Genomic DNA, 57,671 nt, shown 5'->3' with positions numbered 1-57,671 from the left:
TTATTTGTCGCCATACTAGAGCAAGTTTTAAGTGCACCACCTATTAAATAAAGTGTTTGTGCAGAAGGGGTTAAGCTGAAAAAAAGCGTGCACACCGTGATAACTGAGCGGGTAAAAAACGCAACATTCATGATAAATTCCAAACAATTTTGTTAAAAACGACTTGTCAGCACAAAAACGCTTGTGCTATAAATTTTAATGAACATTGCAAAGAGCAAGCTAGCACAAGCCAGTTTGCATTGTCAAAAAACACGAGATGAAACTATGTTGAAGAAAGCGTTCAAATTTGTTTGCTACTTCTACTCACCTCACTACCTTTCAGAGTGGTTCGACGAGTAGACACACGGTGTAATACCGTGGTGTTGTCTATTGAATGCAACCCCACCTATTAATTTCTTATAAAAATTAAACGGCTGTGTATAGGCGCTTTATCGCGATTTTTCGCAGTGGCGTGATCCTTATTCGTGCAGCTGGTGCTGTAGGCGCTTTGCTATCACTTTAGCAAACATCCAAGTACCAGTGAGTCGATTAATCATCACAAAAAATAATACCAAATGTATTAAGTAAATAATCAAATTGATTAAAGAGTTAATTCAATTGGTATAAATACAGAAATAACGCCACTTGCCTTTACTAAGCCCCTCATCAACAGAAAGTAGGTGAAGTAATGTACAACAGACTATTCATAGCAATTTCTGCAGCCTTGGCTGCTTCTAGTTTAACAACTCAGGCAGAAGAACAAGATAATCAAAACACAACCTCGGTTGAGCGGATTGAAGTTACGGGCTCGCGGATCAAAGGAGTTGATCTTGAAGGGACACAGCCTATCACCATTCTGAGCGCAGAAGATATTGACCGCACTGGCGCATCGTCCATTTACGAACTGCTGCAAGATATTCCGCAATTAAAAGGAGGTTCAGGCACCTTCTCTACCAGCGAAAGCGGCAGCACATCGACCTCAACTCCGGCAGGTCAAGCCGCTGCAAGCCTAAGAGGGATGGGCCCTTCAGCCACACTAACCTTAATCAACGGTCGCCGTGTCGCCCCTAGTTCTTTTGCAGCTGGCACTCAGAACTTTGTTGATGTAAACGCCATTCCACTTGCTGCAATTGAACGTGTTGAGATTTTAGCCACTGGTGCCTCTGCAATTTACGGCGCCGATGCTGTGGCAGGCGTGATTAACTACATTCTCAAAGACAATTACGATGGTGCTGAGCTAGAAGTTAGCTATGGAAATAGCCTCGAAAGCTCCGATGAAGGGAAAATACAAGTTAACCTCATTTGGGGAACTGAGATTGGCGATGGTAACCTGATGCTATTTGCTGACTTTTATGACCGCAACCAATTCGACGCAACAGACAGGGATTATCTTGCAACACCAAGCCTCATAAATGGTTACTCTTACCTGCCCAAACTCGAGAATACACCAAATCTTTATTATTACAGCAGTCGTGATGGCAACGAGCTCCCAGCTCCCGGTTGTATGAGTGAGCTGGTAACCACTGAGTATGGTGAACAGATCTGCGCTTATTATGGTAATCAAGACGATGTGTTAAGAACACCATTTGAAAGCATGTCGGGTGGTGCAATGTTTAATCAACAGATTGGTGATTTAACATGGAAAACCGAGTTCTTCATCAGTAAAACCAAGTCCACCGCATACTCAACACCTGCCGCAATCAATCAGCTAGATGATGGCGAAGGCCCTTGGGTGAAAGAGGATGCCCTATTCATTTTTGACGACCAAAATGGTAATAACCCATTGCTAGAGTCACTCTATATCGACCCATTCGATACCTTACTTGGACAAGAGCAATGGGGTTTTCAGTTTGATGCCCGCTTTAATACGCCACGTACCATTGAGGTCGAAAGCCAGAATATGCGCTTGGTCTCAAGTTTAGAGGGCCAATTAGGCCAGTGGGATTGGATATCGGGGCTCATGTTTTCTGAGTCAACATCTGATCAGCTAGCCACCGAAGGCGTTTACAATCGCTATAAATTCCACGCGGCTTTGGCCGGCGAACTCTGTAACGATGGTAATATTGCAGATATCAGCAATGGCCAGTTAAGCTGTGGAAATGCTAGCCTACTGGACTTTTATAACCCATTTCTAGTAGGTAATAGTGCTAACGATGCTACCTTAGCCCTGACTCAAGCACGTCCAACAAGGGAAGGAAGCAGTCAGATTTATAGCTGGGACTTTACTATCTCAGGTGAATTATTTACTTGGCAAGATATCTCGGTACAGTCCTCCTTTGGTGTTGAGGCACGAAATGAAGAGCTCTCAGATACGCCGTCTCGCGATGCCGTTGCGGATGCCACCAATGATTACCTAGTCGATGTATTTGGTTATGGCTCAAGCATTGCAAATGCGCAGCGAACACAACTAGGTGCATTTGCCGAACTATATATTCCCCTTACCGACACCGTAGAGATGCAACTGGCAGGCCGTTATGACCACTTTGATGACTTTGGCTCAACTTTTAATCCCAAAATTGGTATTAGTTATCGTCCAAACGATGCATTAATGCTCCGTGCCGGCTGGTCAACTTCATTCAGGGCCCCATCTTTAACGCAAGCGGGAGTAAAACTAAGAACTACCACCTCGACTTTTGATTGTGGCGCTAATCAAGCCGTTGCCAATCTCTACTGTGAAGGTGATGGTACACAAGTCACCGTAAATTCTCTGGAGCTAGGTAATAGCCAGCTTAATGCCGAAGAGTCCGAGTCACTATCTTTGGGGGTTGCTTGGAGTCCAACTCGTGATACCACAGTTACCATCGACTATTGGCAGTTTGAATACACTGATGTCATCGATACTAACATGACTGCTGTACTCAACCGAGCTATCAGCAATGCTTCTTTACGCCACTGTGGACTTGTTCCTGAAGGCCAAATGGGAGTTTCATACGATGAGGATGTGTGTAGCGTTACCGACACCCAAGGTTTAAGCATCACGCAAAGTGGCGCAAATTTAGATGAAATTTTAACTGCTTATATCAATGAATTTGATCCACGCTCACAAAGCTTGCAACTGTATCGAGACCACGTTATTCAGCTAGAGAACACAGGAAGCCAAGACATTGCGGGTCTAGACATTAAATTTGACCATAGATTTAGACTCGAAAACGCAGATTTAATAGTCAAACTAGATGCCACTCATTACCTTGAATATGAGCGCAATAAACCCGGCTCAGATGAAGCTGAAGAACTCGTAGGCACATTCAGATATCCTGAAAATATTGGCAGAGTTTCATTAACTTATAACGCCGATGATTTTTATATCTCGCTAGGAGCAAACTATACTGACAGCTACGCTGATGATATTGAAGGGCTACGAGGAAGAGAAATCGAAGAACTTGCTGAGCTTGGCAAACTGGATAGTGAATCACAACGAGACGTTGACAGCTGGACAGTGGTAGATGTCAGCGCTGGTTATCAATTATCTGGCGGTCTAAGGGTGAGACTCAGCATTGATAACCTTTTCGATAAGAAACCACCTACAGTATATGGCTCTTCTCGAGGCTTCGATTCAATTAATCACAATGCGCTAGGGACTAACTATACGCTTGGATTAACTTACCAGTTCTAATGGAGAAATGGGGGCAACCCCATTTTCGTTATATTTATGCGAAAAACGATAAAAATGCCCGACGCATTTGTTATTTTGCTGGTGATTGCAGGACTCTGTTATGGGGTGTCCCACTTCATTTTGCCTGGCGCTTTTGAGCTTAAAGGCACACAAGAAGCGGTTGCGCTCTCGCAGTTTTTTCAAGCGCAAGCGCCCGCTCCTATACCTTTGTTTGCCACCCAAGGCGAAGCAGGTTTATTTAATGTGCTTTTTGAAGGGCTAGTGAGTGGTGATAGAAATGGCGCAGCGATTGGTGTGATTGCGTTCATCTTAATCACTGGCGGTGCGTTTGGTGTACTGATGCAAACTAAAGCCATCGACAATGGCATCATGGCATTGATCAACTCTACTCAACGTATAGATTGGTTATTTATCCCCTGCCTATTTATCACTTTTGCCTTGGGAGGAGCCATTTTTGGTATGGGGGAAGAGGCCATCGCGTTTTGTATTGTGCTCTATCCTATCATGCAACGCCTTGGTTATAACGCTCAGGTCACAGTTCTGGTCACTTATGTCGCAACACAAATTGGCTTTGCCACCTCCGCAATGAACCCATTTAGCATTGCCATCGCGCAAAGTATTGCACAATTACCGGTATTCTCTGGCGCCGAATTTAGGGTAGCACTTACAGCCTTATTTACGCTGGTTGGGTTGGTTTTTACCGTGCGCTACGCCGCAAAAATCAGAACAAACCATGATGCCGTTGCCGTAAGTACCGCTCCAGATAAATTAGCGCTGGTAGATAAAGCCTTATTACTAGCATTCTTACTGGTGATTGTTTGGGTGATCTATGGCGTCACGGCAAAAGGCTATTATATTCCTGAGCTAGCGACACAGTTTTTTATCCTCGGACTGGTTATTGCCGCCATCGCCAAACTTGGAGGGCGTCAATCCATCGGCCAATCCGTAGACGCATTTAAAACTGGAAGCGCAGAGCTGTTACCTGCAGCGCTGTTGGTGGGATTGGCAAAAGGGCTGGTATTATTGTTAGGTGGTACCGATCTACAAACTCCATCCACTTTAAATACCTTACTCTATTACGCTGCAACCCTAATAACCCAAGTACCCGATGCACTTGCCGCTTGGCTTATGTACGTATTTCAATCCTTATTTAACTTCTTTGTGTCATCAGGTTCCGGACAAGCTGCAATCACAATGCCCATCATGGCACCGCTTTCAGATTTAATTGGCGTGTCGCGACAAACCGCGGTACTGGCTTTTCAACTGGGAGACGGACTCACTAATATTATTATTCCCACATCAGCAAGTTTGATCGGCTGCTTAGGCGTGGTCAAGCTTTCTTGGAATGATTGGGTACAGTTTATCTGGCGCTTTATGTTACTTCTTTTCACCTTAGCAAGTGTGGTTACCCTATTTGCTCAGCTAACAAATTATCAATAAATTTATGCTAACACTTATTAAAAATGTTGAGCTTTTTACTCCAAAAAAGCTTGGAAAACGCGATGTGCTTTTTGCTGGAGGAAAAATTCTAGCAATCGAAGAAAAGATTGAATTAAACAGCAGTATAGAATTCTCTTTGATTGATGGCTCGTCATTTCTTTTAACTCCAGGGTTTGTTGATGCCTTAGTGCATTTTAGTGGCGGCGGCGGCGAGGCAGGTTTTGCAAGCCGTACTCCGCAAATGAACCTTACTGATGCCACCAAACACGGGATCACCACAGTAATAGGCGCACTTGGCACCGACGATGTAAGCAGAACCCATACTGACTTAGTTGCAAAAGCCAAAGGGCTTAAACAAGAAGGATTAAACGCATTTTGTCATACAGGCTCTTATCACTTACCTATCAAGACCTTGGGCCATAGTATTCGTCACGATATTATGTATATCGACGAAATAATCGGTGTCGGCGAAGTGGCTATTGCCGACCACCGTGGCACGCAGCCGTCAGCCAAGGCGCTAGCAAGCGTTGCCGCAGAAGCGAGAACTGCGGGGCTACTGAGTGGGAAGCGAGGCACAGTTTCCATTCACGTGGGTACGGGTGTTGAGCATTTACAGCTACTGCACGAGGTGGCTCAGTCGACCGAAATACCACTCAATCAATTTTACCCCACGCATATGAACCGCAATGCTGAGCTGCTAACTGCAGGCATCGCATTTTGCAAAGCCGGTGGAACGATTGACTTTACTACAAGCACGACTGAGTATGATCTTGCTAATGGCGAGCTTGCCGCCGCTGAGGCACTAGCATACTGTTTAGACAAAGGCGTTAATCCGCAACAACTCACTATGAGCTCAGACGGACATGCCAGTCTACCTATATATAATGTGCAAAATGAGTTAGTTGGGTTTGAAGTCGGCTCGGAGTCGTCACTGCTTAGTTCATTTCAACAAGCGGTGCAACAGTTTGGTGTACCTATTGAGCTCGCGTTGCAATCCATCACTGCCAATCCTGCGCACATCTTGGGTTTGGACAAAGGTAAGCTTTGCGTCGGAGGCGATGCCGACCTTGTACTACTTGATGCCGCAACACTCACGCCACATAGCGTCTGGTGTAACGGTAAAAAGATGATAGAAGCGCATCAGCCACTGGTAACTGGTTTCTTCTCATAAAGTATAAGGCGGCTTGCTGCCGCCTTATACTTGGTTTATCACCTTGCCTGCAAAAAGTAATCTGAGATCGGAACAGCAACTTGTACTGGCATTAATTACATTCAATAACATGAATATATTTTCAGTTTGTTGATTTAACACAATGAAGCTGAAGTCGGTGTTACGAAATTATAGAGTCGTGATCTTGGTCATTAAATGCGGTGTTAATATCCCGATTTTGTAAAAAATGCTTCTGAGTATAAAGTCTTAGATTTATATTTCTCCAGTCGTCAGCTACCGAGATAAATAACAATGCCAAACACAACAGGTAGGGAAATAAAGTTAAAAAAGCACAGTGTGCTGCTTTCAACCACGGATCTGGACAGTCGTATCACCTATGCTAATGAATCATTTTGCGACATTGCAGGATATAGTATGGATGAAATGTTGGGACAACCTCATAACTTGGTACGTAATCCAGATATGCCAAAGGCAGCATTCAAAAATATGTGGTCAACCATTCAACGTGGTCAGTCTTGGATGGGGCCAGTAAAAAATTCAGCTAAGAATGGCGATTACTACTGGGTTAATGCATTTGTGACACCCATCAAAGATCCTCAAGGTAAAGTCTCGGAATATCAGTCCGTTAGAACTTGCCCCTCTGCCGAGATAATCAAACGTGCAGAGAAAACCTATGCGACGCTTGACTCAGAAGCACCTATCCGTCGCTATAATAGTCATTCGCTCGCACTTGCTTTAATGTTATTGGCGACTGTATCTGTTGCAATTTTGCCTCTGTTTGATAGTTTTTGGATAATCCTCATCCCTCTAGCTTTGCTGCTTAGCGCCACAGGGCTAATGCTGCAATTTAACAAAAAATATACGCATTTATTAAACCAAGCAAAAACCATTTTTGATAACGATATCATGTCGATAATTTACGGTGGATCTCGCGATAGAATTACCGATATCAGCTTGGCATTTGAAATGCAAAAAGCCAAAATTGCGGCCGTTATTGGGCGAGTGAATGACGTTTCCTTACAAGTCAGCGAAAATGCAAAAATCACCACCCAAAGCGGTCGATCTGTCTCTGAATTACTTAAACAGCAAACCAGCGAAGCAAAAGAAATGGTTGTATACATGGAAGAGTTTTCACAAACCATTGATGAGCTGTCAGAAAATGTCAATCATGCCGCAGATACTGCCAATCACTCAGAGCAACAAACAGGGCTGGGGAAATCAGCAGTTAAAGATGTAATCGACTCTATTCATTATCTTGACGAGCACCTGATGGAGGTCAACAATGCCGTTAATCGCCTAGTCTCTGGCAATGACAAAATTCAAAATATGCTGAGTGTAATTAACTCCATTGCCGATCAAACCAACTTACTGGCACTGAACGCAGCGATTGAAGCAGCTCGTGCGGGCGATCATGGCCGCGGTTTCTCTGTGGTCGCAGATGAAGTCCGTACTTTAGCGCAACGAACGCAATCTTCAACAGAGGAAATCACCACGCTATTAAAAGAGCTCAACGACATATCTAGCTCAGCGGTCGAATCCGTCCAAAAGAGTAATAACCTGTCCAATCAGAGTGTTGACCTTGCAAAGAATAACGGTACTAGCTTAGATACCATTCAAAGCCATGTTATGCATTTGGCCGATCTAAACCGCAGCGTTGCCGCAGCGATTGAACAACAAAGCGGTGTGGTAAAGCAGATAAGCCTCAATGTGGAGAGCGTAACAAAGCTGGCAGAAAAAGGTACTGAACACGGCGAGCAATCGTTTGCTCTAAGTCAAGAGTTGCTTCATCAGATAGAGCAACAAACGCGTCTAATTCAGCAGTTTACTCATGCATAAACGAGATGATCACGCTAAGGCTAGAGCCGCAAAGCAAGCTGACGTAAATCAGAATTAAGCGCATTGTGGTGCTTATTTAGCATAAACCCACAATGCCTTAGTTGGTGATACGCATTACAGCTCAGCCTCTAATATAGCCAAAGCTTCCTTCTCGGCTTGCTTTACGTTGCCATCAGCTTCAATAACACGTACCGCTAGATCTTTCGCAAGTTTACGCATAGGCTCATCAACAATGTTATTCATACGGTGCTGCACATAAGCTTCAATATCATTATTTTTTATCGCAACAACCGACTTAGACAGGCTATCTTCGATATAATCGTCTAATGCAATTGCAGAGTTCCACTGTAAGCTCTTTGCCCACTTTCTAACCACATGTTTTTCACTTTCACTGATAACGCCATCAACACCAATGAACAATAACGCGACATCTATTAAGGCCTCTTTTTGCATCTGATCAACACAAATGCCCGTGTCAAAGTGGTTTAGTAGCTGCTCAAATTTCATAATTCTTCCTTAACCCTTTCCTGCAAATTAAGATTACAATATTTCAAGACGAAACATAAAACGCTAATATTTAAACATATGCTAACTTTTTCCGTTTGTCATATTAAAAAAGTGCAAGTTCAGTTACGCAACGGCTAGCAGACTGTATAAGACTGAAAATAAGCAAGCTTCACTTTCCACAATTAAAAAGTTTCCTTACATTTTCAAAGTTACTTTCGATATCGCCAAAGTAGATTATATCCAAAGGCCACCGGCTCTAATAAGTACGACTAAAGAAGCACCTTTAAAACAAAATATCAGTTATAAAGTTTGATTTGATAAGAAAAGATCATGACCTCCACAATTGATTCATTTTGTTGAAATAATTTGCACACTCTCAAAATCAATCGAAGAAAAATAGGAACAACAATGAAAGAGTTAAAACTAGGAATGAACTTATCATTTTTCATTTCCCTTTCTATTATTGCGCTGAGCTTGCTTATCCTAGATACCTTAATAGTGTCTGAAAAAATTAGCCTGATTTCTTTTGCCCAATTAACGCTTTCAGCTGCAATCATGTTTTACATTATTATGGGGGTATGGGCTATATTCAGTGGTCAAAGTCGAGTAATCATTTGCAATCAAGGCGTGGTTTATCACAGCCTGTTAGGTCAAAAGCACTATATTCCATCAGAAGAAGTGGAAAAGATCTCTGTGGAACGACTACTTTGGTTTAGTTATACAAAACTTTATTTGGCAACCGGAGTACTTAGGATTTGGTCTTTCAAGCCCAATCTTGCGCAGCAGCAGAGCCTTAAACTTTTAGGATATGTTTAATTCTATACATATCCGTGTGCAGTAGGTCTCATAAAGTTGCTTTTAAAAAGGGGCGTTGAGTAAGATAACCTAAATTTATAAAGAGGTTATTATGCAAAGACAATATGCAATAGGTACGCCGGGCGTACCTTGGACTTCCCAAGAAAAGACATTGTGGTTAGAAAATCAAACAATCAAACGCTCATACTCTGAAGAAGTCGTAACTCAAATAAAAGCGCTTAAGCAAGGCTTTGACGTAACCGAGTATGGTCAGCTTGACTACCCCAACCAAACTTATTCTTTATACGCACTAACGACAAAAAACTGGCAACAAAACAAACCAATCATATTAGTTACCGGAGGCGTGCATGGCTATGAAACAAGCGGTGTGCATGGTGCTCTTGCTTTTGCAAAATCAGAAGCACAACAATATGAACGGGCTTATAACTTCATTATCTTGCCTTGCTTGAGCCCTTGGGGTTATGAAACGATAAACCGCTGGAATCCAGAAGCAGTAGACCCTAACCGCTCTTTTTACGCAGATAGTCCTGCACCAGAATCTCGATTGGCAATGAACTTTGTCGACAAAAAAGCTGCGAAAACGCTATGCCATATTGATTTACACGAAACCACTGACTCTGACAATTCTGAATTCCGTCCAGCATTGGCAGCCAGAGATGGTAAAGAAAATCACAATTGGAATATACCTGATGGTTTCTATCTAGTAGGGCATACGCAGAAACCTGAAGCTGAATTTCAAAAACGTATTATCGAAGAAGTGGCTGAGGTAACCCAAATTGCAGATGCTGATGAAAATGGGCAATTAATCGGTGTTGATATAGAGCAGCACGGTGTAATTAATTACGATGGCACTGCGCTAGGTTTATGTATGGGTATGACCAATGCCGCTTTTGTAACAACAACAGAAGTTTACCCTGATGGTCAAAATGCAACTCCAGAAAACTGTATTGCGGGACAAGTAGCAGCTATTAGAGGAGCACTTAAGTACCTGCAAAAAGAAGGTCTTTGATGCTTGAGTAGATATGGTTTCGTAAACCATATCTACTGCAATAAATTACAAAACAGGTTTACGTTCTCTGACTGTTTATCAAACTTAGGCTGACGCTGAACGCCCTCTCAAATACTACTATGAGTAACATAGCTGGTCATCATAACACCTAATTCGCTAAATCTTCCTTGCCACTGACGACCCCAAAAATTTCTTTAAATGAAGTTGGCTTTTGCAAGATACTAACTGGAATATGCAATGCTCTTGCGATGTCACTCGCTGAGATCATCCCTCTCAATCCTTCAGAGTCAACCAATAAAACGTGCTGCAACCCTAAAGCCCGTAATGTTTCTAGCACATCTCCTATCGTACTTTTAGCAACTATTTCATATGGAACGGCATAAAGCTCCTCTTTACTCACCATTACATCTTCAACACATACATCCTCTCTCGACACCTGCTTCCGTTGTGCAACACTTAACGCTTTTCTACCGGTAAGATCGCGGCAGCTAACTACACCTAAAAAATTATCATCTTCGTCAACAACGAGTTTTGAGCGCACATGGCCATTTTTCATCATATATAAAGCATGATCAATATCGACATCCTTTGCTATCACCTGAGGCTGTCTGCGGGTAAAATCAGTTACCACCTTAATCGCACTGCTATCCATATTTAAAGGCTCAGAGTCGAAGTGATCACAGAGCTGAAATTTCCCTTCCAACTGAACGGTTTTTAATGCTCGATACTTGCCCATTGTGCACTCCTGCTTCTAAAGCCCTTAAACAGTATGGTTTTCATGTTGTTATAATCAATTCATAACAAAAGATAAGAAGAGCAACCAGTGTAAAGGCTGTAAACGTTTCATTAAGCTAACTGGAAAAGTAAGAGAGATTGCTAAAACGCAAAAATATGAGTTCTAGTTTCTTTTCTCTCTGATTAAAATATGGTTTACCCCGCGAATATATTCAAGTCTCACTCCCCAAAACTCCTGTAACCTCAGTGTAATGCCGTGTAATAGCTAAATTTATATAAACAACTTAGACTAAACATGTTTGCTAGGATTTATCACCCTAATATCAAACAATTGGTTTTAGCTTTGGGATTCTGCGTCAAACTAAAAAAACTGTAATTCCAAATTAAACCAAACCAGTGCCTTGGTACTGGTGAATTCTTCCCTCAACGAGACCCACATCGTGGGTCTTTATCGTTGAGCCGAAGGAAATAAAATTGTATGCTTCACCGCACTTATACATTGATATAGATGAAATTTACGCCTTGCTGAGTTGTGATATCTATTTTGTATAAGCATGTAATTTTCATCAAAGTTATACGGAACTAACTATGGCTTATTTAATCGACGAACAGAAACTCGAACGAGTTTATCTTAAAAGCTATCATACGGTAGGTCGCTACAAATATAGCGTAGACACCTTGATAGACAAGCCAGGAGTTTCAAGACATCACGCCATTATCGAACTCAATGAAAACAAATGGTTTATCCGAGATGTGAGCACAAATGGCATCTGGATAAACGACAAAAAGCTCGATAAGAATTTGCCTTATCAGCTATTCGAAAACGATAAGATTGATTTTGCAGCACCCGGGCAAAACTCGTTTGTGGCGGCGAATTTACAAACCGAGTGTCAATATTTAGTTTCTCAGTCAAACAGGCAAAAAGTAATTGAAGTAACCAACCAATTGCTTTTACCTAATGAAGACGATCCTAAACACATCATTTACTACGATAAGTTACTTAACTATTGGTTTTTAGAAGATCTTAATACGTCAGATCGTCAAGCCTTAATTGACGGTAGTATTATATCTTTGATGAATGACCAATGGATGTTTTTTTCTGCCACAACCATTGCTGTAACTAAGCACCTTGAATGCCAAAAAGCTGCCAAGCCAATAGCACTAGAGTTCAACGTAAGCCAAGACGAAGAAGATACTCAACTAACGTTAAGCGTGGACGATAAACACCTAGATTTAGGCGTCAGAAGTCATCACTACTTACTGTTACTGCTTGCAAGAACTCGGATCCAAGATAAAGATGCAGGCCTTGAATCGGATGTTCAAGGTTGGGTTTATCGCGATGACTTAGCAAAAGCACTCGGCGTACAAACAAACCATATGAATATTATGGTTCACCGCGCACGCAAGCAATTTGTTGATTCCGGTGGCGAAGATTACCCAGAAGCAACCTTTTTATTAGAAACTCGCTGTGGCCGAGTAAGATTAAACTGCCAAGATATCACCATAATAAAAGGCTCTAAATTAGAAACTCGCATGACAACTTAGACAGTCTTCATAGTTGGGCAGAAATAGCATTTCAGCCCAACTATTTGCCTATGCTTTATACTCTCCAGCATTATTCACTATTTTGTTTTCGAGCTCTTTGAATAGCCCAAATACAAATAAAAGCTCTACAAGCACAAACAATGGTCCAATTGCTAAACCAATCAAATCATCGACGAACGCAGGTTTTTTCCCCTCGAAATAATGCCCTATAAACTGTAACACCCAGCCCACAAAGAAAACACCAGCCCAAAACAGTACGGTCATTATCCCAGCATTAGCGATAAGTGGATTTAACGTTTGAACAAGGAAATAAAAAGCCAGTATGACTGCGCTCATCATGAGTCCGAAAGTGGGGGATAACATCAGGTAGTAGCAACATAAAACTGACCCTATCAGCGCGGCAAGCGTGATGGTAGCTCCTGACACATCGAATAGTGGGATAAAAGTCATGCCGACAACAGCAATCACAATTAACGGGATCCCAAAAAAGTGAGTCAGAATGTTCTTTTTGCTGCGATGATACATGGCATACTGACTTAATAGCGTCTCTAGTTTGTTCATTATTGTTCTCTCACTGATACCAATTATCCTATTGATAATTAGTCAACAAAGAAAATTTATCAATAAAAAATTCTATTAGGGCCTATATAAATAACCAAATAAACAGCATGCCGAACACGATGCTCTGCATCATGAGCACCATCAAAAGCTTAAAATTAAAGCTAGGCTTGATGGTTTTATGCCTGAGTGTATACATCGCCACTGGTGTGATAATATTGAGCCCGAGTAACCCAAAAAGTAGCAAATTACGCTCAGGAATGCGCGATTGAGCAAGTGTTGAAGCTCGCTTATCCCACCAAAAAAGTGCAAATATAAATAAGTTGATAACCAACAACACCACTGCAGAAATAAACGCTTGCCAAGGTAGCTTAGATACACAAAGTGCCCCTAGCCACACGCCAGTCCCCCAAAATAGGCCCATCTGCTGATGCATTAAACGAACGGCTGACATGCTAATTTTCCTGTCTTATTTTATTTATTTGAATGAAAATTTCAGCGGTAGCATAAGCATCATCCATCGCTCGGTGATGATTAACCAAAGGTACATTCATCGCTTGGCAAAATGCTCCGAGCGCATAGGAGCGCAGACCTGGTACAAACTTTCGGCCTAACTGCACAGTACATAACTTTGCACGAGTAAACTCTTGATCAACACGAGCAAACTCCTGCCGAATAAAGCCATAATCAAAATTCACATTATGCGCGACAAAAATAGCACCTTGGCTAAATTGCTCAACTTGCTCTACGATTTCGCAAAACCTCGGAGCATCACTCACCATTGCCTGAGTGATCCCTGTCAACTCAGTGATTTTTTGTGGGATACGGCGCATCGGATTAATAAGCGATTGCCATTTAGCAACGACCTCACCGTTGACGACTTTTACCATGGCGATCTCGGTAATGCGATCAAACTCCTTACTTCCCCCAGTGGTTTCAATATCGACAACGACATAGGGTTGCTCTTTGGAAATGTGCCATTCAACGGTTTGCAGTCGCGCGGGAATATTGCATTGCAAGAGTTTAGAAATGTTAACCAGCTGACTTCTGCTAAGACTATCGCCAGGCGCCTTGATTTCTTCAAACCTTAAGCCCGCTTTTTCATCGACTATCATCAGATCGGGAAAACCGGATTTCATCAGATGAAAGTCACTACACATTAGCCTTAAAACAGATTTAACATCCTCAATAGACACGTTAGACAACAATATTTTTATTGCGTCGAGCATCCTATCGTGCCAAATAAACAACCGATTGGGTTCTCCGTAATGTTCGCTCATCTGGCGTAGAAGCCAGTTCATCCAAGCAGAAGTATCTGTAAAACTCGCTAAGCGGCACTCAATCTCTTTCTCAAACTCGCTGTAAAAGCGATTTTCTTTTAACGCCAGCGGAGTTTTAGAAAACCCATTCGCAACGATACTTCTCGGGTGATAAAACAGTTCCTGCCAAAAGGTCAATCCAAATAAGGCCAGCCAAATTTTATTTTCAACATGGTAAGCTTTGATACCATGACGTTTGTAATAAGCAATAACACCGGCTTCGGTTTGCCCTTTAAAGGCCTCATCAATTTGGATTGCAGGTTGACTTTTTCTCAGCATATCCGTAAGTACAGAGGTACGTTTTTGGTTAAATTTACGCTGGTAAAAGTCTTCCGCGAAGATCATCAGTGTTTCATCGTTTTCGCCCTGTAATATGCGCTCTAATTGCTCACGCACCAACTCAACTTCACCTTGTTTATAATGATGTCGTATCAACATCTCACGGGCTTGTGGATGTTCACTCATACGCAATAAGGCACTATAGTGGTTTGAGTCAGGCCCCAACTTTCTGGCAAGCGTTAACAGGTACTTTGCATTCGCAGTCACTGAATATTGCCCATCGACTTTAGGCAATTGTTGCGCTATGGCTTCGCTAGCACGCTGTACTAACTCATCTTCATGGGTGTTTTTGAGCGCACTGAGTGCATTTGCATAATAAAATGCGCTCACTGCTTCTGATCTTTGTTCAAAATGTGCATGATACGCGGCGTTAGCGCTCCGGGTTTCCATTACACCAAGATCCCGCATCGAAAATTGCGCCAAGCTAAGGCCTACCTTACCGAAGTACAAAAATAGAAAGTAGTCAATATCAGCTTGAAATGAGAGCGTGAGATACTTGGATAGATATTCTTGTACATTCACATGTTCAACACAGATAGAATGATGCAAATGCTCTACCCAGAGCAATTTTTTTGCCGATTTACTTGGCGTCTTAGTTACGTTTTCTCGCTCAGCGAGTTCAATTAAACATGGTTTAGTTAAGCAATGTAGTAATATTTGAAAGTCGTCTTGTTGTACTTGGCGAAGGAACCCTTTTGCTTTTAGTGAAAGCGCGACTTCACAAATATTATTGATCTCTTCGTAGCGCAGTGAATTGATATCCAGAAAAGGAGTTTTGCGGGAAATAAACCGCACTAACAAACACAATTCATCTTCAGGCAAGCGGTGTAGCTCAGCCAGCAGCTCACGCTGAGCACGACTTAATAGCGGTTGACATACTTTAAGTAAATAATCGCTAAGCTCACTAAAGTGGCTTAAGTAATATTTGGCGGGTAACTCTTTTCTCAACACAAACCAAGACAACTGTTTTTATATACAGTAAAGACTACCATAGATAGAAAGTATTGCCAATTTGCTTCAGTTACCCATTAAGTCGTTTTTTCTGTACCGTCTGTAGATGCATATTCGCTTTTGTATAGCCAGTATTGTAGTTTCTCACTTAATGCCGCTTCCGAAATAGGTTTTGCAAGATAATCGTTCATACCTACATTTAAGCATCTTTCCCTATCACCAGACATTGCGTTGGCAGTCATGGCCAAGATTTTTACTTCTTGATAGGTCTCCCCAATAGATCCATCTCGAATTATCTCTGTTGCTCGATAACCATCCATTTCCGGCATCTGACAATCCATTAAGATCAGTTCAAAACGGCACTCATCTTGATGAGATTTGAGCAGCTCGATAGCAACAAGTCCATTCTCAGCAACTTCAACGTCTGTGATCCCCAATTTTTTGAGCATACTTAATGCAACTATTTGGTTTACCTCATTATCTTCAACTAATAGAATGCGACAAGGCTTTGGCCAAGCACATTCGGTTTCATTCGCCTTTCTTACCAGCTTCAAATAGTGACTTGTAACCAATGGCTTCGCATTAGCCAACGCTCTGCCATCTTCAGCCAAAATGGTTAATGCATCAAAGAGGTCTTTGGTTGTCACGGGCTTTGGAAAATAACCCGAATAGCCACGTTCTGCGTAAAACTGGCCATCTCCCTTAGTCCCCATTTGCGTCATCATGATAAGCTTAATCGCTTTGAATCGTTTATCGTTTTTAAGCGCAGCACCAAGCTGCTCTCCCGACATACCTCTAAGAGTCATATCCAATAGGGCTATATCAAATACATTTTTGTCACGCTGGTATTCAGCTTCACACATTGATAATGCTTGTATGCCTGAGCTGGCTTTACGCACCTCCGCTCCCCAGTGCTTCAATTGAGATTCTAAGCTCGTCAAGGTCGCGAGATTATCGTCAACTAAGAGTATTTTGCTCCCTTTCAGATCAACTTTTGTCGCTTCGAATTGAGTATTGTCACCGTGAACTAAGGTAACAAAGAATTCAAATTGGCTACCGTGACCAAACCGACTACTCACGGTGATATCGCCGTCCATTAACTCACAGAGTTGCCTGACAATGGCAAGCCCCAAACCAGTACCACCATATTTCCTTGTGGTAGAAGCATCTACTTGAGAAAACTTAGCAAAAAGTCCATCCGCTTTGCTCTCAGGTATACCTATCCCAGTGTCTTCAACTGAGCAGTGAAACCTCAGCTTATCGTCTACCTCACTAAACCAAGCTCGAATGATAATTTCCCCTTGCTCGGTAAACTTGATTGCATTACTAATTAAGTTGGTAATGATTTGTCGAATGCGGCTCGGGTCCCCCTGCACCAATGGCTTTTCAAGTTGGGTAACATCAAGAATAAGTTCAAGTCCCTTCTTCTGCGCCTGCAAAGCAACGGATTCAATCAACTCGCCAAGCAAAGCCCTAACATCGAAATCTAATGACTCAAGCTCAAGTTTGCCTGCTTCAATTTTAGAAAAGTCTAATATATCGTTGATAAGATTTAACAACGACTTGGCACTTCCCATTGCTAGACTCACTTTATGTAATTGAGTTTGAGTCAAGTGTTCATCTTCAAGCAGACTTAACATGCCTATTACACCATTCATTGGCGTGCGGATCTCATGACTCATTGACGCTAAAAACTCACTTTTAGCTTGCGCCCCCAGCTCGGCTGCTTGCTTTGCTTGCTCTAACTCTTTTTTCGCCTCGACGGCAGCGGTAATATCCTGTTGGATGCCAACAAATGCTTTTATTTGGTTTTGTTCATTAAACACAGGGGAGATCTGTAAACTATTCCAAAATGCCTTCCCAGATTTGGTGTAGTTTATCAATTCGACTTTGACGAATGTTTGGGCTTTTATTGCAGCTCTGATTTTGTCTATAGCTTGCTGTTGGCTTTGCTCTCCTTGCAAAAAGCGGCAGTTCTTACCAAGTATTTCATCTCCATATTCGGTGATCTGTTTAAAAGCTTTATTGGCAAATACGATCGGTAATTCTGGGTTTGTTGCATCAACAATTGTAATGCCAACATTTGCACATTCTATTGCTTGAGCAAGTAGGTCATTTTGCTCCTTTGCCTTTTTCAGCGCTTCTTGATGAAGCTTTTGATCGGTTATATCTGAAAGCGATCCAACTATTCGCTTCGCTTTTCCATCTTTAAGTGCTGCCGCGCCTTTGAGCCAAAAGTAGCGATAGCTGTTTTGCCTCGTTTTTATTCGGCACTCGACACCAAAAGGCTCTTCTTCCGTCATATGGAATTTTATAGAGTTTTCTAAATTGGTGAGATCTGCTGGATGAACACGATCAAATAAACTAGAAATATGTGCAGAGAATAAGGCTTGTGTCTCTTGAGAAAAGCCGAGCAAAGATTTAAATCTATCTGAATAAAACACCGTATTCCGTTCAAGATCCCAATCCCAAAGGCCATCGTCACTGCCAAATATTGCGAGTTTAAATCGCTCTTCACTTCGCGTAAGTATTGCTCTGGACTCTTCTAGTTTCTTGAACGGGTTTAACAATAGTTGTTTACCAAACAGGTAAAGCAAGCCAAAGGACAGGAGCAACCCAAAGGTTATCGCGCCTATAAGGTCCAAGACAAATATTTGCACTTCGTCAGTAACCAAGCTTTTTCGTAAACGATAGTCTAATTGAAGCCCCGTTGTTCCAATAGCTAATGACTTGATACTAAAATAATCCTCAACACGTTCAACATCGGAAAATTCAAGCCATTGCCCTTTTAACGAGATGCTATGAAGTTGAGAATCTAAAGAAGTCGCCAGTAGGGTTTCAAGGCTGGTCGAAAACTCACCAACAAGCGCTCCTTCAGCAAAGCCGTTATAGTAAATAGGTACCGCTACCGTAAAAAAATGCTGGTTGGCAACTTTAGTTAAATCTATCGCATTACTAATTTCAGCATTAATCACCTTATCCAACCAAATAGGCTGTTGCCTTAATATTTCGTTAGAGTCAAAGTTTGCATACACGACTTCACCGAGAACGTTAATTACCATCAGTTTCTCTGCTTTGCCTATAATTTGAAAACTGCGCAGAAAATCTCGTAATTGTGTTGCAGAAAAGCCTGTTCCCATTGCACCATTTACAACAATAGGGTGCGAAGATAGATCAAATAGTATTTGTTTTCGGCTCTCCAAGTACTGTGTCAAATTGTTTACCGAGAGTTGAGCTTGGGTCTCATTCGTTTCTCTTACCAAATCTTCAACTATGACATTTGCTCTTAGTCCAACGAAGAGCGCACTGAGCAGAAGTGAAATGATAGCCGTTAATCCTAAAAAGGCGTAAAAGGCACGATTACTCGTCAAGGTGAGTTTATTTTTCAATTTGACCCCGAGTAACTATAAACCAGTTTAATACTGCCATTGGATTGATATTGTCCCATACACAGATCTTGCACTGTCAGTGCTTCATGAGCGGAATCATTTTCTTCACTCCACTCCCGAAATGGTCGTTGATAGGTTTTTATGAGGCCGCTGACCGGCGACTGCAAATCCTCCAATGCACTTTTAAACAAGGCTCTATTAGTAGCAACCGAATCTGTCAGCTTTATTTGCTTTGCCGCCGCAATAAGAAGCTTGGCAATATCATACCCATGGATAAATCCAGGTGCAGCTTGAACGAACCCATGCGTTGCAAACTGAGTTGGAAAAAGCCGTCTTGCCCTATTAAATACTCGTGCTGAAAACTCACCTAACGGTTTATTCTCGAAAGAAAAGCAGCTTTGTAGTACCGCCAATGAGACATCTGCAGATAGCTTATCCCCAATAACACCAAAAAAGTTACCCGCTGTCACTCCCCAATGACTTATAATCGGCAGGCGCTCCGCCTCATCAATACTCGCCATGGCTCTTACAAACTCAACTCCTTCAATCGCATTGCCAACAAAAATGATGCATTGTGGTTCACTTTCAATAATATTATGGATAATCATCCGCGCCTCATTTTTCTTAGTGGCCCAGTTAAACCAGGATACGGGTAAAGCATTGTTGGGCTTGGCTTTTTTATATTCTCCTAACAATGTGTCGTAATTAGAGCGTCCCCATGCAGTATCCTCAAGGAGTAAATGAGGCGCAACACAACCTTGTTGATTTGCATAATTGATGAGTACTTTACCCGCTTTGGTGTCATCTACCGAAAGCCTAAACACCCAATTGTCCTTACTCGGGTATCTTGTAATAGGTCCACCAGCGGCCCAAGGAACCAACAACAACGCTTTATTCTCGTTGATAAACTGACGAAATTTAATATAGGGGGGAGAATGCACGCCTCCAAGTACTAACAAAGCATTGGGATCTTTTAAAAATTGCTTAAAATGGAGCAAACTACGATTACTATTACCGCGATGATCTTTGCTCACTAATTCAATCTTAAAACCCTGTATTTGATTATCAACTTCATCGAATGCGGTCAAAAATCCCATTTTTATCGCTTCGGCTGACTCATTTAAATTAGAATAATCAGCGTCATGATAAATACGAAACACTTGCTTGGAGTTTGCTGCGAGACAAACCGAGCTAAACAGGTAGAAAAACAGTAATAATATTTTCATTGTATTACTAATCACTCAACACATAACTAAACTTTAGCTCAAATCATTGTGATTGCTTAATTTTATAGCGAATACCTTGCACGTTATAGCTCAACAGAACATCGCATGGCGCATAAAGAAACCGCACCTTCAGGCAGGTGCGGTGGTTGGGTCATTCTGGACTACTTGCAAGTTGGCTCTGAATGTAATTTGGTAGACCTATTAATTTGATCAAGTTAATGTGTTGCTCAAGCCAATAAATATGATCCATTTCAGTATCATCTAACAGAGTTTCAAGCATTTCTCGCGTGACATAATCTTGCGCTTGCTCGCACGCTGCTATCACCTTTTTCAAATGATCTTTTACCAAAACTTCAGCTGCCAAGTCATTTTCTAGCATTTCTTTCACGTCAGCACCGACGTGAATTGGCGCACGAGAAGCGGTATCCGGTGTGCCTTCCAAAAACAAAATACGCTCGGTGATCCGTTTTGCATGGTCAAGCTCTTCTTCGTATTCGTGAGATAACTTGTGATGTAGCTTCTCAAGCCCCCAATCTTCATACATTTTGGCATGAGCCAAATATTGATCCATAGAAGAAAGCTCGAGAGTAAGTTGCTTGTTGAGTAAGTCGATGATGGTAGAATTGCCTTGCATAACTTACCCCTCAATCTGCGATTGCAGATAGTTTTCAATGCCAGTATTTTTGATTAAGAAGTGTTGTGTTTCGAGCCAATCCACATAGCCCTCTTCATATTCAAGAATATCTTCAAGTAGCTCTCGACTAACATAATCCTGTTCATGTTCACACAGCGCAATCGCATCGCGTAGTGTCGGTAACTGATCGAGTTCAAACGCTAAATCGCACGCCATCATCTCTTCGGTATGCTCACCTATTCGCAGCTTTTCTAAATGCTGGAGATTTGGTAACCCTTCAAGAAATAATATACGCTCGATAAGGTCATCCGCTTGCTTCATATCCTTGATAGATTTTTTATACGCTTTCTCGTTTAGCTCTTCAAGCCCCCAATTTTTGTACATTCTTGCATGTAAAAAAAACTGGTTTATCGATGTTAACTCTAACGTAAGCACTTGATTTAGCGCTGTTATAACTTGCTTATTACCCTGCATAGGGCCCCCTAATAATGTCGAGTGACGCCCTATAACCCTAGTTCAATATTTATTCTTCGCAAGATTAAATAAAAATAACAGTTTTCTTAATATACCCTTTTAAAATAAACAACTTATAAGAGTATTAATAACAATTTTCATTACATTTCGGGTTTCATTTTTTGAATAGCTTGTATTCAATCTGAACTCAGAATAAGAAACAGGCTAAGTTATTGAAACTCACAAAAGCAGCTCAGGTTACTCAGCTCATCTGCTTTTTAACATCTAGCCCTAAACGCTTAGCTAGTCGAACTAAATTTGCTCTATCCATTTCCAACTCTCTCGCAGCTGCCGACCAATTTAACCCATTACGTTCCATCGCGTTAACGATCATGTCTTTTTGTAGTAGTTCTACGGCGAGTTTCATGGTAACAGGATCTGCTTTCTCTTCCTTAATAAGGCGATCAGCTTGCCGTTTTTGTTGATTGTGTTTTGGCTCAATATCTATGTCATTGATCTCGATGATATTAGCCTGCCACTGTTGGTGCTTAGCTTTTAACGCTGCACGACTGACACAATGCTCAAGCTCTCTGACATTACCCGGCCAATCGTAATGCATTAACCGGCTGAGTGCTTGCCTATCCATCACCACTTGTTTTGCATTGAGTGTGCCTCTAAGCTGCTCTAAAAAGAACCCAACCAGCAACGGTATATCATCCAGTCTTTCGGTCAGTGGAGGAACAAATAAAGGGTACACACTCAAGCGATGATAAAGATCCGCCCTAAATTTTCCGCGTTTCACCTCTTCTTTTAGGTCGCGATTAGTGGCAGCAACTACTCTAACATCGACAATATGAATACGGTCAGCACCTACCGCTTGCACCTCGCCGCTTTGCAGCACACGTAAGAGTTTACTCTGTAAAGTCAGGCTCAGTTCGCCAACTTCATCCAAAAACAGTGTGCCTCCATCTGCGGCTGCAAACTTGCCTAATCGGTCTTTATCGGCACCAGTAAACGCCCCTTTTTTGTGACCAAAGAGTTCACTTTCTGCTATCGAGTCAGGAAGCGCCGCACAGTTAATTTGTACAAACGGTTTGTCATTTCGCTGGGAATTAAAGTGTACATGTTTTGCTACCAACTCTTTACCCGTTCCCGTATCACCTTGAATAAGGACATTAAACTCAGAGCCAGCTACCAGTTCAATTTCTGATTTAAGCGAGTGCATCACCGCACTCTCTCCTACCAAGATTTGCTTTTTAACGGACTTTTGGGATTGGGTATGTGTAAATGAACGTGCTTGCTCATAGAGACGCTCAGCCTCAAACATACGTAATGCACTACTTGAGACGATTGTTTGTAGGGTTTTCATATAAACGTCAGACAAGTGCTCAAAGCTATCAGGTTTAAGGCAGTCGAACGTTACCAATAAGACACTACTTTGCAGTGCGATCTTGAATCCCATGCAGGCATGCACTGGCAAGCGACTTTCTTCAGCTAGTAGCAGTCCATCGTAGGGGTCCGGTAAGTTGCTATTGGCAGGAAAACTAACTAGCTCGTCAGACTCGAAAATAGACATCAATCTAGGTTGTTCTGAGAGCAAAAACTGCCGCCCAACAGCGTCCGCACTCAACCCATTGCAAGCTAGAATCGTTAATGCATGCTGATCGCCATAGAGAATGGCGATGGCATCAGCGGTAACAGATTGACTCAATGCTGATAGCAAGGACTTAGCGTATTGCTTAACCTCGCGCCCCTCTTGTGCTAACGAAAGTCGTGACAACGACATACTAAGCTCAAGTAACTTGGAGAGTTCTAACGAATTCATGTCAAAAAGACTCAACTCATTCAAATAAACACTACTTAAGGTAGGTCAATTTGACTCAAATATCAACAAGATAAATCTAATACATTGATTTACATGAAATTTTAAAGTTGGCGTAACACCTGCAATAGATAGTCTATATATCAACATTCGCAGAGTTAACGATGAGCCGCGCATACCAGCTTTTAAGATTTAGCAACATCGCCATTTTCACATCTCTCGCAGCGTTTATGCTGTCAATGCAAGTGAGTTTTTTTAGCGTTGAAAGCTTCAGCCTTTTCTCACAAATTGCAGCGCATATTAGTACTATCGTATTGGCCGCCTTGATTAAGCTTGCCTACGTCATCCGCCTTGTTTGTCTATACCACCTAGGTTTGGAGGTTAAATAAATGAGTTTAATCCAATTAGAAGAGCCCAGCCCAAAAGCAGTGTGTTGGTATACACCATCTACTTGGCCCGTGTTGATGCTCGGCTTTAGAGCACTATTTTTACTCGCGGGCCTATTCGCTGTCGTGAGTATTTCTGTGTGGGCTTTATTGCTCAATGGCAATGTTGTTTGGCGTAATGATTACCCAGCGACCTATTGGCACGCCCACGAGATGCTATTTGGCTTTGGCGGTGCTGTCGTCGCCGGTTTTTTGCTAACCGCGGCAAAAAATTGGACGCAAAGACAGACATTACATGGTGGCGCACTGCTGTCACTCTGTATTATCTGGTGTGCTGCTAGGCTGAGCTTTTTTGTGGCAAATTCATCAATCATCATCACCTTGCTACTACAACTGGGTTTTTGGCTCATTGTTCTAATCAATTTAACGACCGTAATTGTTGATGCAAAATCCAAAAACAATCGTGTTTTTATTTTTGCTGTAAGTATGTTGTGTGGCTGCAACATCATATTTTTGATTTTACTTCACAACCAGCACTTCTTATTGCTGAGCGCTATAAGCCAAGCAACGCTAGTTGCTTACATGCTGTTGATTGGTGTAGTGGGTGGCCGCGTTATTCCATTTTTTATTGCCCGAGGATTACAGCAAGCACAAAAACCACATACTCCAAGGTTAGACAGGACGATTTTCTACCTCGCCATCATCTGCGTTTTCACCTATATCCTGCAGTTTGCGATACCAAATACTCACTATTTAAGTGTTGCACTCCTGCTCCTTGGGCTACTGCACTCGATAAGAGCAACCTATTGGTTTAACTGTAAATTATTTAACGTACCACTGCTTTGGTCATTATATCTTTCATACTGTGCAATCGCAGTGGGTTTAATACTTAGCGCATACAACAACACCTTTGCACCAGAGCATTTGCGCAGCCATCTTCACTTAGTGGCAATTAATGGCATGGGATTAATGATCTTAGCCATGATGACTCGCGTTACCTTGGGCCACACTGGTCGACTATTACAGGTAGGCACGACAACTATACTGGCGTTTATCTGTATCGCGGCATCAGGTCTTATCCGCGCATTCCTTATTCACTTTATAAACCCGCACAATGCATGGCTGTTAAGTGCCGTGGCTTGGGTTTTTGGTTTTATGCTTTTTTTCATTACCTTCGCGCCCATGCTGGTACAAAAACGCGTCGATGGGCGAATGGGTTAACTCTACTCTCAAATTGGAGATATTAATGCTTACAAACAACACGATTGAGTTGGTAAAACAAAGTGCACCGTTATTGGCTCAGGTCGGTCCCGAGATCACCGCCAAGTTTTATCATAATATGTTCAATCAACACCCTGAGCTGAAAGGGGTATTCAACCAATCGCATCAGGCTTCGGGAAAACAGCCGTTGGCACTATTTGCGGCATTAGCAGCCTATGCCAATTATATTGATCAACCAGAAGTACTCAGTGACGCCATTTTACGTATCAACCATAAACACGTTAGCCTTGGGATCTTACCTGAGCAATACGCTATTGTTGGCCGGCATTTAATTGCAACACTCAAAGCCGAGTTCAGCGAACAATTCACAGACGAAATAGAGCAAGCTTGGCTTAGTGCCTACCAGTTTTTAGCAGATTTATTTATCACCGCAGAGCATGGTCTGTATCAAACCGCACTTGATCAGCAAGGTGGGTGGCAAGGAACGCGTGAATTTACGATTGAAAAGGTAATAAGCAATACTGAAAATATTAAGAGCTTTTATCTCAAACCAGTCGACGGTAAAGCCGTACCTCATTACCAAGCTGGGCAATTTATTTCTGTTTTTATACCAAAAGAAGTGGCAGGGTTTCAGCAGATCCGCCAATACTCTTTGTCTGTTGCCCCCAATGGTTCGTATCTTAGAATTTCGACTAAACACGACGGTGCCGTATCGCAATATCTTCATACGCTTAAAGTGGGCGACGTCCTCAAGCTCACTCCACCAGCTGGAGACTTCGTCAGACAACACACAGCCAGTCCAAAGGTATACATTAGCGCTGGGGTTGGAATTACTCCTATGCTTTGCATGCTTGGTGTTCATAGCCAACATTCACCTGAAGTCGAAGCACACTTTTTACACGCTAATAAAGCCTTCAGTGACTTAGGTTTCAATCAAGAAATCAATGAGCTTGGTAGCAATATCCGAGATTTTAATGTGGTTACATGGTTGGAGTCAGAAGCCGATGGTGCATATTCTGGGCTGATGGATATCAACGTAATCAAAAATACTTTGCCGCTCACAGACGGAGAGTTCTACCTATGCGGCCCGGTTGCCTTTATGCGCTTTATCAAAACCCAACTGATTAATGCCGGTGTACAAGCCGAGCAAATCTTCTATGAGGTATTTGGTCCTCACGAAAACCTTCCAAACTAACAAGTTAAATTTGGCGCCCTAATACTGTTGGTATTAGTCGGCGCCTTATATTTTGCTCTGAATTAAAAAGTCGGTAGACTTGGAGAATGAATACTATTGGTATAAAAGCGTACTTGAAGGACAACAATATGAGCGCAATTTCTAGTATCTTAGTCGTATGCATGGGCAATATCTGCCGCTCTCCAACTATGGAGGCGGTATTAAAGCACAAACTCGAAGCAACAGAGTTAACAATCCGTATCGATTCTGCTGGTACCATTGGCTATCATCAAGGTAACCCTCCAGATCCACGAAGTGTCGCAGCAGGCAGCGCAAGAGGGTATGACTTTTCAGGCATATCAGCGCAGCAAGTAAAACCCAGTGATTTTGAAGATTACGACTTAGTTTTGTGTGCAGACAACGCTAATTACCGCGATCTACTCTCCATTTGTCCTAACGACTTAGCGCATAAAGTTCAGCTGTTTTTAGCGTTTGGTGACATGGCTGAGCGTGAAGTACCTGATCCTTATTATGGCGGTGAACATGGCTTTGAACATGTGCTTGATTTAATCGAAGCCGCCAGTGAAAACATCATTAACAAAATTCGCTTATCGACAAGGTGAAATTAACTCGCTGGATCGGTACCAAACAAAGCGGTAAAAAGACCTTTTTTAGAGGCGCCGCTATTGTTAGATTTAGACTTAGAATTTCCGTTCGAGAAATTAGCTCAGGACTTACAAACCACAGGTATTAGTATTTTGCCAAATTTCGTCAGTCCCGACATTTTATCCAAGTTGGAATTGAGAATAGCAGAGCTAAGCAATGATGATTTTAAGCAAGCTGGCATTGGTCGTTTAGCCTCTCACGAGCAAAATAAGAAAATTCGCAGAGATAAAATTCACTGGCTAGATAGCAGCAATGAGTTGGAATCTGTTTGGCTCAACTACATGGGCGAGCTAAAAGCCTATTTAAACAGACGGCTGTTTATGGGACTTTTTAGCTATGAAAGCCACTTTGCCATTTATCCACCAGGGGCGTTTTACAAAAAGCATATTGACGCCTTTAAGGGAAGAACCAACCGTATTTTGACCACGGTATTGTACTTAAATCAGTCATGGGCGTCAGACAATGGCGGCGAGCTAGTTGTTTATAATCCCGATAATCACGAGGAGATACTCACAACGGTACTGCCAAGTTATGGCACACTAGTTACCTTTTTAAGTGATGAATTTCCTCATGAAGTACTAGTTGCCAACGAAAAGCGCTATTCAATTGCAGGATGGTTTAGGGTTAATGCCAGCATTAACCATTCGATTGATCCACCAAAATAATTGATGAGCTCAGTCTTAAGTTAATTATCCTGAGTTAAACTCAGGATAATTTGTTCGGTAACCGAATTTCGACGCACAAGCCTTTACCTTCGCGATTATAGAGGCTGATCTGGCCGTTGTGTGCTTCAACAATTTCTCTGCACAGCGCTAAACCAAGCCCTGTTCCTGACGCTTTAGTAGAGTAAAATGGAATTAAGGCGCTTGCCATCACAGAGTCACTCATGCCTTCACCTCTATCGAGCACCCAAATATAAACCTCGTCGTTGCGCTGCTCTGATTGGACGCAGATTTCATCACTCTGTGAGCCAGACTCGATTGCATTCTTAATCAAATTAATGAGTAACTGCTCTAACTGTGTCGTGTCCGCCTGTAATTGCTTTTGATTAAGCTGATACTGGAATGACCAATGGCTTTGCAGCCGCTCACACAAAACCTGCAAATCCACAGGTTCAATGTTTGGCAGCGGAAGTTTAGCAAACTTACCATAGCCCTGAACAAACTCGCTAAGATGCACAATACGCTCTTCTATCGTCGCAAAGACTCGACTTAGTCTAGGCTCATCCACGCGTTCAGCCAAGATCTGCCCGCTGTGCAGCATAGATGAAATAGGCCCTAACGAGTTGTTTAACTCATGGCTAATGATGCGGATCACTTTCTTCCAAACCTGCACTTCTTGGCGGCTCAACTCTCGTGTGAACTGTTTAAAAATATATAATTTGTGAAAGTGGTTGTTGAGCAAGAGCTCCCCATTGGCGAGATGCCACATTTGCGACTCACCACTGCTGTTTTGTATCGAGAACAAGCCATCAAGTTGGTTGCTTACAGCTTGCTGAAGTTCATCGGGGACTTCAGATATTAACTTACTAAAACGCTCACCTTCCAAGCGATACTCACAGTTAAAAAAAGTTTTAGCACTATTGTTGGCAAATACCACCACACCCTGTGAGTTGACGAGTAAAAGTACCTGAGGTGAAGACTCAAGCACTTTATCTAGCATCAACTCACGCTGATAAATCCATTGTTTCTCATCTCGCAACTGCTTTGCTGTTTCATTGAATAGCTGACACAGTCGACCGAGTTCATTATTAGCGTTATAGGTAATGGACGTAGAAAACTCCCCATCCTTAAAGTTCATCAAGCCGACTTCTAATGCCTCCCATCCCGCTTTGTTTTCACGCATAAATAGTTTATACAGCACAAGCGCAACACTGACGGAACCCAATACTATTACAATGAAACCGCTGCGATCATCGAGTAAGAACCATAAAGGAATAAGGCCAATAATAATACTGATGGCAATGATCAATGCATGTTGCTGCGAGGTCGTCATTATTGTCCTTAATATTCAATGCCAAACTTTTGCAAGCGACGATAAAGCGCTTGTCTACTCATGTTGAAATGTCGTGCTACTTTCGCAATCACGCCCAGATGAGTCTTTAGCGCCTGCTCCAATTCTTCTTTACTGGGTTCTCGTATGGTTTGTGATACGCTAACTTGTGCTGTATTTGCCTGCACATCAAGACCAAAATCCTTCGCACTGAGTTCGCCATCAGGATTCAATACCGCCGCCCGTTTACAGGCATTTTCGAGCTCCCGTACATTGCCAGGCCAAAGGTGTTGAGATAATGCTTGCTGAGCATCCGATGTAAGTACTCTTGCAGGTAAAAAATGTGCAACCAAAGGTAAAATATCATCCACTCGCTGTGACAACGCGGGTAAGTTTAGCTCGATAACATTTAAGCGATAATATAGATCCTCACGGAATTTCCCCCCTCGAATATCCGCTAGCAGATCCGCGTTCGTTGCTGAGATGACACGAACCGAGACTTTTTTTGTCTCGACTGACCCCAACCGCTCAAACTCGCCACTTTGCAAAACACGTAGCAACTTCGTTTGCTCAGGGAGAGGTAAATTGCCAATCTCATCCAAAAATAACGTGCCGTTATCAGCGGCTTCAAAGCGGCCAATCCGCTGCTTATTCGCACCGGTATAAGCACCGCTCTCAGCACCAAATAACTCAGCTTCGATTAAGTCACTTGGGAGCGCGCCTGCATTCACTTTGACAAAGGGTTGGTTTTTTAGTGGTGAGTTCGCCTGAATGATCTCCGCGATTTTTTCTTTACCGCTACCATTTGGACCGGTTATTAATACTGACACATCAGATTTGGCAACTTGCAGCGCCATATCTATGACTCGCTGCATAGCCACAGATTTATACACAACCCCGCATAAATCCGCCCCTTGATTAAACTGTTGGCGTTCTTGTTCAGCCCGTTCAAAGTTTGCCACTTGCTTATGTGCCTCGCCAAGCGCAACGAGATTTGCAATCGTCGTGAGTAACTTTTGGTCGTCCCAAGGCTTAGCTAGATAGTCTGCCGCTCCGGCTTTTACCAGTTCAACCGCCGTGGTGAGCTCAGTCCAAGCCGTTAATAAGATAATAGGGAGTTTTGCATTGAGTGCTTTCAATTGGTGAAATAGCGCAGCTCCCTCCTCTCCTGAGGTGGTGTCTGCACTAAAGTTCATATCTTGGATAACAAGTGCTATTTGCTGAAACGACACCACTTTAATTGCTTCTAACGGTGAGCTCGCGGTAACTACTTGATAATCATGCAGCTCTAGTAACAATGACAGTGCATCAAGCACTGCAGGGTTATCATCCACAATTAAGATTTTATCCATATGATTTTATTCTTGTTATTACATGTTGCCCATACTAGCACAACTTAAACAACGCAAGTTAAAGTAATGCCAACTAGGTTGCTTACTGGCATAAGGGTCATACACTTCTTGTTGCGATACTCGGTGAAATGTTCGCCGCCTTCTTAGCAGGAAAAATAACTGACGCGATACAGAGCATGATAAGCCCAAGCGCCGTTATTAAAATATAGCTTACTTCTAGTGGCGGCACTGAGTACAAAGACATCAGCTTTTGTCCTAAGAAAATCGTAGCCACCGTACCAAGTACTAAGCCAATTGCACAAACAATGAGGTTTTCAACCACAAAGTAACGAACAATTGCTGATTTACGCGCACCTAGGGCTCTACGAGTACCAATCTGCTTGGTACGTTTACTGATATTAAACTGAGTAAGACCAAATATTCCCAGCGCAGTTACTGCTATCAGTGCACTAATGAGTACAAGCAACATTCTCAACATCAGTATATCTTTCGAATTGTACCTTTCCTTAACTTCATCAAGCCCTTTAATGCCAGTGATCACACGACTAGGGTTTTCTTGAAGCAGCGCCGCCTCTATTTTTTTCATTACTTCGTCACGCAGACTAGGATCAGTACGAACTAAGAAATCTTGAAATCCATTCGCATTCACCATGGGAAAAATAATTAAGCGATCAGCATTGTTAAAACGCGGCCAAGCATTAGTCATACGCTCAACAATCCCAACAACTTTTAACGGACCGCCACCATAATAAATCGTTTCGCCCAGTCCTTTCCCCTCACCAAATATCTCGTCCGCAAAAGCCTTACTGGCGATAACAACATCGGGTTGCTTAGCATATTCGCTTGAGATCAAGACATCACCAGATGTGAAATCACGGCCTTCTATCAATTTTACGCCCAAGGTGCGGATCACTTGCTCATTAGCGTATAAATGGCCCGCATTGGTATGTTTACTATCGTCTTCAGGGGTTAAACTGAATCCAGAATTGCTACCTCCTCCTGAAAGGGGAACCGAGCTCACTCCCACAGCTTCTATAACACCAGGGATACTGTTTAGTATTCTCTCATCAACGATAAGCTGCTGATTTGCATCTATCTTGTCGTCAAACGACATGACACTGAAGGTAATTATCGACTCTTCTGGATAGCCTGTTGGCTTATTGAGATAGGTGACGCGCTCACTAATAATGGACAGCGAATTACTGACAATTGCCAACGTCAAGGCAAGTTGTAGGATGGCAAGTATGGCACCAACTTTAGAGCGCAATAGCGCATTGATAATGGGTTTTAATTCCAACATGGGACTCTCCTTATTGCACCTTTAAGTAAGTTGCTGGTGATGTTTTACACACTATCCAAGCTGGGTAAAGCCCTGCAAGAATACAAGTCACAATAGCAATGCTCGGCGCAGCTAACAGCATAGCGGCATCCATCGTTGCAAGGCTTTCGTAGACATGGCTAGTTTTACGGATCCCCCATAAGCCAAACTGAGCAAAAACTATCCCTATCGCTCCCCCCATAAAACCAAGCAACGCCACTTCAACCAAGTGTTGGTAAAACACTTGCGTTTTACTTGCGCCAAGTGCTCTTCTTACACCGACATCAGGGGCACGTTTAAGAAATTTCGCAAGTAACAATCCAAGAATATTGGCTAAGCAAACAGCAAGGAACATAAAACTTAAACCAATCATGACTTTGTTATCTTCACTAACTACATTATTGTACTCAAGCCATTCAGTGACATTTCGAAGTGAAAATTCTCGTGTTTGACGGTTAAATCTTCTCAAATCTTGCTGGGTTTGGATGTAATTATCCAGTTGTGTTGCTAACGCTTGTTGCTCTTTTTCATTCTCTAATTCAACCCAAAACTGAGTCCAAAGCATTTCTGAATTCATTTTGTCTGTGAAGTTGTTAATCTCTTCGCGCTTCCAACCGTTTGTATTTCCCCAAGTATCAATCTCATAAGCTGCCGCATGACTGAAGGGAATGAAGATACGCTCGGCATCAGCAAACGCGCCATTGTTTAAGTCATACATTTTAACGTTTGGCTGCCACTCTCTAGTTACCCCTACGACTTGATATCTTCGCTGCGCTAAATAAATACTTTCTCCCACCACATCACTGCGGCCAAATAACTTTTGTGCGATAGTTTCGTCAATAACAGTCACTGGTGCAGCATTGTCTGCTTGGCTTTGGCTCCACACTCCACCATACAAAAAATTCAGCTCAAACATGGCGAAAAACTCTCGAGTTATTAGCCGTGTCGTTTGCAACATGGGGCTCACTTCGGGGTTGTTTACATGAACCGCAAAACCAGATTTAAACATCGCGACTTTTTTGTCGATGGTTAGCGTTTGATAAAGATTTTTCGCATCTAAAAATGTCAGCTGAAAGGGAATATCATCAGCTGAATGATAGGTTTGTCCCTCATCCATCGCTTGTAGCTGTACAGCATAGAGTTTGCTACTTTTGCTTGGAATTGGATCGGTGGACATCATGTGATACACAGACAAACTCACCATAGTGACGCCAATGCCAATGGCAATAGCCAGCGCCATTAGGCTAGTCGCAAGTGGCGTGGCTTTTAGGCTACGCCAAGCTAAATCAAGGTAATGGGCAAACATAACTTACGCTCCTACCTGAGATTTCAACGCTTGTGAAGCCGCACCTTTACCTTGATACAAAGTAAAATCTGCAACCTGTCCATCTACAATTTGGATATTTCTTGGTGTACGCCTTGCAAGCTCCGGATCATGGGTAACCATGACTATGGTTGCGCCATCACGGTTAATTTGTTCTAGTAATTCCATCACCTGACGCGCCATTAAACTGTCTAAATTCCCCGTTGGTTCATCGGCGAGTAAAAATCGTGGCTCACCAGCAAGTGCTCTTGCAATAGCCACACGCTGCTGCTGTCCGCCGGACAACTGTTGTGGCAAATGTTTTGCGCGGCCAGCAAGGCCAACTTGTTCGAGGCAGTTTTCAATTCTGCGCTTGCGCTCAGCCGCCTTGATACCACGATAGCGTAGTGGCACTTCAACATTTTCGTACAAGTTTAAATCTGGGATAAGGTTAAAGCCTTGGAAAATAAAACCGATTTTCTGATTTCGCAGATCAGCTCTTTGATTGTCGTTAAGCTTACCAACATCGATTCCATCTAGCATATATTGACCACTAGAGTACCCTTCTAGCATCCCTGCGATATTTAAGAAGGTCGTTTTACCTGAGCCTGAAGGGCCTGTTACCGCGATAAACTCTCCTTCATTTACTTGCAGGTTAAAGTCTCTGAGCGCGTGCGTTTGCACCATATCAGTTTGGTATACCTTGCCGATATTATTCATAACTAACATTATTATTTTCCTTCTTATCTTAATAAGATACTGGGCGCACGTTCGAATGCGTCGTAACTACTGATGATGATTTGATCGCCTTGCTTTAAACCATTAAGCACTTCAACTTCACTGATGCTTGCGGTACCGGTAGTGATCTCAATTCGCTCAGCGATATCACCACTTATTTTGTAAGCAATGTGTCCACCTTCACTCATAAAAGCGCCACGTTTGACCATTAAGGTGTTTTCTTTGTGCTCTAGTAAAATCCGAGCAGACAAACGTTGGTTTTGTCTAATGCCATCAATGTTTTCGTCCGAAAAGCGTACTCGAGTGGTGACTTCACGGTTATTTACTTCTGGAGAAATCGCAGATAACACGCCAGAAATATTTTGGTTGCCAATCCTAAGCTCGACAGCCATCCCGAGTCCAAGCTCTGCCGCATAACTTTCAGGAACCTGCAGCTCAGCTTCATAAGCACTTAAGTCAACGAGTTTCATCAACCCCTGGTTAGCATTGACAAGCGCATTTTGATCAACTAATAAATTACCGACTATGCCTGAAACTGGCGCAATCACATCTAAACTTGCAACTTTACGTTTTAATTCCTCGACAATTAAACGTTGCCGCTCAAGCTGATTCTCAACAGATTTAAGTTCAAACGCCAAAGTATCTTTGCCTAGCGCAACTTCTTGCTCTGCATGATTGAAGTTTAATTTTGCCCGCGCTAGGTCGTCTTGCGCTTCTTCTAAATCAATTTGGCTGATGAGGTTTTTTTGAATAGACAACTGAGCTCGCCTGTCTTCTCTATCTGCCGCTAATAGTTCGACGCGAGCAAGATCTAAGGAACGATTTAACGCCAAGTTTTGACGTCTAACATCCAACTTCTTCCCTTCAAGCGCGCCACTCAGTCTTTGCAGCTCAGCTTCTTCTTGTTGGAGCCGGTTGGTTAAAGTTGGACTTTTGACCGTTGCTAGCACTTCACCCTGAGTCACGCTATCACCCGCTTTAACCTGTAAAGAGACATAACCCTGCTCCGGACTGTAAATTTGTGGTGCATTTGCAGCAACCACAAAACCTGTGGCGGCAATATCGCGGGTAAACTCGCCGAAAGTCACAGCTGCAATTTGCACTCTATCTTTGGCCACGGAGCTACTAGCATTGGGTCCACCCAACACGACTTGTGCGCTAAGCGCTGCAATAATGACAACACCCGCTATTACAAGACCAAGCTTCTTTTTGGATTTACCAGTTTGGAGCACTTCGTCTTGTCCGCTTGTGTCTTTAATCATAATGATTCTCCTCGAATTAACGAGTCAAATACCACTACGACCGTTGCTACAGCCAACATCATCAAGGGTGAAATTAAAAAAGCAGTACTTAACCACATAACGTATCTTCTTTATTAGTTTGTATGCTGAAAGAGAGGCGAACTTTATGCCAAAACATAAACTTTTGATATTATTGATTTATTTCATTTTATAAGAGGATAAAATGTGTCCGCGGACGGAAAAAGTGTCCGGTTCGGACACATAAGAATGTCGGAAACTGGTACGAAGGAATATTCCCTTATTTATGGACAACAGCTCCGCAACTGTTTAAATTAACAGGAAATAATAATTAAAAGGTAAGTTAATGAACGTTAAACCACTTGCTCTTGCTATCACGGCAAGTTTGTTCACTCTTTCAGGATGTTCTACTTCTAATCTCCAAAAACAAGATATTACAGTTCAGCCAACAACCGAAGTCCCTGAGCATGCCAACTCGTCTTTTCACGTGGATTTTGAGAAGTTCACTTTAGATAATGGCTTAGATGTTGTTTTTCATATTGATAAGTCCGATCCGGTCGTTGCGGTCACACTCGCGGCACATGTTGGCTCAGCACGTGAAAAGGTAGGCAAAACTGGATTTGCTCACTTATTCGAGCATTTATTATTTTTAGAGTCTGAAAATTTAGGTAAAGGTGGGCTAGACAAGTTAAGTGCTCGAGTGGGTGGCTCTGGTGCAAACGGCTCAACTAACCGAGATATCACGAATTACATGCAAACGGTACCCAATGATGCACTGGAGAAGATGATTTGGGCAGAGGCCGATAAACTAGGCTATTTCATCAACACCGTAACCCCCCCTGTTCTACAACAAGAAAAAGAAGTAGTAAAGAACGAAAAACGCCAGCGCGTCACTAACCAACCTTACGGTCATGTATTTGATGTAATTACAAAAAACTTGTATCCAGCCGATCATCCCTACAACTGGCTACCACTAGGCTCTCTTGAGGATCTAGCTAGCGCTTCTGTCGAAGACGTCAAAGACTTCTATAAACGGTGGTATGGACCGAATAATGTTACGTTAGTGATTTCTGGAGACTTTGATAGTACTCAGGCAAAAGCTTGGGTCGAAAAATATTTTAACGATATTCCAAGAGGACCGGAAGTTTCACCCCAACCGAAGCAACCTATCGTGTTGACGAGCAGCAAAAAACGCTATCATGAAGATAGTTTTGCGCAAGTTCCTCAATTAACACAAGCATGGCCTTCTATGCCGCGTTTTCATCCAGATAGCTATGCAATGGATGTGCTAATTAAGCTGTTAACTGATGGCAACCAAGCGCCTGTAACCAATGAGCTCGTTGAGAAGCAGAAATTAAGCTCCGGCTTAATGCTGCTTGATATCCGCTCTGAATTAGCTGGCGAGTTGATCATGATGATTACCGCCTACGACGGTGTCGATTTAGATCAAGTTGAGCAAGCGGTTGAAATAGGGCTAAAGCGCTTCGAAACAGAAGCATTTTCACAAGACGATCTTCATCGGGTAAAAGTCGGTATAGAAACTGAGTATTATCGGAATCTATCAAGTGTTGTAAATAAAGGCGTCGCGCTTGCCGATTACAATTTGCTGCTAAATGATCCTGGATACATTAATAAAGAAATTGACTTGATGCGTGCAGTCAGCGCAGACGATATCTGGCGTGTTTATAATACATACCTAAAGAACAAGCCTTTTGTTTCAACTAGTTTTGTACCTAAAGGAAGTAAACAACTCGCTGTTGACACCGCCCAAAAGGCAGTGATTAAAGAAGAGCAGATCAACCTTGAAGATATCAGCAAACTCGATACAGTCAAACCTCTCCAAATTAGCAAAACGCCATCTAGCTTTGATCGTTCCATAGAACCCGAGTTTGGAAAAACTCCGATAATACCAACGCCAGATGTAAAAACAGCCCAGTTAAAAAATGGACTAGAAGTCTTTTCGTTATACAGTGATGAAGTGCCATTGGTTGAAATAAAACTTACTATCGATGGTGCATTGTTACTAGAGTCGCCAGATAAAAATGGCACAGCTAACTTAGTTGCAAATATGTTGACCAGAGGGACAGCGACCAAATCAGCTGAAGAGTTAAACAATGAGATTAGACAGCTAGGCTCAACTATCACAGTAACAGCAGAGCGCGAGCAAATAGTGCTAAAAGCAAGTACTCTGGCACGTAATTATGATGCCACAATGGCATTAATTGGTGAAATACTGACACAACCGAGATGGGATTTAACTGAATTTGAACTCGCTAAACAAACAGTTACCGGACAACTACAACAATCATCAGCAGATCCCGAAGCCATTGCCCAAAAAGAGCTATACAAGCTTACGTATCCAAAACATCACCCGTTAGCAAATAATACTCTGGGCACAGAGGAAAGTATCTCGAAGATAACCATTGATGACCTAAAAACCTACCACCAAAAAAATATCGCCCCACAATTGGCAAAATTATATGTAGCAGGTGCTGTCAGACATGCAGATATTCAAAAGTCTCTTGAACAACTAATTGAAAACTGGCCCGCATCAAAAGCAACAGTTCCTCTTTTACCTGAGCCAAACGCACTTAATTCTGCAGCAGTATATTTTTATGATATTCCGCAGGCAAAGCAATCAACATTACTAATTGCTCATCCGTCACTTAAAGCAGATCACACCGACTACTTTAATGCGACAGCGATGAATTATATCCTTGGCGGCGGCGGGTTTTCTTCTCGCCTTGTTCAGGATGTAAGAGCAGACAAAGGTTATACCTATCATATACGCTCAAAATTTGACGCTACACCATACTCTTCAATGTTTGAAATAAAATCTAACGTGCGAAGCAATGTCACTTTGGAGTCTCTGGAGTTAGTAAAACAGATCGTTGAAGAGTACGGAAACACATACACTTCAGCCGATTTAACAACGACAAAAAATTACTATTTAAAAAGTAATGCCAGACGCTTTGAAACCTTAACGGCAAAAGTTAAAGTACTTGAACAAATTGGGACTCTGAATTTGGCAAACAACTTTATGCAGCAACGCAACGAACAAATCGAAAGACTGGGAGTTGAAGACATGAAGGGACTTGCCAAGCAGTATATTCATCCGAATAAACTAATATACATCGTGGTTGGAGATGCAAAAACCCAAGCTAATCGCCTAACGGCGCTAGGACTTGGCGAAGTAATAAGACTCAATTAACCTCGGTATATATTTAAGTAAAAGAACAAAGTAATAAAGTATGATAAGTGTGAGCTCAGAGTAAGCCCTGATAGCACTTATCATGCTAACTTTAGCATCAAGGTAAAGTAGAGAGAGTGCACTAGCAATCAGATTAAGGGTAAAGTGATGGTTGCTTTGGTGCCGTTACCAATCACTGACGTTAAAGATAATTCTCCACCGTGAGACTTAATAATGTTAGATGCAATTGTCAGCCCAAGTCCCACGTGTTTTTCTGAGGCTTTAGTGGTATAAAAAGGGTCGAATACTTTATGTACCAGCCTGTCTGCAATCCCTTCACCATAATCAAAGATATCAATCGCGAGCGTTTGATCTTCAACTTTCGTGTTGATTTTAATCGCCTTACGCACCCTACCCGAACTTTCTAACGCATTCTTTATAAGGCAATAAATACTGTGTTCTAAAAGTGCTGGGGCACAATGAATTTCAAATCGCTCTCCTTTTTCAAATTCAATAAGGCTCAAATTTGTACCATCTAACTCCAAATTAATCATTACCGAGTCCATAATTTGAGAATAAAACTCCACTTGCTGAAACTGGGTTTGATTACTTTCAAAAAACACACTCAGCTCTTTAACAATCAATTGAATTCTGTCGAGTCCCGAGTGCATTTCAGCCATCACATCATCACTTTCACTCAGAGCCCAATTCAGTTGATACTCTTTTTCCAATTCACTCAGTGATTTTGCACATTCCAAAGAAAGCTGCGAATTATTTACCAAAAACTGCCAAGCTCGATACAACTTAACTAGAGAGCTTTGTACAAACTCTAAGTTACTTTTTAAGTACGCTAGTGGGTTATTAATTTCATGCGCAACACCTGCTGCAAACTGCCCTACCGACGCGAGTTTTTCTGATTGGATTAGGGCTTGCTGCTGCTCAGCAATACGGTTGTATGCGTCTCGTAAAGCTTCATTAGACAATTCAAGTTCGCGGGTACGCTGCTTGACCTTTTCTTCTAACCCCTCATTGAGATTAGTTAATTCGTTGGTTAGCAGTTCAAGCCGATTTAAATCTCGGTAAGAGCGAAGAGAGCTGGTTAGCATGGAGAATAGGCGGGATTTAGTGAGTTCCGTTTTATTTTTATAATCATTAATATCATACCTAAGCATGACCTCATGCTCTGGCACACTGCCTGGCTGGCCTGTGCGAAGTACGATTCTCACCTTATGATTTCCAAGTTCTTCACGTACGTATTGGGCACACTCTAAACCCGCTTCTTCGCTTTCCATAATGACGTCGAGCAAGATTAGTGCAACATCATTTCGATGGTTTAGAATATCAATCGCTTCTTTTTTGCTATAGGCATGAACTAGTTCGAGCGGTTTTAATTCAAACCGATAAGCTGATAACACAAGTTTAGTCACCTCGTGCACTTCTGGCTCATCATCTACAATTAATACTACCCACGGAGATGTAGACTCGTCTAGGTTTTGCTCATCTGGCTCTGAAACGTTCAAAAATGATAGTGGCTGCTGGCTCATGAAAATTGTACCTTCAATCCTATGCTTTAAGAATGGTACATATCCTCTAATTTACCAAGTTATTCGCATCGAAAAGGATCTGGGTTTGGCACTATGATAAGACAAGAAAGCTGAGTGTTATTGGAAACAATGTGTACTGTAGAGAGATCGCTCTTAACAGCACACTAGGTTTGAATTCGCTTACGCGTTTAGCGCATCTTTATAGTGTTTTCTACAAAGAGAAACATATCTATCGTTACCACCGATCACAACCTGATCACCGTCTGCGATAGCTTTACCGTGCTCATCGGTGCGAAGTACTCGGTTTGCTTTACGACCACAGTGACAGATAGTTTTTAGCTCAATCAATTTATCTGCCCACGCCAGTAAATATTGTGAGCCTTCAAACAGCTCACCACGAAAATCGGTTCTAAGACCATAGCATAATACCGGGATCCGCAGCTCATCGACGATATCCGTCAGCTCTGCGACTTGAGCTTTTGTTAGAAACTGGCACTCATCCACCAATACACAATCAATTTTATTCTCGGTATGAGCAGACATCAGTAATGCTTTCACATCGGTTTGGCTTTCAAAAACTTGCGCCTCAGCTTCTAAGCCGATACGAGACGCTACTTTGCCCACACCAGCACGGTTATCAATTGCAGCGGTGATAATAAACGGGCGCATGCCTCGCTCTCGGTAGTTAAATGCCGACTGCAATAAAGTCGTAGATTTACCGGCATTCATTGCCGAATAGTAAAAATAAAGCTGGGCCATAATAGATATTTCGAAATAAAAATTCGCGCTAGTTTACTGGCTAACGATTAAAAGATCTATTGCTTATCCATTTGGCTAGGTTGTGAACGCAAATACTCACTATATAAGGTGTCGAGGCTAATAAGCTGACTTGCACGCCACACTTTCCAGCTTAACTCAGGGTGCTGCTGATAAAACTGTTCTGAAAATGCCATAAAACCAAACGACGTTTCCAACGGAGGAAAAACCGCTTCTAAGTGGTTAAAGGGGGGCGATAATGTGATTGGCATATTACCAATTTGGCAAAGGCCAATAGTTGCATCAAGTAATTCATTTTCAACCAGTGCAATAGCATGCTCTAACGAGTCAGTTTCGAATATGGAAAAATGCTCGGGCATACTTTCGCGAATAGCATAGCCACGAGGGACTGCGAGTTCTATTTCTGTGTTCAGGTTTAATGTTGCTTTACTCGTTTTACTTTTGAGCAAACAAGTGCTGATCCGATTAATTGCATATTGCTGCGCGATAGTGCCATCAGAGTTTTTTGGGTATGCCATCAGCGACTCTCTAGATTCACGATGGCTTGCAACTACAGCATCCACTTTGCCATTTTCCAACTCATGTAAACAACGACTCCATGGCTTTCGGGTGTATGTGAAGTTCACCTCTTTCACACGCAGATCTAGCTGTTGTACGATTTGGATCGTAACACCTGGATTTTCCAATGGCACAGTTTGTCCTGCCCCATGGATAAAGGGTGGAGCATGTTTATCTTCATAACAAAAGCGAATCTCTGCCGCCATACTGGCCCACGAAGCAAAAACGTAAAAGGCGATAAATAGCAGTCTCAACTCTCACTCCAAACATCAAACCATCGAAAGAACAACGATTGACTACTAAAACTCGTTGTTCTTTCAAGTATACTCTATTTTTTGAAGCTCACTCCCTCGTGTTGCAACAACCACTCTTTCGCTTCAAGTCCACCAGCATATCCTGTTAGCTTTCCATTTGCACCAATAATGCGATGACAAGGCACGATGATACTAATTGGATTTTTGCCGTTCGCAGCGCCAACAGCACGGACGGCATTTTTGTTACCTAAGCGCTCAGCTATCCAGCCATAGCTATGCGTTTCACCAAATGGTACTTGTGCCAACACCTGCCAGACTTGCTTTTGAAAGTGTGTACCATCGACATCGAGCGCCACATCAAAGCATTGACGTTTACCAGCAAAATATTCAGTTAACTGTTTTTTTGCCATTTCTGTATGGAGATTTTCCCCTTGCCCGTAGCGTGTTTTTGGAAAGAATCCGACATATCGTAAACCATCATTGGAGGCTTGTATTATCCACTCTCCAGTGGGGGAGGCTAATGTAGTTTCAATCATAATTGTTGCCATAGTTGAAAAGTTAAATAAGAACGGAATGGGGCACATTTTTCGATATTTATTGCTGTTAAGGATTTTTCCATTGCTTTTTTGACCCCTAGATCCCCCCCCAAGTAAATGTCTGGATGACTCAATCCGCGCATTTTTGCATAATCGACAGTCCACGGACCTATACCTTTAATATTCAGCCAACTATCAAGCTCAACATGTTCCGAACCAACGTATTGCTCAGCAAAAGCTTTAATAGCCGCTTTCCGCCGCGCCGGCATTTTGAAAAAGGCAAGATCACTATCAAATACGGCTTTGGGTTTGGGGAAGTAACGCATACCATTTTCGGCTGCCTCACCAAGTGTTTCAACCAATAAAGCAAGTAAGTTTCTCGCTGCTTGAACACTGATTTGTTGGCCCAAAATAGCTCTCATTCCCGCTTCAAACTCACTCCAGATCCCGGGTAATCTAAGCCCTTCTTGTAGCGGCAAGCCAGGCGCGGCTTCACGAAGATGGGACTCAATAAAGCAGGTGTCCGCATCTAAATCTAACACACGTCTTATCTGTGCAATCATCGGAACTAACAAAGATAAATCGCAGAGCACGATATCCACTTTAAAGCGATGGTTTTCAGGCTCGATAGTCGCGCTGAAGCGCCCTGTTTCACCTTGTATCATCACGGTTCGCCCATAGCTATATTCTGTTAACCACTCGATACCTGGCACAATTCTCAGCGCCAAAAACTGCTGCATTTTTCCCCAGTTGTACGGCGGTCGATAGGACAAGTAAATCGCAATGGCTGAGCCATTACCCTCATTTTTTCTGAGTTGACTTGGTGATAACTGATACAGCTTCTGGAATGCATCATTAAAGCGTCGCAATGAGTTAAACCCGGCGGCAAACGCAATTTGTGTGACAGCAAGATCACTTTGCTGTAATAGTTGCTTAGCTAAGTCACATTGCTTATAAAGTGCATATTGTTTGGGGCTCGTACCAAAATATTGATTGAATACTTTATTTAAGTAACGGACCGAAATACCTAACCTATCGGCTAAGTCTTCTGTCGAGTGCTGTATTAAAGCACCCTCATCGATTAACTTTTTGGCTCTGACTGCGGTTGTTTCCGTGCCAAGCCATGCATAACTGCCCGGTGCGCTGTCAGGGCGACAGCGAATACAAGGCCTAAAGCCTGCTTGCGCAGCATTGTGGGCAAATTGAAAATACTCTACATTCTCTTCTTTTGCAGCAGGTGCTGGGCATATTGGCCGACAATAGATGCCGGTGCTCTTGACTGCAACAAAAAACAACCCATCAAATCTAGCATCACGACTATTTCTAGCTTGAGAACAAATTTCTGGTGTGTACATGACTTTCGCTCGTACTTCGTTTTCACTCAGTCTAATCGCTATCACTATAGCAAACTAGCCATTTTTGGTACTCAACCATGTTTGCGGTATTAATGAAAAAAGCCCACTAAGGGGCTTAACTAACTGAGGAAATAAGAAAAGTACTAACCTATTGCTTGATTATATCTTCGCTCGACTTCAGACCAATTGATGACATTGTAAAAAGCGGCGATGTATTCTGGTCGACGATTCTGATACTTGAGGTAATAGGCATGTTCCCACACATCTAAACCTATTATTGGGGTGTGCTGATCCATATAGGGGCTGTCTTGGTTGAGACTACTCGTCACCGCTAACTTGCCATTTTCATCCACAACTAACCATGCCCAACCACTGCCAAATCGACTGACGGCAGCGTTTGTAAATTCAGTTTTAAAGCTATCAAAACCACCGAGCTCACTTTCTATCGCTTGTTTTAACGGCCCATCACATAAAGGCGCATAATTTGGAGTCATAATTTGCCAGAACAAACTATGGTTATTGTGCCCGCCGACATGTTCTTGCACTGCTTTTTGTAAATTTTCAGGTAACGTTTTAATGTTTCTCAGCAACGTTTCGGTGTCTTTACCTGCGAACTCCGTCCCCTCTAACGCTGCGTTTGCTTTATTTATATATGTCTGATGATGCAAAGTATGATGGATCTCCATCGTCTTCGCGTCGATATGCGGTTCTAATGCATCATATGCGTACGGTAACTCAGGTAAGGTATAAGCCATTCGACCTCCAAATGTTAATGTAAAACGCGAGAATGCAGATGTGTTACCTGCATCGCTTCGTTAATTTGATGAATAAGCTCGGGTAAATGAGGATAACGTGTTGCAAAATGAATCAACTCTTGTCGAGTTTTATGCAAATGATGTAAGACGATAGGTGCAAGTTCGTTGTTATATTCAAGGTAGGTTGCATGTATTTTAAGATGGATTGCGATAAGTTGCTGGCACGCCCTATTTGGTTGGTCAAGCGCAATAAAGGTGTCGGCTAGATTATGCGCGGATACGACGACGGCAGGTAAACTGTGCTCTATGGCATTCATCACGACACTGTCTTTTTGGCATAATAAAAACTCATCTAAAATACCTGTCGCGAGTGTCAATGCAACCTGATATTCGTCACGTGCACGCAGAAATATTTGCGCTTGATATGCTTGATTACCTGAGAGTATTTTAGCTTGCCAAGGTGACAACACTGAAGATAACGTGCAAACTCCACTTGCTAAGTGGTTTGCACTAAGGTCCATGCGATTTTTCATATTTTACCCTCTTACCGAACTGGCTTACTTATGCAAGCAAACCAGTATGAGCTATTAAGGCACTATACGATCACAAAAACATTAATGCAAACCATTTTCATTTGTATTTAGTTAATTTCTACACACTGGTGGGTTACCAAAGATTCCTCGGTTAATTCAAGTGTGGTATGCGACAATCCAAACCGGGACTGTAAACCCGCTTTTAACCGCGCGAGCGTGCTTTGGTCGCTCAAAGACATAATGACAACTTGCGCCTCTAAAATATGTTCATGTTCATTGAGCTGCCATACATGAATATGGCTTACCGTCTTAACATTCTCTTGAGTCTCGAGGTATTCCTTAATCTCTTGAATATTGACATTATCTGGCGTTGCCTGCATGAGAATTCTAATACTACTTTTACTCAGTTCGACGCCATGGAAAATCACGTACGCGGAGATCAACACGGTAGCAATAAGATCCACCACATACCATTGATATAAGATGATTAATGTTCCAGCCACGATCACCGCAACGGAAGCCGCAGCATCGGAAACATTGTGAATAAACGCCGCACGAATATTTAGGCTGGTTTTTGCACCAGCAGAATAAGTAATAAGCGCTGTGATAACGTCGATAACTAACGCCAAGGCTGCGAGCCACACCACTATCCAACCATCAATTGGTTCGGGATTTAAAAATCGAGAAATTGCCTCGAATAGCAGATAAATCCCAACCACAATGAGTGTCGCGCTATTAATTAGCGCCCCGACTATTTCAGCACGTTGGTAGCCATAAGTGAGTTCGAGTGAGGCCGGCTTTCTTGCAATTTTTTGCGCAACTAACGCGATAATAAGCGCACCAGCGTCACTTAAATTATGTAACGCATCAGCAACCAAAGAAAGACTGCCTGAGAGAATGCCACCAACGACCTGTGCGGCACTCAGTAGAATATTAACAAATACGGCCCAACCGAGCTTGTTTCCATGATGGTGATGATGTGCGTGAGACATACTCACTCCTATTTACTGACTCGAATAAGGGACCACTTTCAGTGGCCCCGACGCGTTACGAATTTTTAATTTGCTTTGAGAATAGTGGATAAAGTGCTGGCAATACAAACAAAGTCAGCAAGGTTGACGTTAATAATCCACCAACAATTACACTGGCAAGCGGCCTTTGAATTTCAGCGCCCACTCCTGTCGACAACAACATAGGAATAAGGCCAAGGGCTGAGGTGATCGCAGTCATAAGCACGGGTCTAAGCCTTGAAACTGCTCCCTCAAAGACACCTGAATGAAGCGATTCTCCCGCAGCCAATCGCTGGTTTATGCTCTCAACCATGACCACGCCATTGAGTACCGCGACACCGAATAAGGTGATAAACCCAACCGAACTTGGGACCGATAGATATTGTCCTGAGATATATAAAGAAAATACTCCACCAATAACCGCCAGCGGCACATTCACTAAAATAAGCGCAGCCTGAGCCAGTGAACCAAATGCGAAGTAAAGCAAAAGTGCTATTAGCGCCAAAGATAGCGGTACCACGATTGCCAAGCGTTTTTGTGCTCGTTGCTGGTTTTCAAATTGACCACCGATTTCAACACCATAACCTGTTGGTAAGTCAACTTTACTATCAATAGCCGCGCGAATATCACTTACTACACTGCCCATATCTCGACCTTGCACATTCGCTTGGATCACCACTCGACGTTGAACGTCATCTCGTCTTACTTGCGGTGGACCAGATTGATATTCAACATTCGCAACATCAGCCAACCGGATCCACGCCCCTGAACTTGATTGTAAGCGTATTTCTTCAATGGTTTGCTTGCTTTGACGGTACTTAGGTGCCAAGCGGACATAAATATCATAGCGTTCGTTACCGTTGATGACCTGCCCCGCTTTACTGCCACCAATGCCATCTTGCACTAATGCCATAACGTCGCCGACAGCTAAACCGTAGCGAGATAACGCTTGACGTTTTGGGGTGATGATCAGCTGCGATTCACCTGCTATTTGTTCAAGTTGTACGCCCTCTGTCCCTTCAACTTGCGCCACGGCAGCCTCAATTTCCTTGCCTTTTTTTGCAAGCACAGCTAAATCCGGGCCAAACAGCTTAATCGCCAACTGCGCTTTAACGCCTGAGAGTAATTCATCGACACGCGTCGCAATAGGCTGTGAAAAATTAAACAGTAAGCCGGGATAAGCCGATAGCTTTTGTTCCATCAAAGCTTGTAATTCGTAGCGATTATTTGCGCTTTGCCACTGTGCTACTGGTGCAAGACCAATATAGATTTCAATGTTATTTACCGGTTCAGGATCGCCACCTATCTCCGCTCGACCAATTCTGCTTAGCGCGTAGTTTACCTCAGGAAAAGTGAGCAGCATTTTTTCCAGCTCAGGCGCAACATTCAGCGCGGTTTCAAGACTGGCGGAAGGTGCCAGCGTTACCCTTAGGTTGATGGTGCCTTCTTCAAGTTCAGGGACAAACTCGGTACCAATTTTAGTGAACGTAAAACCGGCCACTACCATCAATAATATGACGATAGCCATCAACAACTTTTGCCTATGCAACACTCGATTTAACGTCCAGCGGTAGCCTTTTTCTAGCGCGACGAGAATAATACTCTCTCGCGCTTTAACACCGTGTTTAAATAAGTAGGTCGCAAGCGCTGGGACAATGATAAGGGCAACAAATATCGCCGCAATAACAGCCAAAATAATACTAATTGCCATAGGTTGAAATAGTTTAGCTTCAACCCCTTCAAAACTAAATAACGGGGTGAACACCACTAAGATGATACTGGCAGCAAAAAAGATTGGTCTTGCCACTTCCTTTCCTGCGAGCTCAACAATGAGTCCTACAGAGAAGTCATCACTTTTCTTTTGCCTTGTTAGGTGTTTAAAGATGTTTTCTACCATCACCACTGAGCCGTCAACTAACATCCCTATCGCGACTGCGATACCGCCTAGCGACATTAAGTTGGCCGAGACGCCAAGCCACGCCATAACCACAAGTGCAATAGCAATTGAAATAGGAATTGAAATAAGCACCAAAAAAGTCGCTCTCAGGTTCATTAAAAACAGCGCGAGCACCACAACGATAAAAATAAATGCTAGTGCCAAGGCTTCAACGACAGTTTGTACTGCTTTGCTGATTAAATCAGACTGATCGTAAAACGGCTCAAACCTTACCCCTTCAGGTAGTGCTTTATTAATCAGTTCCACGCGGTTGTTAATGCTATCAATGGTTGCTTTGGTGTTTGCTCCCATTCGCTTGAGCACTATGCCTGTTACGACTTCACCGAGCTGTTCCACTTCACCAGAGGCGCTTTTTCTAGACATCGTCACAGCGCCTTGACGGATTTCTCCACCAATCGATACAGTGGCAACCTGAGCCACAGTCACGACCGTGCCATCAATGGTTTTGACGGGCACGTTGGCAATCTCCTCGATCCCCTTCTCCCCACTTTGAAACCAGCCAGCTGCGCGGATCACCAACTGCTCTTGACCGCGCTCTAAATACCAACCGCCGACATTTTGGTTATTACGCTCGATGGCACTCACCACATCTTGCTGAGTGAGTGCATAAGCCAATAGCTTATTTGGGTCGATATTGACTTGATACTGACGCACATCGCCGCCAAAGGCCAATACATCAGTTACTCCGTCAATTGGCATAATTAACAGCTTGACCACCCAGTCATTGAGACTACGTAAGGCCATTGCATCATATTCAGAGTTCGTCTCGCTCATCAGCATATATTGAAATACTTGACCAAGCCCTGATGTATTTGGCCCCATTTCTGGCGTACCCACGCCGCTTGGGATCAACTCCTTTGCAGCTTGGAGGCGCTCAAATACCAACTGTCTGGCAAAATAGATATCGGTACCTTCCTTAAATACCACCGTAACGCCAGATAGACCTGTTTTAGAAATTGAACGCACTTGCTGCACATCAGGCAAGGCATACATCACAGCCTCAATTGGATAGGTGATTAACTGCTCAACCTCTTCTGCTGCCAGTCCCGGCGCTTCAGTATTCACCGCAACCTGCACATTCGTTACATCGGGAAACGCATCTAAGTTGAGTTTTGGAATAGTCACGCTAGCAGTTGCTGTGATAACGAGTAAAAAAAGAATAATTAGAAGCCGATTGTTTACAGACCAATCGATAATTCGATTAAACATGATGAGGCTCCTCTTAATGATTATGTGGATCGAAGCCTGCTTTGGCTTGTTCTGACGCAATAAAGAACGCTCCGGTTACGGCCACACGCTCACCCACAGCCAAACCGATAACTTCAACCTGAGCGCCAAATTCTTCACCTAAAGTCACTTCTTTGGGATGGAACTCGCCGGGCGCTTCTTCGATGTACACCACCCAATCACCGTCAGGACCGCGACTTAACGCGTCTGCAGGTAGCGCTATGGTTGACTCCTTTGACGGTATGATAAAGTTGACGTTTACAAACATCCCTGCGTGTAGCTTGTCGTCACTATTTTCAACCAATAGGCGGATCTGTCTGGTTCGAGTAATGGGATCGATAGTATGCGCTTCTTGGATAACACGAGCCGCATATTGCTGATCTTCTATGCCAATCAATGCTTTAGAGTTAACCGCTAACGGAAGTTGAGAGTTGGGCTGTAAACGGGCTTCTACCCATAGCTCGCTTTCATCAGTGATTGCCATTAAAGTTGTGCCAGAGGCAACATGCTGGCCCTGAGTAAAGGCATCTTGAGTTACCACTCCCTCGCGCTCAGCAACGAGCGTATATTGGCCAAGTTCACTGGCGGGCTTAGTGGCTATTTCTTTAATCTCTTTTTCTGTTACTCCAAGTGCCAACAACTTTGAATAAGCCGAACTAAAATCGGCACTTGCTTGAACGCGCTCACGCTCACTGATGGTTTCTTTACTTAACCGTTTGACTCTATCCCATTCTGTTGAAGCGACCAAATACTGCGCTTGGGCCTGCGCCATTGCCTCTGAGAATAAGGTGATAAGTGGGTCGTTAACATTAACCATAGAGCCAAGCGTAGTGTGTCGCTTTAACACGATTGAATCGGCTCTTGGCGATACTAAATAGCTGGTATAGCCATTGGCTTTTACTTCTCCAGGCGCAAAATAAAAGCGCTCATGGCTTTCCAGCTTGACTTCTTTGGTCTGAATTCCGGCAAAACGCATCTGCTGTTGCGTCAGTACGATAGCATTTTCTTCCTCTTCATGTTCTTCATGACCGTCGCCGGCATATGTCAGCGAGCTAAAAAGCGTGTTCACCGCGAAATAGATGGAGAAAATTTTAAAGTTTGTCATTCGATACTCTTTTTACTCAAGAACGTAAGTTGACGTTCAAAACCGTTAGCTTGTTTAGCGAATCGCACCAGGCTGTACTTTTACGGTGTCAATTCACGAACAAGAATGCGCTTCTCAGGCCAACGTGAGTTATCTGTAATCAACGTCAATAACTGAGAAGGAGTAATACCAATTGATGTTAAAGTAGCTCAATTACCTAATACAATCGGTATAAACGGAGTAGGCAGTATCACTGAAAGCAAAACAGATAAGCATAGAAAACAGGCCTAGTTGTTTACTCACAAGCACGAATTTGCGCTAAGTTGGGTTTATCAATTTACTCATTAACCTAACTCAGGTTAAGTTAAATTGAGGTCACGCCTTCAATGATAACCGCTACTTAAGCGATCGGTGGACGGTGTGCTTGCTCTACAAAAGCGCGCACTTTAGTATCTGATTGAGGATAAATTTCACTATTGGGTCGCATTTCAAAGGGGATCAAAGATCTCAAAATGACTAAATTCAAATGCGTACCGCTACAATGGCCACAGTGGTGGCAGTCTTTTGTATGATGTCCGCTGGAGTCTGCTTGCACATCTTCAGCATGGTCGTGAGTATGTTGGAGGTGAGACACTTCGATTTGATGGAAGCTAGATTCAGACGCGAATACACTTACGGATTGCACCGCAAGTAGAAGCGTCACAAAAATCAGGATTAGCTTATTCAAATCAATATTTCTCTTTAAAACAAAAGATCGTTGCCAATTTATCACCTGCACGTACCCTGTCAATAGTCGCACTAAGCTTTAAGTCTTATTTTTTACTGGCATTACTGATCCTACTCAAAATGAAATAACAATAATTTGTATTGTCAGGCCAAAACACCAACTTAAATGCGAATTATAATCAATATATAACACACTGTTTTATAAAGATTTTTCATTGACACATCAAAGAAATCCGTTAGACTAGCCGCATATTCACAGTTTGAGGTAACAGCATGCAAGGTAAACAAAAAGTCATCGACGCGTTCAATAAGCTATTAGCCAATGAGCTTGCAGCTATCGATCAATATTTCATCCATTCACGTATGTACGAAGATTGGGGTTTGAGCAAACTATACCAACGCCTTGAGCACGAACGTGAAGAAGAAACAACACATGCAGATTGGTTGATTAAGCGCATTCTTTTCTTGGAAGGGGTACCTAACATGACGAAACGTCGTGATCTACTCATCGGCCAAGATGTTAAGTCTATGATGGAAAACGACTTAAAACTAGAGCTTGAAGTCGTCGAATGCGTCAAAGAAGCAATCAAAATCTGTGAAGAAGAGCAAGATTACCAATCTCGAGAAACACTTGAAAAGCTGTTGTTTGATACAGAAGAAGATCATGTTTACTGGTTAGAGCAGCAAATTCGACTGATAGATCTTATCGGCGCTCCAAATTATATCCAATCTCAGCTTTAATAAGGACTCTACAAATGCAAGGTGATAAAGAAGTAATTGTCGCGCTTAATAAAGTATTGGCCAATGAGCTAGTGGGCATTAATCAGTACTTTTTACATGCACGTATGTTTAAAGACTTTGGCTTTAGTCAATTAGATAAAGCGGATTATAAAGTTTCAATACAAAAAATGAAAAATGCTGATCGTCTTATCGAACGAATTTTGTTCTTAGAAGGCCTTCCTAATTTACAAGATTTAGGTCGTTTAAAGATTGGTGAAAACAGCGCAGAGATGATTGATTGCAATATGGCATTTGAGCAAGCGTCTTTGGTCGACCTGCAAGCAGCAATTAAATTGTGTGAAGAAAAGCAAGATTACATTAGTCGTGAAGCGTTAGATAAAATCCAAAATGAGCAAGAAGAGCAGATTGATTGGCTTGAAACTCAGCAGCACCTAATTAAAGTGATGGGAATAGAAAACTACTTACAGTCTCAACTATAAGTATCTAATTGAGGTTGCGTGATGATGTATTGTTACGCAACCTGCTCAGTGACATCAACAATCTCAATCAGCTTTTCATTTAAAATTTTCTTCGCACAGTTACAACACTTTCCACACTGTTTACCAACAGATAATGTCTGGCTAAGATCACGCATTGAACGAGCACCATCGTCTATCGTCTCTGCAATCTTTTTATCTGTAACACCATGACAAATGCATACGTACATAAATGATAACCAATCTCAAACTCATTAACTACAAACAAGTTTAATCTAAACGATAACAATTATCAACACATACCTTAGCTATAAATGCGAATTATTTTCCTTTGTAAGCTGCCGCAACAACTTAGTTATTTACGCTTCGTAAAACGTCGTGCTCAAGCCAACGTTTATTTTTATAAAATTAAGAAAAACCCAATAAAACTGCTACGCTTAAATTAACTTGATAAGCGTTACTTTAACCATCAGAGTGTAGGTGTTTTTGCATCCAAGTAGATTGTTCTATTTGCTACAAATGACAAACCTTAAACATGTATAAATTGTTAAATAAACTGCATAAAAACCAAGGTTTAAGTTGATTTCAATCTAGTATTTCCGCTAGACTGCGCGTCATCGCTAACAGTTTTATTAGCGCAGATCAGCTTAGTTTGATTTGGTAACATGTTGTTAAAGGACTAGATGAGATTGGATAGATAAAGGTCTTTTAATGAAGCAAGCGCTATTGTGTTTTTTTATATTATTTTCTTTGTGTTGCATAATCGCGCCTAGTCAAGCCCATAACTTCGGTCACTATACTTCTCGTTTCTCTGTTGAAGAAGGGTTAAGCCAGTCTGCAATCACCGCTATAACACAAGATAAACATGGCTTCATTTGGATAGGCACCCTGCAAGGGTTAAACCGTTATGATGGTAATCAACTCGTTAGTATTGAAGCCTCTATGGGCTTTGATGAGAGAGAAATAGTTGGATTATTCAATATTTCGAACGATGAATTACTGATTTCGACCGGTGTAGATGGCGCATTCCTGTTTAACGTTAATGATTACACAAGCAAGCGAATTTATGATGGTAAACGCCAAGATAATAACGCTATTTCAAAACCCATTAGCACCGCCACCACTCAAAGAGAAAGCATTATTTTCTCTATTGAAAGCGACCTTTATTCACTTAACCGAAATACATTTGAATCTGAGTTACTAGTCCACTTTAAACCCAGCAATCATATAAGAGCTATCACAGTTATTGGTAATTTTGTAATAGTTGGAACGACCGAAGGCTTATTCAGCTATTCACTTGCTACAGGAAACGTAGAGCAGCTCAGCTATACAGAGTCAGATTCAGAGTTAAGCCACGATGTGAAGCTACTAAAGCGTGATCCTTCTTTAGGACTACTTGTGGGCACTGTAGAAGGCTTGTTTGTTATTCCTATCAAGAACCAAACACTTGTAGCTTCAAAAAGCTATACGCTTGTTCCTGAAAGGAATATTTGGGGGCATCAAATCACTCCCTTTGGAGAGTTTATTGCGACAGAGGATGGGTTATACCTCATTGACAGAAGAGACAAGAGCAGCTCGAAAGTGCTTTCCTTGACGGAAGGCCAATACAGGCTAACGAACCCAAGTATTACCCACCTATATGCGGATAAAAATAATAACTTATGGATGGGTACATATAACGACGGTGCATATTTATGGCCTTCCAGCTCGCTGCGTTTTACCAAATTCATAAGTACTCAAGATAGGTTTGCCAATAACAATATCTGGTCGATTCACCCTACCAACAAAAACACAGTGCTCCTTGGTACAGATAACGGCATTAACGAGTTTGATTTAAGTACCCGCCAATTGAAATCTAGCTATCTACAAAATAGAGACTCAAAAGCTTTGTATGGAGCAGATGCCGTATACTCTATTTTTAATTCGTCCCATTTCGATGAAAATACCTTTTTAATCCAAACAACTCAAGAGACCTCGCTATTTAACATCAGCACAAAACAGCTGAGCCCAATTATGCTTGAAAACGGTGACAAACTTGAGCCATATAGTTGGGGAATAGCCAAGTACTCTCAAAGCAAGTTTCCATTCATCAATAACAATGGATTTTACGAATATAATGCAGCGACTAATAAAGTTCGGGCATTAGCTGGGTTATCCAAACAGCTAGCAGCAGCTCAAAGCTTTTTGTTTCTTCCGCCGTTGGATAGCACAAAAACAGAGTATTGGATAAGTACTAATACAGGTCTGGTCAAATACAGTGAGTCAACAGACTCACTAACTATGGTTTATAGTAAGTCCGATAAACATCTAGTTTCTGCCGTCAATAGTTGGGTAGTAGACAAAGCTGGAACGTTATGGTTGGCAACCTCAACAGAAGGTCTCATCGGGCTTAATAAAGACACCTACGCTGAAGAATACAAGCTGACAACCGATCAGGGCTTGATGAGTAATGCAATTTACAATCTGCAGTTAGATAGAGATGGCATGATCTGGGCCAGCAGCCAACGGGGTATGTTTAAGTTTGATCCAATAAATAAAACATTAGAAACCTTTGGAACGACTCAGGGTTTGCCGACACCTGAGTTTAACGGAGGCGCTGCAGCAGCACTTCGATCTGGAGAGCTTATGTTCGGTACGGTCAACGGCGCTATCTCTTTCGATCCAGAGCAATTTGCTGATAGCGTCGTGAAAAAAAGACCACTGCTGCTCACTCAAATGGATATCCTAAGCAGAGATCAGACCTACTTAGCACCTGACGCAATTTTGCAAGCACTTGATTTTAAGTTTGATGACATGGGCATAGAGCTGCAGTTTTCCGACTTTGACTTCAATGGCGACCATCACATCCAATATCAAGCATCGTTACTTGGCCCAAGTGCACTTACATTTTCAAGCCTAAAACGAAATAAAGTATTTTTAAATCAAATACTCCCCGGCGACTATCAATTAATCATTTCGCCGCGCTCGCTTAACAGTGATGATCTTAGCAATGTAATCAACTTGCGTTTTAATGTCGCTCATTCACCATGGCGCTCGCCTGTTGCACTAACTTTATATAGTCTAATAGCTTTCGTGCTTATATTGTTGATCGTTACCAAACACCAGCAAAAGCAACGTCAACTTGAGACAGCACTGAGGGCCGTGACACAAGCAGGAAGACAGACCAAACTTGCCTTGAAATCAACCAAGAGCGGCGTTTGGTCGGCAGATCTGGCAGCACGCCAGATCACCCAGCAACGCGCCGAGGCACTTGGCTTTGAGAGCGATACGATGACACTTCAAGAGCACTATAACGCCATTCACCCAGATGATAGAGAACTTGTCGAACTTGCTTGGAAGAAGTTTATTTCTAACCCGACTAAAGAACAGCTTTCTCTCTCTTATCGGCTGCGTTGTGCTGATAACAACTGGCACTGGTTTCACGACTTTGGTCAAGTCGCAGAGTTTGATTCACAAGGTAAAGCTACCGAGCTACACGGTATTTATACTAATGTTACCACGCAAAAAGCGAACCAGATGCGCGCAAGCATGTTGGGCGAAGCCTTCAGCCAAGTAAATGATTGGATTTTGATCTTAGATCCGAGCTTACAACCTATTTCTGTCAATAGTAGCTTTTGTCGGGCATTTCAATTGCAAGAAAATGAAGCGTTAAATGACTTAACTACTGAGCGTTTTGTTAATGCTATTGGACAAAAGAAATTCCATAGCTTAATTGCCAACTTAAAATCTCTTGGACCGAATCAGTATTTAAGGCAAGAAGTACAAGTTACAGACGGTTGGGATAAAGTACACCCAGTTCAACTTAGCATTAGCGCAATTTCCAAGGACAACGTAAACCTTCAATATTTCGTGGTAGTTGTTACCGATCTCACAGAGCAAAAAAAAGCTGAGAATGAACTAAGATACCTCGCTAATTTCGACGCTTTGACGGAGCTGCCGAATCGTAGCCTCATGCTACAACACATCGAATTTGCACTGTTTAACGCAAACAACACACAGCAGAGCTGTGCCCTATTATTTATTGATTTAGACAGGTTTAAACCAATAAATGATGCTTATGGACATCATATTGGGGACAAATTACTGGTTGCTATAACTAAACGCATCCAAGAACAAATAAATAATAACTGTATTTTAGCAAGGCAGAGCGGTGATGAGTTTCTGGTGCTAATTAAGTCCTTCCCTAGTATCGAATATGTGAGTGAATTAGTCACACGTTTGGTGAAGCGCTTACCTGAGCGTATCGAAATTGATGGGATCACCATGAGTGTATCTGCCAGTATTGGTATTGCTGTTTATCCATTCGATGCGCCAGACTCAGAATCCTTGATCCGCAACGCTGATATCGCCATGATCCATGCAAAACAATCCGGAAGAAATGCATTTAAATTCTTTACTGAGTCAATGAATGAAGAGATCAGTAAAAAGCTGCGGTTAGAAACAGCAATGAAAACAGCTGTTAAAGATGGGGAGTTTTTTAATCACTATCAGCCTATCATCAATACCACAACAGGCCAGCTTGCGGGGGTCGAATTACTTATGCGCTGGCGCAATGACGATATGCTGATCCCTCCAAACGACTTTATTCCGATTGCAGAAGAAAGCGGGTTGATTGAAACCTTGACTGAGCAAGCACTTATCAGAGCCTTAATAGAATTGCGTCCGTTATTTAAACAAGAGCCAGGTTTTTATCTATCTCTTAATTTAAGCGCGGTACATATTTTACGCTCAGATATTGCGCACCAATTCACTGAAATTTTGAAAGCACATGGCCTTACAAATCGGTGCTTAAGACTTGAGATCACCGAGTCAATCTTTATGTCTGATATGGTTAAGGCGCGAGCAACTATCAACGAAATGAAGCGAGCAGACTTCGTATTGTTGCTTGATGATTTCGGCACTGGTTTTTCTTCACTTACGTATCTGAATGAGTTCCCGCTTGACATTATAAAAATCGATCAGGGGTTCGTACGTAATATGAGCGCAAAGCCTGCGAATAAATCTATCATTCGGACCATTTATTTACTGGCGCAGAGCTTAAACATGAAGTGCATTGCAGAAGGTGTTGAGACAAAAGCTCAGCTTAATTACCTAAGAGAAGTGGGCTGTGAATATATGCAGGGCTATCACTTCGCAAAACCCATGGCGATTGACGATTTACTAGCATTTTACGAGCTGCATGCACGCTCACGGGCTTGAATGAGAATTCGTATGTTAATTAAGTTAGTCTGGGTCAACACAATAAGTTAGCCCTTACCTATTGTTTCACTATCAGATAATTCTAGGCGCTGCCATGCACTAAGTTTCTGATAGAGCTCGTTAATATCAATGGGTTTTGCAATAAAGTCATTCATTCCTGCTTGGATACACTTTTGTTTATCTTCTTCGTAGGCATTAGCTGTTATCGCGATAATATATGGATTACCGTATATGCTTGGCTCATTTCTGATAGCTTTGGTGCAAGCAAAGCCATCCATATTTGGCATTTGGCAATCCATTAAAACCAATGCATAGTTTTTCGCTTTCATCGCAACTAATGCTTCAACTCCATCGTCCACCTTATCCAACAAACAGTTTGTTTTCTCCAGCAACTTGCCAACAACCACTTGGTTAATTTTATTGTCTTCTACCAATAGAATATCAATGCCTTTGAAATCAGGAGCCCCAACTTCTTGCTGCTCTGTCTTAACTCCTTGCCCTTTTAAGGCTGGAATGTCTACATAAAATTTACTACCGAGCCCAAGTTCACTGTGAATGCTTATCTCACCATTCATCGCTTCGACTAGCTTTTTAGAAATAGCTAAACCAAGCCCAGTACCACCAAATTTTCTTGTGGTGGACAGATCTGCTTGAGTAAACTCATGAAACAACGTTTCTTGCTGTGCCTTTGAAATACCAATCCCTGTATCAGCGATAACAAACTTTAGTCTCCCGCTCTCGTAGTGAACAGTAAATTTTATTTGTCCTTTATTAGTAAACTTACCAGCATTGCTGAGCAAGTTATTTATCACCTGCGACACACGCAGTTCATCTAATTCAAGGTATGTAGGTAGCCCAGCCCCCTTTTCGTACTTAAATTCAACACCATACCTGACGTTTGAAATCTTGAAAATGCTAACCAAACTATCGAGCATTTCTTGTAAGTTCACTACTCGACGCTCTATTTTCAATGCTCCGGCTTCAATTTTAGAGTAATC

45 protein-coding genes (2 of these 45 cut by a window edge) are annotated in these 57,671 nt (G+C 42.3%); 15 read left to right on the top strand and 30 right to left on the bottom strand.

Annotated features, from left to right (window positions below; all coding sequences use genetic code 11):
• Positions 1 to 131: the 5' portion of a cyanophycinase gene (locus CWC29_RS22595; RefSeq protein WP_138523567.1), read on the bottom strand. The gene continues 1,498 nt to the left of window position 1, outside the view; 131 of the gene's 1,629 nt are visible here — the first part of the coding sequence; it begins with the start codon at positions 129 to 131; the stop codon falls past the left edge of the window.
• Positions 132 to 667: 536 nt separating this feature from the next.
• Between CWC29_RS22595 and CWC29_RS22590 the strand changes: the two genes are divergently transcribed.
• From CWC29_RS22590 to CWC29_RS22575, 4 genes are all read left to right on the top strand, one after another.
• Positions 668 to 3,592 (top strand): TonB-dependent receptor domain-containing protein, encoded by a 2,925-nt coding sequence (locus CWC29_RS22590; RefSeq protein ID WP_138523565.1) that lies wholly within the window; start codon positions 668 to 670, stop codon positions 3,590 to 3,592.
• 36 nt (positions 3,593 to 3,628) lie between these two features.
• Complete coding sequence (yfcC, locus tag CWC29_RS22585; RefSeq protein WP_138523563.1) at positions 3,629 to 5,032, top strand: putative basic amino acid antiporter YfcC; 1,404 nt, start codon at positions 3,629 to 3,631, stop codon at positions 5,030 to 5,032.
• Positions 5,033 to 5,036: 4 nt separating this feature from the next.
• The gene (iadA, locus tag CWC29_RS22580; protein WP_138523561.1) at positions 5,037 to 6,203 is read left to right on the top strand and encodes a beta-aspartyl-peptidase; all 1,167 of its coding nucleotides are present in this window, start codon (positions 5,037 to 5,039) and stop codon (positions 6,201 to 6,203) included.
• A gap of 291 nt (positions 6,204 to 6,494) precedes the next feature.
• Entirely contained in the window at positions 6,495 to 8,039 is a 1,545-nt protein-coding gene (locus CWC29_RS22575; protein WP_128726168.1) for a methyl-accepting chemotaxis protein, read from the top strand.
• Positions 8,040 to 8,153: 114 nt separating this feature from the next.
• On the opposite strand, the gene CWC29_RS22570 is transcribed toward CWC29_RS22575, so the two are convergent.
• Positions 8,154 to 8,546: a tellurite resistance TerB family protein gene (locus CWC29_RS22570; RefSeq protein ID WP_128726169.1), complete on the bottom strand. Its 393-nt coding sequence runs from the start codon at positions 8,544 to 8,546 to the stop codon at positions 8,154 to 8,156.
• A 408-nt stretch (positions 8,547 to 8,954) separates the two neighbouring features.
• Between CWC29_RS22570 and CWC29_RS22565 the strand changes: the two genes are divergently transcribed.
• Together CWC29_RS22565 and CWC29_RS22560 are read left to right on the top strand one after the other, a co-directional pair.
• Positions 8,955 to 9,362, top strand: coding sequence for a hypothetical protein (locus tag CWC29_RS22565; RefSeq protein WP_128726170.1), 408 nt, complete (start codon positions 8,955 to 8,957; stop codon positions 9,360 to 9,362).
• A 91-nt stretch (positions 9,363 to 9,453) separates the two neighbouring features.
• Positions 9,454 to 10,371 carry a M14 family metallopeptidase gene (locus tag CWC29_RS22560; protein ID WP_128726171.1) on the top strand — a complete coding sequence of 306 codons (918 nt, stop codon included), beginning with the start codon at positions 9,454 to 9,456 and terminating at the stop codon, positions 10,369 to 10,371.
• A 148-nt stretch (positions 10,372 to 10,519) separates the two neighbouring features.
• Here CWC29_RS22560 and CWC29_RS22555 read toward each other — a convergent pair whose 3' ends face one another.
• Positions 10,520 to 11,107: a CBS domain-containing protein gene (locus CWC29_RS22555; RefSeq protein ID WP_128726172.1), complete on the bottom strand. Its 588-nt coding sequence runs from the start codon at positions 11,105 to 11,107 to the stop codon at positions 10,520 to 10,522.
• Positions 11,108 to 11,694: 587 nt separating this feature from the next.
• On the opposite strand from CWC29_RS22555, the gene CWC29_RS22550 reads away from it, so the two are divergent.
• Complete coding sequence (locus CWC29_RS22550) at positions 11,695 to 12,651, top strand: FHA domain-containing protein (RefSeq protein WP_138523559.1); 957 nt, start codon at positions 11,695 to 11,697, stop codon at positions 12,649 to 12,651.
• Between the two features lie 48 nt (positions 12,652 to 12,699).
• On the opposite strand, the gene CWC29_RS22545 is transcribed toward CWC29_RS22550, so the two are convergent.
• The 8 genes from CWC29_RS22545 to norR form a co-directional block, all read right to left on the bottom strand.
• Positions 12,700 to 13,212 carry an Mpo1 family 2-hydroxy fatty acid dioxygenase gene (locus tag CWC29_RS22545; RefSeq protein WP_138523557.1) on the bottom strand — a complete coding sequence of 171 codons (513 nt, stop codon included), beginning with the start codon at positions 13,210 to 13,212 and terminating at the stop codon, positions 12,700 to 12,702.
• Between the two features lie 82 nt (positions 13,213 to 13,294).
• Positions 13,295 to 13,663 carry a DUF1294 domain-containing protein gene (locus CWC29_RS22540; protein WP_138523555.1) on the bottom strand — a complete coding sequence of 123 codons (369 nt, stop codon included), beginning with the start codon at positions 13,661 to 13,663 and terminating at the stop codon, positions 13,295 to 13,297.
• Between the two features lies 1 nt (position 13,664).
• The gene (locus CWC29_RS22535) at positions 13,665 to 15,818 is read right to left on the bottom strand and encodes an exonuclease domain-containing protein (protein ID WP_138523554.1); all 2,154 of its coding nucleotides are present in this window, start codon (positions 15,816 to 15,818) and stop codon (positions 13,665 to 13,667) included.
• A gap of 77 nt (positions 15,819 to 15,895) precedes the next feature.
• The gene (locus CWC29_RS22530) at positions 15,896 to 19,207 is read right to left on the bottom strand and encodes a PAS domain-containing hybrid sensor histidine kinase/response regulator (RefSeq protein WP_138523552.1); all 3,312 of its coding nucleotides are present in this window, start codon (positions 19,205 to 19,207) and stop codon (positions 15,896 to 15,898) included.
• Positions 19,204 to 20,433: an ABC transporter substrate-binding protein gene (locus tag CWC29_RS22525; RefSeq protein WP_138523550.1), complete on the bottom strand. Its 1,230-nt coding sequence runs from the start codon at positions 20,431 to 20,433 to the stop codon at positions 19,204 to 19,206. Before CWC29_RS22525 ends, CWC29_RS22530 begins: the two co-directional genes overlap by 4 nt.
• A 151-nt stretch (positions 20,434 to 20,584) precedes the next feature.
• Positions 20,585 to 21,067, bottom strand: a complete 483-nt coding sequence (gene bfr / locus CWC29_RS22520; RefSeq protein ID WP_128726179.1) for a bacterioferritin — start codon at positions 21,065 to 21,067, stop codon at positions 20,585 to 20,587.
• 3 nt (positions 21,068 to 21,070) lie between these two features.
• On the bottom strand, positions 21,071 to 21,541 hold the full coding sequence (gene bfr / locus CWC29_RS22515; protein WP_095729185.1) for a bacterioferritin: 471 nt from the start codon (positions 21,539 to 21,541) through the stop codon (positions 21,071 to 21,073).
• Between the two features lie 241 nt (positions 21,542 to 21,782).
• Positions 21,783 to 23,345: a nitric oxide reductase transcriptional regulator NorR gene (norR, locus tag CWC29_RS22510; protein ID WP_138523548.1), complete on the bottom strand. Its 1,563-nt coding sequence runs from the start codon at positions 23,343 to 23,345 to the stop codon at positions 21,783 to 21,785.
• 386 nt (positions 23,346 to 23,731) lie between these two features.
• Between norR and CWC29_RS22500 the strand changes: the two genes are divergently transcribed.
• The 4 genes from CWC29_RS22500 to CWC29_RS22485 all read left to right on the top strand — a co-directional run bounded on the left by CWC29_RS22500 (position 23,732) and on the right by CWC29_RS22485 (position 27,454).
• On the top strand, positions 23,732 to 24,949 hold the full coding sequence (locus CWC29_RS22500) for an NnrS family protein (protein ID WP_138523544.1): 1,218 nt from the start codon (positions 23,732 to 23,734) through the stop codon (positions 24,947 to 24,949).
• Between the two features lie 25 nt (positions 24,950 to 24,974).
• Positions 24,975 to 26,144, top strand: a complete 1,170-nt coding sequence (gene hmpA, locus CWC29_RS22495) for an NO-inducible flavohemoprotein (protein ID WP_128726182.1) — start codon at positions 24,975 to 24,977, stop codon at positions 26,142 to 26,144.
• Positions 26,145 to 26,272: 128 nt separating this feature from the next.
• A complete protein-coding gene (locus tag CWC29_RS22490) occupies positions 26,273 to 26,746 on the top strand; it encodes a low molecular weight protein-tyrosine-phosphatase (RefSeq protein ID WP_128726183.1) in 474 nt (157 codons plus the stop codon).
• A 63-nt stretch (positions 26,747 to 26,809) separates the two neighbouring features.
• Entirely contained in the window at positions 26,810 to 27,454 is a 645-nt protein-coding gene (locus CWC29_RS22485) for a 2OG-Fe(II) oxygenase (protein ID WP_128726184.1), read from the top strand.
• A gap of 40 nt (positions 27,455 to 27,494) precedes the next feature.
• Here the strand turns inward: CWC29_RS22485 and CWC29_RS22480 are convergent, their stop codons facing one another.
• The 6 genes from CWC29_RS22480 to CWC29_RS22455 form a co-directional block, all read right to left on the bottom strand.
• Positions 27,495 to 28,784 (bottom strand): sensor histidine kinase, encoded by a 1,290-nt coding sequence (locus tag CWC29_RS22480; RefSeq protein ID WP_138523542.1) that lies wholly within the window; start codon positions 28,782 to 28,784, stop codon positions 27,495 to 27,497.
• Positions 28,785 to 28,792: 8 nt separating this feature from the next.
• Positions 28,793 to 30,133, bottom strand: coding sequence for a sigma-54-dependent transcriptional regulator (locus tag CWC29_RS22475; protein ID WP_128726186.1), 1,341 nt, complete (start codon positions 30,131 to 30,133; stop codon positions 28,793 to 28,795).
• Positions 30,134 to 30,230: 97 nt separating this feature from the next.
• Entirely contained in the window at positions 30,231 to 31,433 is a 1,203-nt protein-coding gene (locus CWC29_RS22470) for an ABC transporter permease (protein ID WP_128726187.1), read from the bottom strand.
• Between the two features lie 10 nt (positions 31,434 to 31,443).
• On the bottom strand, positions 31,444 to 32,757 hold the full coding sequence (locus CWC29_RS22465; protein WP_138523540.1) for an ABC transporter permease: 1,314 nt from the start codon (positions 32,755 to 32,757) through the stop codon (positions 31,444 to 31,446).
• 3 nt (positions 32,758 to 32,760) lie between these two features.
• Positions 32,761 to 33,483 carry an ABC transporter ATP-binding protein gene (locus CWC29_RS22460; protein ID WP_099030642.1) on the bottom strand — a complete coding sequence of 241 codons (723 nt, stop codon included), beginning with the start codon at positions 33,481 to 33,483 and terminating at the stop codon, positions 32,761 to 32,763.
• Between the two features lie 14 nt (positions 33,484 to 33,497).
• Positions 33,498 to 34,754 (bottom strand): efflux RND transporter periplasmic adaptor subunit, encoded by a 1,257-nt coding sequence (locus CWC29_RS22455; protein ID WP_128726189.1) that lies wholly within the window; start codon positions 34,752 to 34,754, stop codon positions 33,498 to 33,500.
• A gap of 343 nt (positions 34,755 to 35,097) precedes the next feature.
• Here CWC29_RS22455 and CWC29_RS22450 point away from each other — a divergent pair, with 343 nt between their 5' ends.
• Positions 35,098 to 37,962, top strand: coding sequence for a M16 family metallopeptidase (locus CWC29_RS22450; protein ID WP_138523538.1), 2,865 nt, complete (start codon positions 35,098 to 35,100; stop codon positions 37,960 to 37,962).
• Positions 37,963 to 38,090: 128 nt separating this feature from the next.
• Here CWC29_RS22450 and CWC29_RS22445 read toward each other — a convergent pair whose 3' ends face one another.
• From CWC29_RS22445 to CWC29_RS22395, 11 genes are all read right to left on the bottom strand, one after another.
• The gene (locus tag CWC29_RS22445) at positions 38,091 to 39,485 is read right to left on the bottom strand and encodes an ATP-binding protein (protein ID WP_138523536.1); all 1,395 of its coding nucleotides are present in this window, start codon (positions 39,483 to 39,485) and stop codon (positions 38,091 to 38,093) included.
• Between the two features lie 180 nt (positions 39,486 to 39,665).
• A complete protein-coding gene (locus CWC29_RS22440; protein WP_128726192.1) occupies positions 39,666 to 40,244 on the bottom strand; it encodes a thymidine kinase in 579 nt (192 codons plus the stop codon).
• Between the two features lie 56 nt (positions 40,245 to 40,300).
• Positions 40,301 to 41,074 carry a type 2 periplasmic-binding domain-containing protein gene (locus CWC29_RS22435; RefSeq protein ID WP_235956715.1) on the bottom strand — a complete coding sequence of 258 codons (774 nt, stop codon included), beginning with the start codon at positions 41,072 to 41,074 and terminating at the stop codon, positions 40,301 to 40,303.
• Positions 41,075 to 41,148: 74 nt separating this feature from the next.
• The gene (locus CWC29_RS22430) at positions 41,149 to 41,610 is read right to left on the bottom strand and encodes a methylated-DNA--[protein]-cysteine S-methyltransferase (protein ID WP_128726194.1); all 462 of its coding nucleotides are present in this window, start codon (positions 41,608 to 41,610) and stop codon (positions 41,149 to 41,151) included.
• Entirely contained in the window at positions 41,607 to 42,965 is a 1,359-nt protein-coding gene (locus tag CWC29_RS22425) for a DNA-3-methyladenine glycosylase 2 family protein (protein ID WP_128726257.1), read from the bottom strand. The genes CWC29_RS22430 and CWC29_RS22425 overlap by 4 nt, the downstream gene beginning before the upstream one ends.
• Positions 42,966 to 43,108: 143 nt before the next feature.
• A complete protein-coding gene (locus CWC29_RS22420; RefSeq protein WP_128726195.1) occupies positions 43,109 to 43,720 on the bottom strand; it encodes a superoxide dismutase in 612 nt (203 codons plus the stop codon).
• 14 nt (positions 43,721 to 43,734) lie between these two features.
• Positions 43,735 to 44,253: a hypothetical protein gene (locus tag CWC29_RS22415; protein WP_128726196.1), complete on the bottom strand. Its 519-nt coding sequence runs from the start codon at positions 44,251 to 44,253 to the stop codon at positions 43,735 to 43,737.
• 107 nt (positions 44,254 to 44,360) lie between these two features.
• Positions 44,361 to 45,245, bottom strand: a complete 885-nt coding sequence (locus CWC29_RS22410) for a cation diffusion facilitator family transporter (protein ID WP_138523534.1) — start codon at positions 45,243 to 45,245, stop codon at positions 44,361 to 44,363.
• A gap of 55 nt (positions 45,246 to 45,300) precedes the next feature.
• The gene (locus CWC29_RS22405) at positions 45,301 to 48,429 is read right to left on the bottom strand and encodes an efflux RND transporter permease subunit (protein WP_138523532.1); all 3,129 of its coding nucleotides are present in this window, start codon (positions 48,427 to 48,429) and stop codon (positions 45,301 to 45,303) included.
• Between the two features lie 13 nt (positions 48,430 to 48,442).
• Complete coding sequence (locus CWC29_RS22400) at positions 48,443 to 49,552, bottom strand: efflux RND transporter periplasmic adaptor subunit (RefSeq protein WP_138523530.1); 1,110 nt, start codon at positions 49,550 to 49,552, stop codon at positions 48,443 to 48,445.
• Positions 49,553 to 49,931: 379 nt separating this feature from the next.
• Positions 49,932 to 50,258 (bottom strand): hypothetical protein, encoded by a 327-nt coding sequence (locus CWC29_RS22395; RefSeq protein ID WP_128726200.1) that lies wholly within the window; start codon positions 50,256 to 50,258, stop codon positions 49,932 to 49,934.
• 272 nt (positions 50,259 to 50,530) lie between these two features.
• On the opposite strand from CWC29_RS22395, the gene bfr (CWC29_RS22390) reads away from it, so the two are divergent.
• Positions 50,531 to 50,998 carry a bacterioferritin gene (bfr, locus tag CWC29_RS22390; RefSeq protein WP_010607507.1) on the top strand — a complete coding sequence of 156 codons (468 nt, stop codon included), beginning with the start codon at positions 50,531 to 50,533 and terminating at the stop codon, positions 50,996 to 50,998.
• Positions 50,999 to 51,012: 14 nt separating this feature from the next.
• Positions 51,013 to 51,477, top strand: coding sequence for a bacterioferritin (gene bfr / locus CWC29_RS22385; RefSeq protein WP_128726201.1), 465 nt, complete (start codon positions 51,013 to 51,015; stop codon positions 51,475 to 51,477).
• 32 nt (positions 51,478 to 51,509) lie between these two features.
• Here bfr (CWC29_RS22385) and CWC29_RS22380 read toward each other — a convergent pair whose 3' ends face one another.
• Positions 51,510 to 51,704 (bottom strand): (2Fe-2S)-binding protein, encoded by a 195-nt coding sequence (locus CWC29_RS22380; protein ID WP_099642469.1) that lies wholly within the window; start codon positions 51,702 to 51,704, stop codon positions 51,510 to 51,512.
• A gap of 481 nt (positions 51,705 to 52,185) precedes the next feature.
• On the opposite strand from CWC29_RS22380, the gene CWC29_RS22375 reads away from it, so the two are divergent.
• Positions 52,186 to 56,673 carry an EAL domain-containing protein gene (locus CWC29_RS22375; protein ID WP_138523528.1) on the top strand — a complete coding sequence of 1,496 codons (4,488 nt, stop codon included), beginning with the start codon at positions 52,186 to 52,188 and terminating at the stop codon, positions 56,671 to 56,673.
• 47 nt (positions 56,674 to 56,720) lie between these two features.
• Here the strand turns inward: CWC29_RS22375 and CWC29_RS22370 are convergent, their stop codons facing one another.
• A protein-coding gene (locus CWC29_RS22370; RefSeq protein ID WP_138523526.1) for a hybrid sensor histidine kinase/response regulator crosses the window boundary here: on the bottom strand, positions 56,721 to 57,671 show its end. It continues 1,833 nt past the right edge of the window; 951 of the gene's 2,784 nt are visible here — the last part of the coding sequence; the start codon falls outside the window, past its right edge; the stop codon is at positions 56,721 to 56,723.

The organism is Pseudoalteromonas galatheae, assembly GCF_005886105.2.
Lineage (GTDB): Bacteria > Pseudomonadota > Gammaproteobacteria > Enterobacterales > Alteromonadaceae > Pseudoalteromonas > Pseudoalteromonas galatheae.
Note: the sequence above shows the minus strand (reverse complement) of the source record. Positions and strands in the feature narration are given on the sequence as shown.

Coding starts and splice junctions, on each gene's coding strand:
- CWC29_RS22375 (WP_138523528.1), top strand. CDS start 52,186: ATGAAGCAAGCGCTATTGTGTTTTTTTATATTATTTTCTTTGTGTTGC.
- CWC29_RS22470 (WP_128726187.1), bottom strand. CDS start 31,433: ATGTTGGAATTAAAACCCATTATCAATGCGCTATTGCGCTCTAAAGTT.
- CWC29_RS22545 (WP_138523557.1), bottom strand. CDS start 13,212: ATGAACAAACTAGAGACGCTATTAAGTCAGTATGCCATGTATCATCGC.
- CWC29_RS22465 (WP_138523540.1), bottom strand. CDS start 32,757: ATGTTTGCCCATTACCTTGATTTAGCTTGGCGTAGCCTAAAAGCCACG.
- bfr (WP_128726179.1), bottom strand. CDS start 21,067: ATGCAAGGCAATTCTACCATCATCGACTTACTCAACAAGCAACTTACT.
- CWC29_RS22550 (WP_138523559.1), top strand. CDS start 11,695: ATGGCTTATTTAATCGACGAACAGAAACTCGAACGAGTTTATCTTAAA.
- CWC29_RS22500 (WP_138523544.1), top strand. CDS start 23,732: ATGAGTTTAATCCAATTAGAAGAGCCCAGCCCAAAAGCAGTGTGTTGG.
- CWC29_RS22440 (WP_128726192.1), bottom strand. CDS start 40,244: ATGGCCCAGCTTTATTTTTACTATTCGGCAATGAATGCCGGTAAATCT.
- CWC29_RS22525 (WP_138523550.1), bottom strand. CDS start 20,433: ATGAAAATATTATTACTGTTTTTCTACCTGTTTAGCTCGGTTTGTCTC.
- CWC29_RS22380 (WP_099642469.1), bottom strand. CDS start 51,704: ATGTACGTATGCATTTGTCATGGTGTTACAGATAAAAAGATTGCAGAG.
- CWC29_RS22540 (WP_138523555.1), bottom strand. CDS start 13,663: ATGTCAGCCGTTCGTTTAATGCATCAGCAGATGGGCCTATTTTGGGGG.
- CWC29_RS22450 (WP_138523538.1), top strand. CDS start 35,098: ATGAACGTTAAACCACTTGCTCTTGCTATCACGGCAAGTTTGTTCACT.
- bfr (WP_010607507.1), top strand. CDS start 50,531: ATGCAAGGTAAACAAAAAGTCATCGACGCGTTCAATAAGCTATTAGCC.
- CWC29_RS22415 (WP_128726196.1), bottom strand. CDS start 44,253: ATGAAAAATCGCATGGACCTTAGTGCAAACCACTTAGCAAGTGGAGTT.
- CWC29_RS22455 (WP_128726189.1), bottom strand. CDS start 34,754: ATGATTAAAGACACAAGCGGACAAGACGAAGTGCTCCAAACTGGTAAA.
- CWC29_RS22420 (WP_128726195.1), bottom strand. CDS start 43,720: ATGGCTTATACCTTACCTGAGTTACCGTACGCATATGATGCATTAGAA.
- CWC29_RS22490 (WP_128726183.1), top strand. CDS start 26,273: ATGAGCGCAATTTCTAGTATCTTAGTCGTATGCATGGGCAATATCTGC.
- CWC29_RS22460 (WP_099030642.1), bottom strand. CDS start 33,483: ATGTTAGTTATGAATAATATCGGCAAGGTATACCAAACTGATATGGTG.
- CWC29_RS22480 (WP_138523542.1), bottom strand. CDS start 28,784: ATGACGACCTCGCAGCAACATGCATTGATCATTGCCATCAGTATTATT.
- hmpA (WP_128726182.1), top strand. CDS start 24,975: ATGCTTACAAACAACACGATTGAGTTGGTAAAACAAAGTGCACCGTTA.
- bfr (WP_095729185.1), bottom strand. CDS start 21,541: ATGCAGGGTAATAAGCAAGTTATAACAGCGCTAAATCAAGTGCTTACG.
- CWC29_RS22410 (WP_138523534.1), bottom strand. CDS start 45,245: ATGTCTCACGCACATCATCACCATCATGGAAACAAGCTCGGTTGGGCC.
- CWC29_RS22575 (WP_128726168.1), top strand. CDS start 6,495: ATGCCAAACACAACAGGTAGGGAAATAAAGTTAAAAAAGCACAGTGTG.
- CWC29_RS22590 (WP_138523565.1), top strand. CDS start 668: ATGTACAACAGACTATTCATAGCAATTTCTGCAGCCTTGGCTGCTTCT.
- yfcC (WP_138523563.1), top strand. CDS start 3,629: ATGCGAAAAACGATAAAAATGCCCGACGCATTTGTTATTTTGCTGGTG.
- CWC29_RS22430 (WP_128726194.1), bottom strand. CDS start 41,610: ATGATTGAAACTACATTAGCCTCCCCCACTGGAGAGTGGATAATACAA.
- CWC29_RS22570 (WP_128726169.1), bottom strand. CDS start 8,546: ATGAAATTTGAGCAGCTACTAAACCACTTTGACACGGGCATTTGTGTT.
- CWC29_RS22425 (WP_128726257.1), bottom strand. CDS start 42,965: ATGTACACACCAGAAATTTGTTCTCAAGCTAGAAATAGTCGTGATGCT.
- iadA (WP_138523561.1), top strand. CDS start 5,037: ATGCTAACACTTATTAAAAATGTTGAGCTTTTTACTCCAAAAAAGCTT.
- CWC29_RS22565 (WP_128726170.1), top strand. CDS start 8,955: ATGAAAGAGTTAAAACTAGGAATGAACTTATCATTTTTCATTTCCCTT.
- CWC29_RS22560 (WP_128726171.1), top strand. CDS start 9,454: ATGCAAAGACAATATGCAATAGGTACGCCGGGCGTACCTTGGACTTCC.
- CWC29_RS22475 (WP_128726186.1), bottom strand. CDS start 30,133: ATGGATAAAATCTTAATTGTGGATGATAACCCTGCAGTGCTTGATGCA.
- CWC29_RS22400 (WP_138523530.1), bottom strand. CDS start 49,552: ATGACAAACTTTAAAATTTTCTCCATCTATTTCGCGGTGAACACGCTT.
- CWC29_RS22405 (WP_138523532.1), bottom strand. CDS start 48,429: ATGTTTAATCGAATTATCGATTGGTCTGTAAACAATCGGCTTCTAATT.
- CWC29_RS22445 (WP_138523536.1), bottom strand. CDS start 39,485: ATGAGCCAGCAGCCACTATCATTTTTGAACGTTTCAGAGCCAGATGAG.
- bfr (WP_128726201.1), top strand. CDS start 51,013: ATGCAAGGTGATAAAGAAGTAATTGTCGCGCTTAATAAAGTATTGGCC.
- CWC29_RS22555 (WP_128726172.1), bottom strand. CDS start 11,107: ATGGGCAAGTATCGAGCATTAAAAACCGTTCAGTTGGAAGGGAAATTT.
- norR (WP_138523548.1), bottom strand. CDS start 23,345: ATGAATTCGTTAGAACTCTCCAAGTTACTTGAGCTTAGTATGTCGTTG.